General features: G+C 65.7%; 47 protein-coding genes (2 of these 47 running past the window's edge). 28 read left to right on the top strand and 19 right to left on the bottom strand.

Annotation, left to right across the window (positions count from 1 at the left end; translation table 11 throughout):
• The 3 genes in view from moaC to moaE are tightly spaced (at most 3 nt apart) and all read left to right on the top strand, a layout consistent with a single transcriptional unit that may run on beyond the window.
• On the top strand, window positions 1-269 hold the 3' portion of the coding sequence (gene moaC, locus C4K39_RS28090) for a cyclic pyranopterin monophosphate synthase MoaC (protein WP_124347999.1). 232 nt of this gene lie to the left of the window's left edge; only the last 269 of its 501 coding nucleotides appear in the window; the start codon falls outside the window, past its left edge; the stop codon is at window positions 267-269.
• Window positions 266-517, top strand: coding sequence for a MoaD/ThiS family protein (locus tag C4K39_RS28085; protein WP_022639465.1), 252 nt, complete (start codon window positions 266-268; stop codon window positions 515-517). Before moaC ends, C4K39_RS28085 begins: the two co-directional genes overlap by 4 nt.
• Before the next feature lie 3 nt (window positions 518-520).
• Window positions 521-976, top strand: coding sequence for a molybdopterin synthase catalytic subunit MoaE (gene moaE, locus C4K39_RS28080; protein ID WP_022639464.1), 456 nt, complete (start codon window positions 521-523; stop codon window positions 974-976).
• A gap of 175 nt (window positions 977-1,151) precedes the next feature.
• Here the strand turns inward: moaE and fdhD are convergent, their stop codons facing one another.
• The 3 genes from fdhD to mobA form a co-directional block, all read right to left on the bottom strand.
• Window positions 1,152-1,976 carry a formate dehydrogenase accessory sulfurtransferase FdhD gene (gene fdhD / locus C4K39_RS28075; RefSeq protein ID WP_124347998.1) on the bottom strand — a complete coding sequence of 275 codons (825 nt, stop codon included), beginning with the start codon at window positions 1,974-1,976 and terminating at the stop codon, window positions 1,152-1,154.
• 45 nt (window positions 1,977-2,021) lie between these two features.
• On the bottom strand, window positions 2,022-2,915 hold the full coding sequence (locus C4K39_RS28070; protein WP_022639462.1) for a LysR family transcriptional regulator: 894 nt from the start codon (window positions 2,913-2,915) through the stop codon (window positions 2,022-2,024).
• A gap of 96 nt (window positions 2,916-3,011) precedes the next feature.
• Complete coding sequence (mobA, locus tag C4K39_RS28065) at window positions 3,012-3,626, bottom strand: molybdenum cofactor guanylyltransferase MobA (protein ID WP_022639461.1); 615 nt, start codon at window positions 3,624-3,626, stop codon at window positions 3,012-3,014.
• A 224-nt stretch (window positions 3,627-3,850) separates the two neighbouring features.
• Here mobA and moaB point away from each other — a divergent pair, with 224 nt between their 5' ends.
• Together moaB and C4K39_RS28055 are read left to right on the top strand one after the other, a co-directional pair.
• Window positions 3,851-4,390, top strand: coding sequence for a molybdenum cofactor biosynthesis protein B (gene moaB, locus C4K39_RS28060; protein ID WP_022639460.1), 540 nt, complete (start codon window positions 3,851-3,853; stop codon window positions 4,388-4,390).
• Complete coding sequence (locus C4K39_RS28055) at window positions 4,387-5,592, top strand: molybdopterin molybdotransferase MoeA (protein WP_124347997.1); 1,206 nt, start codon at window positions 4,387-4,389, stop codon at window positions 5,590-5,592. The genes moaB and C4K39_RS28055 overlap by 4 nt, the downstream gene beginning before the upstream one ends.
• On the opposite strand, the gene C4K39_RS28050 is transcribed toward C4K39_RS28055, so the two are convergent.
• A complete protein-coding gene (locus C4K39_RS28050) occupies window positions 5,589-6,629 on the bottom strand; it encodes an FUSC family protein (RefSeq protein ID WP_124347996.1) in 1,041 nt (346 codons plus the stop codon). The genes C4K39_RS28055 and C4K39_RS28050 overlap by 4 nt on opposite strands.
• A gap of 115 nt (window positions 6,630-6,744) precedes the next feature.
• Entirely contained in the window at window positions 6,745-8,370 is a 1,626-nt protein-coding gene (locus tag C4K39_RS28045; protein ID WP_053131239.1) for an NADP-dependent glyceraldehyde-3-phosphate dehydrogenase, read from the bottom strand.
• Window positions 8,371-8,887: 517 nt separating this feature from the next.
• Here C4K39_RS28045 and C4K39_RS28040 point away from each other — a divergent pair.
• The 3 genes from C4K39_RS28040 (at window position 8,888) to C4K39_RS28030 (ending at window position 12,003) form a co-directional block, all read left to right on the top strand.
• Window positions 8,888-9,295 (top strand): c-type cytochrome, encoded by a 408-nt coding sequence (locus C4K39_RS28040; RefSeq protein ID WP_053131236.1) that lies wholly within the window; start codon window positions 8,888-8,890, stop codon window positions 9,293-9,295.
• Between the two features lie 103 nt (window positions 9,296-9,398).
• Complete coding sequence (locus tag C4K39_RS28035; RefSeq protein WP_437179393.1) at window positions 9,399-10,709, top strand: D-arabinono-1,4-lactone oxidase; 1,311 nt, start codon at window positions 9,399-9,401, stop codon at window positions 10,707-10,709.
• Window positions 10,710-10,794: 85 nt separating this feature from the next.
• Complete coding sequence (locus C4K39_RS28030) at window positions 10,795-12,003, top strand: DSD1 family PLP-dependent enzyme (RefSeq protein WP_164487370.1); 1,209 nt, start codon at window positions 10,795-10,797, stop codon at window positions 12,001-12,003.
• A gap of 161 nt (window positions 12,004-12,164) precedes the next feature.
• Here C4K39_RS28030 and C4K39_RS28025 read toward each other — a convergent pair whose 3' ends face one another.
• Entirely contained in the window at window positions 12,165-13,112 is a 948-nt protein-coding gene (locus C4K39_RS28025; RefSeq protein WP_068581153.1) for a SphA family protein, read from the bottom strand.
• A gap of 259 nt (window positions 13,113-13,371) precedes the next feature.
• On the opposite strand from C4K39_RS28025, the gene C4K39_RS28020 reads away from it, so the two are divergent.
• The gene (locus C4K39_RS28020) at window positions 13,372-14,406 is read left to right on the top strand and encodes an AraC family transcriptional regulator (protein WP_124347994.1); all 1,035 of its coding nucleotides are present in this window, start codon (window positions 13,372-13,374) and stop codon (window positions 14,404-14,406) included.
• 205 nt (window positions 14,407-14,611) lie between these two features.
• On the top strand, window positions 14,612-15,496 hold the full coding sequence (locus C4K39_RS28015) for a Dyp-type peroxidase (protein WP_124347993.1): 885 nt from the start codon (window positions 14,612-14,614) through the stop codon (window positions 15,494-15,496).
• 66 nt (window positions 15,497-15,562) lie between these two features.
• Here C4K39_RS28015 and C4K39_RS28010 read toward each other — a convergent pair whose 3' ends face one another.
• The 5 genes from C4K39_RS28010 to C4K39_RS27990 form a co-directional block, all read right to left on the bottom strand.
• Window positions 15,563-15,919, bottom strand: a complete 357-nt coding sequence (locus C4K39_RS28010) for a type II toxin-antitoxin system RelE/ParE family toxin (RefSeq protein WP_124347992.1) — start codon at window positions 15,917-15,919, stop codon at window positions 15,563-15,565.
• A gap of 1 nt (window position 15,920) precedes the next feature.
• Window positions 15,921-16,211 carry a type II toxin-antitoxin system ParD family antitoxin gene (locus C4K39_RS28005; protein WP_124347991.1) on the bottom strand — a complete coding sequence of 97 codons (291 nt, stop codon included), beginning with the start codon at window positions 16,209-16,211 and terminating at the stop codon, window positions 15,921-15,923.
• A 117-nt stretch (window positions 16,212-16,328) separates the two neighbouring features.
• Window positions 16,329-17,510, bottom strand: a complete 1,182-nt coding sequence (locus C4K39_RS28000; RefSeq protein ID WP_124347990.1) for an MFS transporter — start codon at window positions 17,508-17,510, stop codon at window positions 16,329-16,331.
• Window positions 17,507-18,631: a class II histone deacetylase gene (locus C4K39_RS27995; protein ID WP_217884153.1), complete on the bottom strand. Its 1,125-nt coding sequence runs from the start codon at window positions 18,629-18,631 to the stop codon at window positions 17,507-17,509. The genes C4K39_RS28000 and C4K39_RS27995 overlap by 4 nt, the downstream gene beginning before the upstream one ends.
• A gap of 189 nt (window positions 18,632-18,820) precedes the next feature.
• Window positions 18,821-19,621, bottom strand: coding sequence for a LuxR family transcriptional regulator (locus C4K39_RS27990; RefSeq protein ID WP_124347989.1), 801 nt, complete (start codon window positions 19,619-19,621; stop codon window positions 18,821-18,823).
• Window positions 19,622-19,814: 193 nt separating this feature from the next.
• On the opposite strand from C4K39_RS27990, the gene lexA reads away from it, so the two are divergent.
• The 7 genes from lexA to C4K39_RS27955 all read left to right on the top strand — a co-directional run bounded on the left by lexA (window position 19,815) and on the right by C4K39_RS27955 (window position 29,290).
• Complete coding sequence (gene lexA, locus C4K39_RS27985; protein WP_124347988.1) at window positions 19,815-20,432, top strand: transcriptional repressor LexA; 618 nt, start codon at window positions 19,815-19,817, stop codon at window positions 20,430-20,432.
• Window positions 20,432-21,049 (top strand): translesion DNA synthesis-associated protein ImuA, encoded by a 618-nt coding sequence (gene imuA / locus C4K39_RS27980; RefSeq protein WP_022639437.1) that lies wholly within the window; start codon window positions 20,432-20,434, stop codon window positions 21,047-21,049. Before lexA ends, imuA begins: the two co-directional genes overlap by 1 nt.
• Window positions 21,050-21,056: 7 nt before the next feature.
• Window positions 21,057-22,472 carry a Y-family DNA polymerase gene (locus tag C4K39_RS27975; RefSeq protein WP_124347987.1) on the top strand — a complete coding sequence of 472 codons (1,416 nt, stop codon included), beginning with the start codon at window positions 21,057-21,059 and terminating at the stop codon, window positions 22,470-22,472.
• Window positions 22,469-25,609 (top strand): error-prone DNA polymerase, encoded by a 3,141-nt coding sequence (locus C4K39_RS27970; RefSeq protein WP_124347986.1) that lies wholly within the window; start codon window positions 22,469-22,471, stop codon window positions 25,607-25,609. Before C4K39_RS27975 ends, C4K39_RS27970 begins: the two co-directional genes overlap by 4 nt.
• Before the next feature lie 377 nt (window positions 25,610-25,986).
• Entirely contained in the window at window positions 25,987-26,253 is a 267-nt protein-coding gene (locus tag C4K39_RS27965; RefSeq protein WP_068581125.1) for a DUF1652 domain-containing protein, read from the top strand.
• A 105-nt stretch (window positions 26,254-26,358) separates the two neighbouring features.
• A complete protein-coding gene (locus C4K39_RS27960; protein ID WP_124347985.1) occupies window positions 26,359-28,920 on the top strand; it encodes an excinuclease ABC subunit UvrA in 2,562 nt (853 codons plus the stop codon).
• Window positions 28,921-29,056: 136 nt separating this feature from the next.
• Complete coding sequence (locus C4K39_RS27955; RefSeq protein ID WP_068581180.1) at window positions 29,057-29,290, top strand: DUF465 domain-containing protein; 234 nt, start codon at window positions 29,057-29,059, stop codon at window positions 29,288-29,290.
• Between the two features lie 164 nt (window positions 29,291-29,454).
• Here the strand turns inward: C4K39_RS27955 and C4K39_RS27950 are convergent, their stop codons facing one another.
• Together C4K39_RS27950 and C4K39_RS27945 are read right to left on the bottom strand one after the other, a co-directional pair.
• A complete protein-coding gene (locus C4K39_RS27950; RefSeq protein ID WP_124347984.1) occupies window positions 29,455-30,564 on the bottom strand; it encodes an SMP-30/gluconolactonase/LRE family protein in 1,110 nt (369 codons plus the stop codon).
• A 25-nt stretch (window positions 30,565-30,589) separates the two neighbouring features.
• Complete coding sequence (locus tag C4K39_RS27945) at window positions 30,590-31,759, bottom strand: SRPBCC family protein (protein ID WP_124347983.1); 1,170 nt, start codon at window positions 31,757-31,759, stop codon at window positions 30,590-30,592.
• Between the two features lie 88 nt (window positions 31,760-31,847).
• Here C4K39_RS27945 and bsrA point away from each other — a divergent pair, with 88 nt between their 5' ends.
• Together bsrA and C4K39_RS27935 are read left to right on the top strand one after the other, a co-directional pair.
• Entirely contained in the window at window positions 31,848-32,765 is a 918-nt protein-coding gene (gene bsrA, locus C4K39_RS27940) for a LysR family transcriptional regulator BsrA (RefSeq protein ID WP_068581188.1), read from the top strand.
• A 135-nt stretch (window positions 32,766-32,900) separates the two neighbouring features.
• Window positions 32,901-34,145, top strand: a complete 1,245-nt coding sequence (locus C4K39_RS27935) for an EAL domain-containing protein (protein ID WP_225926511.1) — start codon at window positions 32,901-32,903, stop codon at window positions 34,143-34,145.
• Between the two features lie 10 nt (window positions 34,146-34,155).
• Here C4K39_RS27935 and C4K39_RS27930 read toward each other — a convergent pair whose 3' ends face one another.
• Window positions 34,156-34,629, bottom strand: coding sequence for a hypothetical protein (locus C4K39_RS27930; RefSeq protein ID WP_068581191.1), 474 nt, complete (start codon window positions 34,627-34,629; stop codon window positions 34,156-34,158).
• A gap of 164 nt (window positions 34,630-34,793) precedes the next feature.
• Here C4K39_RS27930 and C4K39_RS27925 point away from each other — a divergent pair, with 164 nt between their 5' ends.
• Window positions 34,794-35,699 carry a LysR family transcriptional regulator gene (locus tag C4K39_RS27925; protein ID WP_124347982.1) on the top strand — a complete coding sequence of 302 codons (906 nt, stop codon included), beginning with the start codon at window positions 34,794-34,796 and terminating at the stop codon, window positions 35,697-35,699.
• A 52-nt stretch (window positions 35,700-35,751) separates the two neighbouring features.
• Here C4K39_RS27925 and C4K39_RS27920 read toward each other — a convergent pair whose 3' ends face one another.
• The 4 genes from C4K39_RS27920 to C4K39_RS27905 form a co-directional block, all read right to left on the bottom strand.
• Window positions 35,752-37,098: an OprD family outer membrane porin gene (locus C4K39_RS27920; RefSeq protein WP_068581196.1), complete on the bottom strand. Its 1,347-nt coding sequence runs from the start codon at window positions 37,096-37,098 to the stop codon at window positions 35,752-35,754.
• Window positions 37,099-37,190: 92 nt separating this feature from the next.
• Window positions 37,191-38,534, bottom strand: a complete 1,344-nt coding sequence (locus C4K39_RS27915) for a citrate-proton symporter (protein WP_225926512.1) — start codon at window positions 38,532-38,534, stop codon at window positions 37,191-37,193.
• Window positions 38,535-38,627: 93 nt separating this feature from the next.
• Window positions 38,628-40,022: an amidase gene (locus tag C4K39_RS27910; protein ID WP_124347981.1), complete on the bottom strand. Its 1,395-nt coding sequence runs from the start codon at window positions 40,020-40,022 to the stop codon at window positions 38,628-38,630.
• Between the two features lie 218 nt (window positions 40,023-40,240).
• On the bottom strand, window positions 40,241-40,525 hold the full coding sequence (locus tag C4K39_RS27905) for a hypothetical protein (RefSeq protein ID WP_124347980.1): 285 nt from the start codon (window positions 40,523-40,525) through the stop codon (window positions 40,241-40,243).
• A 159-nt stretch (window positions 40,526-40,684) separates the two neighbouring features.
• On the opposite strand from C4K39_RS27905, the gene C4K39_RS27900 reads away from it, so the two are divergent.
• Window positions 40,685-43,315, top strand: a complete 2,631-nt coding sequence (locus C4K39_RS27900; protein WP_124347979.1) for an MGH1-like glycoside hydrolase domain-containing protein — start codon at window positions 40,685-40,687, stop codon at window positions 43,313-43,315.
• 49 nt (window positions 43,316-43,364) lie between these two features.
• Here C4K39_RS27900 and C4K39_RS27895 read toward each other — a convergent pair whose 3' ends face one another.
• Window positions 43,365-45,083, bottom strand: a complete 1,719-nt coding sequence (locus C4K39_RS27895) for a hydrogenase maturation protein (protein WP_124347978.1) — start codon at window positions 45,081-45,083, stop codon at window positions 43,365-43,367.
• A 301-nt stretch (window positions 45,084-45,384) separates the two neighbouring features.
• On the opposite strand from C4K39_RS27895, the gene C4K39_RS27890 reads away from it, so the two are divergent.
• The 7 genes from C4K39_RS27890 to C4K39_RS27860 all read left to right on the top strand — a co-directional run.
• On the top strand, window positions 45,385-45,897 hold the full coding sequence (locus C4K39_RS27890) for a sigma-70 family RNA polymerase sigma factor (protein ID WP_068581466.1): 513 nt from the start codon (window positions 45,385-45,387) through the stop codon (window positions 45,895-45,897).
• Window positions 45,894-46,859 (top strand): FecR domain-containing protein, encoded by a 966-nt coding sequence (locus C4K39_RS27885; protein WP_124347977.1) that lies wholly within the window; start codon window positions 45,894-45,896, stop codon window positions 46,857-46,859. Before C4K39_RS27890 ends, C4K39_RS27885 begins: the two co-directional genes overlap by 4 nt.
• Window positions 46,860-46,952: 93 nt before the next feature.
• Window positions 46,953-49,889, top strand: coding sequence for a TonB-dependent receptor (locus tag C4K39_RS27880; RefSeq protein ID WP_124347976.1), 2,937 nt, complete (start codon window positions 46,953-46,955; stop codon window positions 49,887-49,889).
• A gap of 236 nt (window positions 49,890-50,125) precedes the next feature.
• Window positions 50,126-53,026 (top strand): TonB-dependent receptor, encoded by a 2,901-nt coding sequence (locus tag C4K39_RS27875; RefSeq protein WP_124347975.1) that lies wholly within the window; start codon window positions 50,126-50,128, stop codon window positions 53,024-53,026.
• Window positions 53,027-53,222: 196 nt separating this feature from the next.
• Complete coding sequence (locus C4K39_RS27870; RefSeq protein ID WP_124347974.1) at window positions 53,223-55,076, top strand: extracellular solute-binding protein; 1,854 nt, start codon at window positions 53,223-53,225, stop codon at window positions 55,074-55,076.
• Window positions 55,063-56,127 (top strand): microcin C ABC transporter permease YejB, encoded by a 1,065-nt coding sequence (locus tag C4K39_RS27865; protein ID WP_124347973.1) that lies wholly within the window; start codon window positions 55,063-55,065, stop codon window positions 56,125-56,127. The genes C4K39_RS27870 and C4K39_RS27865 overlap by 14 nt, the downstream gene beginning before the upstream one ends.
• On the top strand, window positions 56,127-56,864 hold the 5' portion of the coding sequence (locus C4K39_RS27860) for an ABC transporter permease (RefSeq protein WP_124347972.1). The gene runs 285 nt beyond the window's last position; only the first 738 of its 1,023 coding nucleotides appear in the window; the start codon lies at window positions 56,127-56,129; its stop codon lies off the right edge, out of view. The genes C4K39_RS27865 and C4K39_RS27860 overlap by 1 nt, the downstream gene beginning before the upstream one ends.

Here is a 56,864-nt window from a genome sequence, read left to right as displayed (position 1 = left end):
TGATCCCCCTGTGCCACCCCTTGCTGCTCACCAAGGTCAGCGTCGAGCTCGCCGTTGCGCCGCCGGACCGGGTACGAATCACCACCCGTTGCCGGCTCAACGGTGCCACCGGGGTCGAGCTGGAGGCGATGACCGCCGCCAGCGTCGCCGCCCTGACCATCTACGACATGTGCAAGGCGGTGGATCGCGGCATGGTCATCGAGGGCGTGCGGCTACTGGAGAAGCACGGCGGCAAGTCCGGCTCATTCATCGCAGGAGAACAGCCATGATCCTCATCAACTACTTTGCCCGCTACCGCGAACAGCTGGGCAGCGGCGGTGAGAAGCTGGCGCTGCATGCCGAGCTGCGCACGGTTGGCGATGTGCGCCGGTTGCTCATGGCCCGGGACGAGAACTGGGCTCGGGTACTGGGGGAGAACAGCCTGATGTGCGCGCTGAACCAGGACCTGTGCAAGCTCGACGCGCCCATCGAGGACTTCGACGAGATCGCCTTCTTTCCGCAAGTGACGGGGGGCTGAGGCATGGGTATCCAGGTCCAGCAACAGGCCTTCAGCCTCGATGCCTTGAATACCGCCCTGCAGGCTGGCGATCCCGCAGTGGGGGCGGTGGTGACCTTCGTCGGCTACGTCCGCGACCTGAACCTGGGGCAGGCGGTGCAGAGCCTGTTCCTCGAGCATTACCCGGGCATGACCGAGCGCTCCTTGCGGGGCATCGTGGCACAGGCCGAGCAGCGCTGGCCGCTGCTGCGGGTCGAGCTGGTGCATCGGGTCGGGCTGCTGCGGGTTGGCGAGCCGATCGTCTTCGTCGGTGTGGCCAGCGCCCATCGCCAGGCCGCTTTCGAGGCCTGTGACTTCATCATGGATTACCTGAAGACCCGTGCGCCGTTCTGGAAGCGCGAAGTCACCGACAGCGGCGAACATTGGGTCGAAGGCCGTGCGAGCGATCAGCAGGCCGCCAGCCGCTGGCAGCAACCCTGAGCACCTGCGGTAGATCTGGAACCGACTTTGGGTGGCGGGGGCGCTCGCTGCCGCTCGGCAGCGCAGGCCGTAAACCCGAATCCTCGCTATACCTGATCGAGCGCCTGCCCAAGCGGATGACAAGGTTGCGCCTTGCAGCGCGAGCAACTTCCCGCGCCACAGAAATGCCGTGCGGTCACACCGGGCTGTAGATCCGTGGCGGGCTGCGGTGGGGGACGTGGATCAGGTTGAGGTGGTGCTTGTTGGCCCACTGCACGGTCAGGGCGGTGGGCGCCGAGAGGCTGACCAGGGTGCCCAGGCGTGCCCGCACGGCCTTGTGGATCAGCTCCAGGCTGCAGCGGCTGGTGACCACGGTAAAGCCCAGGCGCGTATCGATCCCGGCGTGGAGCAGGGCGCCGATCAGCTTGTCCAGGGCGTTATGGCGGCCGATGTCTTCCTGGCACAGGCGTACCTCTCCCTGTTCATCGAAGTACAGCGCCGCATGCAGGGCGCCACTGCTGCGGGCCATGAGCTGGGCTTGCTCGATGCGCTCGCGCAGGCCCTGCAGGTGTTCCACCGGCGGCAGTGGCGTCGGTTCCAGCCCCTGTAGCTGGGGCAGGGCCTGCTCCAGGGCCTCGACTCCACACAAGCCGCAGCCGCTGGTCCCGGCCAGTTGCCGGCGATGGTCCTTGAGGGCCCAGAAGGCCCGGCTGGAAATCTGCACGTCGGCCTGGCAGGCCTGGGGGAAATGGCTCAGGCGGATGTCGTAGATCTCGTCCAGGCCGGTGACGATATCGTTGGTGATGCTGAAGCCACGGATGAAATCCTCCAGGTTGCCCGGAGACACCATCATCACTGCCTGGCTCAGGCCGTTGTAGGTGATGGCCAGGGCGGTCTCGGCGGCCAGGGGCGCATGGGCCTCTTGCGGCGAGCCGTATTCGCGATAGGCCACGCTCTGCGGCGCCGGGGCCGGTGCGTTGGCCTCGGGCTGTTGATCCGCTTGTTCGATCCGGCAAACCATGCATCCACCTCTTGCTACTGGTGCACCCGCAGGCGCGCTAAACGGTCATTCGCCCTTGATCGCAAACAGCTTGCGAGCTTCGGCGAAACACTTCTCGGCAATCGCCGACCGTGGTTCGGTCTTGCGCATCACCATGCCCAGGGGCGCCAGCACGCTGGCGTCGGGCAGGTTGATGAAGGCCAGGTTCTCGATCGGAGAATCCAGGCCGCTGTCCAGGGGCATGATCGAGCAGCAGAAGCCTTCGTGGATGGCCTGGAACAGTTGGTAGGTCGAATCGCTTTCCAGGATCGGCTGCGGGTTGAGGCCGCGGCTGCGGAAACTCAAGTCGATGGACTTGCGATAGTGCATGCCGGTGCTGAGCATGCCCAGTGGCAGTTCGGCGGCATCTTCCCAGCTCATCTCGTTGCCTTCGAAATGAAAGTGCCGGGTGTCGTACAGCAGGCCGACCCGAGTCTCGCCGATCTCGAAGAAATCCAGGTAGTTGGGATTGACGTGGTCCAGGTAGCAGACCCCGAGGTCCAGCTGGTTGTTGCCGATCTCCTCGATGATGCGGTCGGAGCTTCCGGACGACAGGCTGAACTTGAGCTCGGGAAAGCTCGCCGACAGCTTCTGCACGTAGCCGATGGGGTTGAAGCCGCTCAGGGGCACCAGGCCCAGGCGCAGGTTACCCACCAGTTGCCCGCGGCAGGCCGCGGCTTCGGCGAACAGCCCGTCGTGGGCGGCGAGCAGGGTCTTGGCCCAGGCCAGCACCCGTTCGCCGGCCTCAGTGAAACCCTCGAAACGCTGGCCCCGGGTCACCAGGATCAGGTCCAGCTCGTCCTCCAGGTTACGCAGGCGCATGGACAAGGTCGGCTGGGTGATGTGGCAGCGCGCGGCAGCCTGGCCGAAGTGGCGGGTCTGTTCCAGCGCGATCAGAAACTTCAGTTGCTTGATGTCCACAATGGCACCTGTCGTGGGAGGGTCGTCGTCAGTATTAACGCAGAGGTCCAAGCTGTGGGAAGACCCGAAGATCGTCCCGGGCTGTTCCGCCAGCCTTCAGGCCGGGGAGCCGGGGGGTGTTTCAGACAGTAGTTCAGGGCTGTTGAAATTGCTCAGCCGGGGATCGTCGGCAGCGCAGTGCAGGGGCGTCAGGCCCTGTACGCGCAGGGCCCGCAGCAAGCTGCGCTCGCCCTGGTCCCAGGCCTGGCGCAGATCGCCCAGTAGCCGCGTCGGCAACAGGCTGAACATGGGTTGCCATTGGCCGTCCTGCTGCACCATCACCGGTTGTTCGCCCGCGCTGCGGGCTTGCCACAGGGCTTCGATCAAGGCGCCATCGATGCATGGCGCATCGCAGGCCAGCACCAGCAGCCAGGGGTGCCGGGCCTGGGCCAGGCCGGCCAGGACACCGGCCAGCGGGCCGGGAAAATCCTGCTGGGCATCGGCCACCAACTGATCGGCGTAGGGCCGATACTGCTCGGCGTTGCGGTTGCAGGAAATGATCAGGTCGTCGCTCAAGGGCCGCACCACGTCGTGCACATGGGCAATCAGCGGCCGGCCGCGCCAGGGCACCAGGCCCTTGTCCCGACCGCCCATGCGTAATCCGCGTCCGCCTGCCAGCAGCAGGATCGAGCAGGGCAGGGGAGTGGCGATGGCAGGTCGGGTCGGGGTCATTGGTCACGGGCATGTCAGGTCGATGGCGGGCACGATCTCATTGTCTGTCCGCGGCGTCCAATCGGAACATTCGAATGGCTGATCGATCTGGCTTATCAGGCCCTGGCACGGGCCTGGCGACGATAGAGCGGGTCGATAATCCGGTCAGCCAGAACGATTAGACAGCCGCGCTTTGCGGCCTTTAGCCTGGGTCATGATTTTTATCTTGGCGGTCGGAGAGTGACATGAGCGTGAAGGCGGATGCGTTGTTTGTACCTTTGAATATTGCCGTGCTGACGGTCAGCGATACCCGGGAATATGCCACCGATACCTCCGGGCAGTTGCTGGTCAGCCGCTTGCTCGAAGCCGGGCATACCCTGAGCGAGCGCAACCTGCTCAAGGACGATCTGTACAAGATCCGCGCCCAGGTCGCGACCTGGATCGCCGACGAGCGCATCCAGGTGGTGCTGATCACCGGTGGCACCGGCTTCACCGGCCGCGACAGCACCCCGGAAGCCGTGGGTTGCCTGCTGGACAAGCGCATCGATGGTTTCGGCGAGTTGTTCCGCGCGATCTCGATCCTCGATATCGGCACCTCCACGGTGCAGAGCCGGGCCCTGGCCGGGCTGTCCAACGGCACCCTGGTGTGCTGCCTGCCGGGCTCCACCGGCGCTTGCCGGACCGCCTGGGAAGGCATCCTCGCCGAGCAGCTGGATGCCCGGCACCGGCCGTGCAACTTCGTTCCGCACCTCAAGCCGGTGCAGGCCTGCGAGTCCCGCGGATGAGCCAGGGCAAGCTGATGCCGGTGGAGGAGGCGCTGGCCAGCCTGCTGGCCATGGCCGATGCCCGGCAACTGGACCAGAGCCAGGAGCTGGCCCTGGACGAGGCCCGGCAGCGGGTCCTGGCCTGCGACCTGGTGGCGACCCTGGATTTGCCGCCCTGGCCCAACAGCGCCATGGACGGCTACGCCCTGGATCTTGCCCACTGGGATGGCCAGCCACTGCTGGTGGCGCAAACGGTGTTCGCCGGCCGGCCCGGTACGCCGTTGCAGCCGGGCACCTGCGCGCGGATCTTCACCGGCGCCCCGGTGCCCGCCGGCGCCGACTGCGTCGAGATGCAGGAAAACGTCGAGCTGCTGGATGATGGCCGGGTGCGTTTCACCCAGGCGCTCAAGCCGGGGCAGAACATCCGCCCCCAGGGCCAGGAGAACCGCGCCGGCCAGGTGCTGCTCGAGGCCGGCACGCGCCTTGGGCCTTTCGAGTTGGCGGTGGCCGCCGCCCAGGGCTGTACCCGGTTGCCGGTGGTGCGCAAGCCCCGGGTGGCGCTGCTGTCCACCGGTGACGAGCTGCTGGAGCCGGGCATGGCGCTGCGCGAAGGCTGTATCTACAACAGCAACCGCACCTTGCTCCGGCATTGGCTCGATGCCCTGGGCTGCGAGGTGATCGATGCCGGGATCCTGCCGGACCAGCCGCAGCAGACCCGGCTACGGCTCGAGCAACTGCAGCATGGGGCCGACCTGATCCTCACCACGGGCGGAGTGTCCGCGGGCGATGCCGACTGCCTGGGCCAGGTGCTGCGCGACAGTGGCCGGCCGCTGTTCTGGAAGCTGGCGATCAAGCCCGGCAAACCCCTGACCGTGGGCTACTTCGGCCAGGTGCCGGTGATCGGCCTGCCGGGCAACCCGGCCTCGGCCCTGGTGACTTTCGGCCTGCTGGCCCGTGCCTACCTGCTGCGCATCCAGGGCGTGGGCGAGGTCGAGCCTTTGGGCGTCATGGTGCCGGTGGCCTTCGACTGGGCCCGGGCCGGCAGCCGTCGAGAGTACCTGCGCGCACGCCTGGAGCAGGGGCAGGCGGTGCTCTACCCGAACCAGAGCTCCGGGGTGCTGCTGGGTGCCTGCTGGGCTGATGGCCTGGTGGAAATCCCCGAAGGGCGGACCCTGCAGGCCGGGGATCTGGCGCGCTTCATTCCGTTCAGCGAGCTGTTCTAGATCTTCCAGTGCCGGGCGCTCTTGGCCAGGCGCTGGCGCATCTCGCCGAGGGTCGCCACCAACTGCCGGGTCAGCAGCCGGTAGCCATCCGGCGCCGAGTGCGCCGGTGCTTCCAGGGCATTGCCCGGGCTGGCCTCCAGGGGTTTTTCCAGGCGTTGGGTAATGCCTGACTGCAGGGCCCGGGCCATGCCCACCAGGTGCATGCGGATCTGCCGGTGCTCGGCCTTGAGGCCCAGTTGCATCTGCGCCATGGCCTGGCGGTCGCCAGCATCGGGGCGGGTATTGCCGAGGATCTCCAGGGTGCTGATGCACATCCGCAGGTTGCGCTGGATGGCGTCCAGCTCAGTCATGGAGATTCGCACTTCCTTGGACACCGAAGGCATCAGCGAGCGCAGTTGCAGCATGGCGCTGTTGACCCGCCCGAGCAGCCTCAGGTGCTCGTCGTCGGTCACCGATTGGCCCTTGATGATCCGTCCGTACAACTGCGCGCAGTCGCGCAGGGCGCTGGCCAGGTTGTAGCGCCAGGAATACACCGCGTACAGCGGGATGGCGAAGGAAAACGCCAGGGCCAGGGCGATGCCGATCAGGATATCCACCGCCCGCCACAGGCCATCGCTGACCTGGTTGTCGCCATGGCCGGCGACGATGAACACGGTGATCGCGGCCAGCAGCGCGGTGTAGCCACCCTTGCCGATGGCGTGGTAGGAGAAATAACCGCAGACCGCCGACATGCCCAGGTAAGTCAGCCAGGGCTGGCCGAAGTACGCCTGCTGCACGATCAGCAGCAGGCCGACCCCGGCGCCCACCAGGGTACCGATGGCCCGCTCGGTGGCTTTCTTGCCGATGTTGCCGTGGTGCTGCAGGCCGCCGATCACCACCAGCATGGTCACCGAGGCCCATTCGCCGTGGGGCAGGTTCAGGCCGGTGGTCAGGAGGATCGTGGCGATCAGCCCGAGGGCCACCCGCACTGCGTGGATCAGCCGCGCATGGCGGTAGCGCCGGTACGGGTCGAGCACTGGCCGCAGCAGATGGCGCAGCCAGGAGGGCAGGCGTGTGCCCCGCAGGTGTTTGAACGGGCCCAGACCGGTTTCTCCTGTGGTGGGTGAAAGGCAGCGAGTGGGGGGAGCCTGCCAGGCAGGCCCCCGGGCCTTGCTAGAAAATGTAGTCGGTGGTCAGGAAGCTGGAGTCACGGTTGCGGATGATGTCGCTGATCAGTTCCTTGTTGCGCGCCTGGAACTTGGTGGCCACCAGGGTGCGGATCGAGAAGGTGCGCAGCGCGTCATGGACCGACAGCGTGCCCTCGGCGGAGTTCTTGCGGCCGTTGAAGGGGAAGGTGTCCGGGCCGCGCTGGCATTGTGCGTTGATATTGATCCGTCCCACCTGGTTGGCGAAGGCGTCCACCAGCTTGCCGATTTGCGCCGGGTCACTGCCGAACAGGCTCAGTTGCTGGCCGAAGTCCGACTCCAGCACGTAGTCGATCACCGTCTCCAGATCGCGATAGGGCACGATGGGCACCACCGGGCCGAACTGCTCCTCGTGGTACACGCGCATCTGCGGGTTCACCGGGTACAGCACCGCCGGGTAGAAGAACGAGGCGCGGGACACGCCGCCATCGGGGTTCACCACCTGCGCGCCATGGGCCTGGGCATCGGCCACCAGGCCCTGCAGGTAGTCGACCTTGGTGTTCTCCGGCAGTGGGGTCAGGGCCACGCCGGGCTCCCAGGGCATGCCCGGCTTGAGGCTTTGCAGCTTGGCATTGAATTGCTCGATGAAGCGTTGCACCACCGCTTCGTGGACGAACAGGATCTTCAACGCGGTGCAGCGCTGGCCGTTGAACGACAAGGCACCGGTCAGGGCTTCGCTGACGGCGTTGTCCAGGTCGGCATCGGGCAGCACGATTCCCGGGTTCTTCGCGTCCAGGCCCAGGGCCGCGCGCAGGCGGTGCGGCTTGGGGTGGAGTTTCTTCAGGTCGCTGGCGGCCTTGTTGGTACCGATGAAGGCGAAGATGTCCACCTTGCCGCTGGCCATCAGGGCGCTGACGGTCTCGCGGCCGCTGCCGTAGATGACGTTGATCACCCCGGCCGGGAAGCTGTCGCGGAACGCCTCCAGCAATGGGCGGATCAGCAGCACGCCGAGCTTGGCCGGCTTGAACACCACGGTGTTGCCCATGATCAGCGCCGGGATCAGGGTGGTGAAGGTCTCGTTGAGCGGGTAGTTGTAGGGCCCCATGCACAAGGCCACGCCCAGGGGCACGCGGCGGATCTGGCCGAGGGTGTCCTGCTCCAGTTCGAAGCGGCTGGAACGCCGGTCCAGCTCCTTGAGCGCGCCGATGGTGTCGACGATGTAGTCGCAGGTGCGGTCGAACTCTTTCTCCGAGTCCTTGAGGTTCTTGCCGATCTCCCACATCAACAGCTTGACCACCGCCGTGCGCTGCTCGCGCATGCGCGCCAGGAAGGCTTCCACATGCTGGATGCGCTCGGCCACGCGCATCGTTGGCCAGGCGCCCTGGCCCCGGTCGTAGGCGCGCACGGCGGCGTCCAGGGCCTGCAGTGCGGTGTCGGCATCCAGCAACGGGGTACTGCCGAGGATCACCTGCTGGTCGCCGTCGGCGCCTGTGAGGTAGATCGGGCTGCGGACCTGGGCCAGGGGGCCGTTCCAGATACGCAGCTGGCCATCCACCAGGTAGTCGCGTTGCTCCACCGGGTCGGGCAGGCGATAGGCTTCGGGGATGTCGCTGGCGGCTGGAAACAGGTTGCTGAGGACTTTGGCTGTGGTCATGACTCTACCCCGTGTTGGAAATGGCTCTGGCGCGGATGACGGGCGATTCGTCGTTCCTGGGTTTATCAGGCCGTTGAAAAACTGCCTGCGTTGCCATCGCTGCGTTGAAAACAGGCTGGTGCGCCAGCCCGGTCAAAATGCTCATTTACCACGGGTAAACTGCGCTTTTCGCCTGTTTTCGCCTTGCGCTGGCTGCCTCGCCTAGGTTTTTCAACGGTCTGTTATACGCCTGAACGGCCGGGTTCTTCAGCAGTTTCTGCGCTCGGCCGGCAGGCGGTCATGGTTCGAGATTAAACGTTTCAGCGAATGCCCGGCAACTGTTCTCGGCGGCCTGCGCCAAGCCTTGGCCGCAGGCTGTTCGAGCACAGGCCGGGCGCTCTGGCCGGCTGTCCGGCCAAGTCCCCTTGGCTGGCCGCCAATGCCCTCAACCCGGGGACGCCGGTGCCTTAGTGTTGCCCTGTGAGGTGGGTCCCGTGGCCGGGATCGACCCTTTGCCCGGCTGCCCCGAGGACTGCCTATGCCCAGCGTCACCCTTGCGTTTTCCCCCCCGTTGCGGCGCTTGCTCGCCCCAGCCTGTCGCGGCGCCCTGGTACTGGCCCTGGGCTTGTCCCTGGGCGCTTGCGGCGATGCCGAGCCGCCGGCGCCCGGGCGCCTTGACGCGGCCCGCCAGAGCCCGGCCGACCCGGACCTGGCGCGGATCTACGACAGCAGCTGCAAGCTGTGCCATGCCAACCCGGCTTCCGGCGCGCCGCTGGCCGGCGATGCCAAGGCCTGGGCCCCGCGGCTGGCCCAGGGCGCCGATACCCTGCTGGACCACAGCATCAACGGTTACCAGGGCATGCCGCCCATGGGCCAGTGCATGCAGTGTTCCGAAGAGCAGTTCCTGGCGCTGATCAGCTTTATGTCCGGCCATTCATTCCAATAAAAATACAAGGTCACCTTCCATGGTCATGCACCTCTCTCGCCGTCGCCTGTTGCAAGGGGCCGGCGCCCTCGGCGCATTCACCGCGCTGTGCAGCAACCCGCTGATGGCCGAACTGGTCCGCGCCCCGCGGCTGATTCCCTGGCGCAACTGGTCCGGCGCGCAAAGCTGCCTGCCCGAGGCACGCCTGGCGCCCAAGGACCTGGACGAGCTGGTCCAGGTGATCCGCAAGGCCCCGGGCAAGATCCGCCCGGTGGGCTCGGGGCACTCCTTCAGCGCCCTGGTGCCCACTGACGGCACCTTGCTGTCCCTGGCCTATTTCAACGGCCTGCTGGAGCACGATCCCAAGACCCTGCAGGCGGAGTTCGCCGGCGGTACGCCGATGTCGCTCATGGGGCCGGCGCTCAAGGAGGTGGGGCAGGCCCTGTGGAACATGGCCGACATCGACTACCAGACCCTGGCCGGGGCGATTGCCACTTCGACCCATGGCACCGGGGTCGGCTTCGGTTCCTATTCGAGCCAGGTCTGCGGGTTGCAACTGGTGACCGCCGCCGGCCAGGTGCTGGACTGCGACCGCCAGCGTAACGCCGAGGTGTTCCATGCCGCGCGGGCGTCACTGGGGGCGCTGGGGGTGACGACCCGGGTGCGCTTGCAGAACCGCGAGGCCTATCGCCTGCGGGAGAAGCAGTGGATCGCCAAGACCGACGAACTGCTGGAGGACATGGACCACCTGACCCGCAGCAACCAGCACTGGGAAATGCTCGTGGTCACCCATTCCGACTACGCCCTGGCGGTGGCGCTGAACGAAACCACGGACCCGGCCACCCCGCCTCGCGATCCGGCCGAGGAGGGCGGCAACGAGTTCGTCAGCCTGATCGAGAACCTGGACAAGTACGTGAGCGATTTTCCCGACACCCGGCGCCACCTGCTCAACAGCCTGCGCTGGTTGGCGAGCTTCGACGAACGGGTGGGCGATTCCTTCCAGGTCTACGCCAACGTGCGCAGCGTGCGCTTCAACGAGATGGAGTACTCGGTGCCGGCGCACTTGGGGCCGGCCTGCCTGCGCGAGATCCTCGCACTGATCCATGACAAGGACCTGCGCACCTGGTTTCCCATCGAGTACCGCTACGTCAAGGCCGACGACATTCCCCTGAGCATGTTCGAGGGGCGCGACAGTTGCTCGATCTCGGTGCACCAGCACTACAGCATGGACCACCACAACTTCTTCGCCGCGGTGGAGCCGATCTTCTGGAAATACCAGGGGCGCCCACACTGGGGCAAGCACCACAGCCTCAACGCCCGCAACCTCCAGGCGCTGTACCCGCAATGGCAGGCTTTCGCCAAGGTACGCCAGGAGCTGGACCCACGCGGCACATTCATCAACGCCCACCTGGCCTCGGTGCTGGGGGTGGCATGAAGCGGAGATCAGAACCATGAACCGTCGTCGTTTCATGGCCGGCACCCTGGGTGCCGGCGTCTTGTTGGCGGGTGTCGGCGCCTGGCTGCGGCCGGGCGAGCGGGGCGCGCCCTACGATGCCTATTTCGCCGGGCTCAATCGCGAGCTCAAGGCCAACGGGCCGATGCAGCCGGTGATGCTGATCGACCTCGATCGCCTGGACCACAACATCGACGTGGTCATGCAATCGGTGCAGCGCGGCGGCAAGCAACTGCGCCTGGTGGAGAAATCACTGCCGTCGCCCGGGCTGCTGGCCTATATCGCCCAGCGTGCCGGGACCCGGCGCTTGATGTCGTTCCATCAGCCGTTTCTCAACCACGATGCCCAGGTCTTCGCCGACGCCGACATCCTCCTGGGCAAGCCGCTGCCGGTGCGCGCCGCCGAATTGTTCTACCAGCAGCACCAGGGCCCGTTCGATCCGGCCCGGCAACTGCAATGGCTGCTGGACACTCCCGAGCGCCTGCAGCAATACCTGGCGCTGGCCCAGGGCCTGGGCACCAGGATGCGCATCAATATCGAACTGGATGTGGGCCTGCACCGTGGCGGGGTGGCGGACAACGCGGCCCTGGGGCAGATGCTGGCGTTGATCGCCGCTCACCCGCAGCACCTGGAGTTCGCCGGGTTCATGGGGTACGACCCGTTCGTCGACATGGGCGTGCCGGGGATTCTCGGCTCGCCGGAAAGTCTGTTCGCCAAGGTCATGGCGATCTACACAGGCTTCGTCGATTTCACCCGCCAGCAGTACCCGGCGCTATGGCACGCGGGTCTGACCCTGAACACTGCCGGTAGCCCCAGCTATCGGCGGCACGAGCAGGAATCCCTGAGCACCGAGGTCTCGGTGGGCACGGCGATGCTCAAGCCCAGCCACTACGACCTGCCATCCCTGGAACAGCACCAGCCGGCGGCGTTCATCGCCACCCCGGTGCTCAAGAGCACCGGGCCGGTGCGGATCCCGGCCCTGGATGACAAGTCACGGCTGTTGTCCTGGTGGGACAGTAACCAGCGCGAGACCTTCTTCATCTACGGCGGGCACTGGCTGGCGGATTTCGAATCGCCAGCGGGGTTGCAGAGCAACGACCTGTTCGGTCGCAGCTCCAACCAGGAAATGGTCAATGGCTCAAGCTCCGTGGGCCTGGCGGTGGACGACCATATCTTCCTGCGCCCGCACCAGAGCGAAGCGGTGCTGCTGCAGTTCGGCGACCTGCTGGCCCTGCGCGGCGGGCGTATTGTCGAGCGCTGGCCGGTCTACGCCTGACCCCCATGGCGCGGCTACACAAAGCCTGTAGCCGCTGTCGAGCCACGGCGAGGTTGCGCCAAGGTCCGCAGGACCTTCAGCGATGCCAAGACCGCCTTGGCCCTGCGGGCCATGCGCAGCCTGAGGCAGCGGCTACACGAAACCTGTAGCCGCCCGCGGGTTTACAAGGCGAAAGGAATGGTCAGCTTGGCCCACAACATGTCGCCCTCGGGGCGGTTCTCCACATCGAACTCCTTGGCCCAGCGGATCTCGGCGCTGGCGTATTTGAGAAACCGCAGGTGCAGCGCCGGGCCGATGGCGAACACCTGGCCGCGCACGCCGTCGCTGACGTCCTCACCCATGAAGGTCACGGTCTTGCCGAACTGCTTGTCGTCGGTGGTCTGCTTCAGGTAGTAGCCGTTGAGCCCCAGGCTCAGGTCATCGGTCACCCGGTAGCTGGCCGAGTAGTCGAAGTGGAAGATCTGCCCGGAGCGGTAGTGAGTGGCGTGGTTCTCCTTGTTGAAGCTGTAGGTGCTCTTGAGCGACAGCTCGGTGCGCTCGGTGGGCAGCCAGGTCATGGAGAACAGCGGCTTGTAGGTGGTGAAGTTGTTGCTGGTGTTGGCCATCCGCTCCTTGTCGTATTCCCCCGTGGGCAGGGTCACCTCCACGGCGGCGGCCAGGGTCAGGTCGGGGCCCATGTCCCAGAGGATGATCGGCGCCAGGGTGGTGTCGCCCATGCTCTCGCGGCGGTCGCTCTGGCCGAACATCGCCACTTGCTGGCGCAGGTAGGGCTGGGCTGCGTAGCCCCCCAGGCGCCCGCCGAAGATGCGTATCGGGCTGAGGTAGTCCAGGCGCGGGATGATCGCGTCGGAGGTGATCTTGACCCCCGGGACCTTCCCGCCCATGGAGCTGATGTCGAGCTTCTTCGCCTGGTAGTGGTTGTAGTAGAGGTTGAAGGAGAACATGTGGTCCGGAAGCTGGTCGGACCCTAGCGGCAGGACGTAGAAACCGTCGGTGCCGGGACCTATGTTGTCGACGCCGGACTCGGTGGCCTGGGCGCTCACGCAGCAAGTAGCCAGGACCAGGGCCAGGCCTGGGCGCAGGGGGAAACTGGGACGGGTCGGGTGCATGGTTGGGCTCATTCTTATTGTTAGTAGGAGGGCTGCGGCGGGGGCACCGGCCGCCCCATAGAAATAAGCCCTGGCTGGCCCGCGGGGCAGGGTATTGGCGGCCACTCAGGGGGACTTTGTCGGACACTTTGCAATGCCTTGTTACATTCCTCCGCCAAAGCCTGTGGGAAGGGATATGCTTGGCCTGGCCGGTGCAGCCTTGGCAGCGGTGTTGTCCCGACAATAAGAACAGCCGCCCTAGCGGCCCGGAATCGCCTCCATGAACAAAGCCGTCGATCCCCATGACCAGCTGGCACTGGTGTCTCCTTTTCTGTTGCAGACCCTGGCCGATGTCGCCAACGACAAGGGCATCAGCGCCGAGCGCCTGTGCCGTGGCCTGGGCTTCACCCTGGACGACCTGCAGGACCCGACCCTGCGCATCTCCTACCGCCAGGCGGTGGCGATGATCGAACGGGCCCTGGACGCGTTGCCCCAGCAAGGGCTGGGGCTGTGGGTCGGCAGCCGCAACGTGCTGGGCACCCTGGGCCTGCTGGGCCATGCCCTGTCCCTGTGCCGGACCCTGGGCGACGCCTTCGAACTGGGCATCCGCCACCAGCACACCTCGGGCACCATCGTTAGTGCCGATATCGGGCGCCAGGGCGAGGAGTTCTTCGTCGAACTGCAATGCCGGTTGCCCTACGGCGAGGTGCAGATTTTCGCCGCCGAGGAGTTCTTCGCCAGCTTGCTGATCTATGGCCGGGCGCTGTTGAGCGCCGACTTCCAGGCGTTGCGGGTGGAGTTCATGCATGCCGCGCCGGCCTATGCCGGGCTCTACACCCAGTTGCTGGGACCGAACGTGCACTTCGGTTGCCTGCACGCGCGCATGGTGATCGAGGCCCGCTGGTTGCAGGCGCGGTTGCCCAACCACCATCCGGTGGCGCTGCGCCAGGCCCTCAAGCTACTGGAGCTGGAAAGCGCCCAGGTGCACCAGAAGATGGACCTGATCCAGGCGGTGGAGCGGGCCTTGTCCCGGGATTTGCGCTCCGGCAGCCATATCGAGCAGGTGGCGGGGGACCTGAACATGAGCGGGCGCACCCTGCGCCGGCGCCTGACCGAGCACGGCCTGACCTTCGAGACCTTGCTGGAACGGGTGCGCCAGGCGCGGACCCTGAACCTGCTGGGCAACCCCGAACTGTCCATCGAGCGCATCACCGAAGAGGTGGGCTACAGCGACGTGCGCAGCTTTCGCCGGGCCTTCAAGCGCTGGACCGGCCTGAGCCCCAGCGCCTTTCGCGACGAAGCGGCGTTGCATTGAGCGGGGCTGGCGTTTCTGCGGCCGCTGCGTGCCCGTACGCAACCTGCGGCAGCGGCTACATGAATCCGGTGTAGCCGCTGTCGAGCCATGGCGAGGCTGCGTCAAGGGCCGCAGGCCCTTCAGCAATCGTAAGATCCAGGTGATCCTGCGGGTCGCGCACGGCCTGCGGCGGCGGTAAACTCCGTGCTTTCATTCAGGAGTTCCCATGAGTTACTACCAGTCCGGCATCCTCGCTGCCCCCGTTCCGTCCCAGGCCCGCCATCTGTTTTTCGCCCTCGAGTCCATCGCGGCGTTGCCCCAGGCGCTCGACCAATTGCTGGCGCGGATCGATGGCGCCAGCGCCGTGGCCGGGTTCGGTGCCTCGCTGGTCAAGGCCCTGGGGGCTCGTGTGCAAGGACTGAAGGCCTTCCCAGGACTGACCGGGGTCGGCGTCGATAACCCTTCGACCCAGCACGCCCTGTGGGTCTGGCTGCATGGCGACGAACGTGGCGAGCTGATGCACCGCAGCAACGAACTGGAGGCCGCGCTGGCCCCGGCCTTTCGCCTGGTGCAGATGAACGAGGCCTTCCGCCACAAGACCGGCCACGACCTGACCGGCTACGAAGATGGCACCGAAAATCCCGAGGACGAAGCCGCCGTGGCCGCGGCCCTGGCCAATGGCGACGCTGGCCTGCGTGGTGGCAGTTTTGCCGCGATCCAGCAGTGGCAGCACGACTTCAAGGGCTTTGCCGCGATGCACTCCCAGGAGCGCGACCACATCATCGGGCGACGCTTGAGCGATAACGAAGAGCTGGAAGATGCGCCGGAGTCGGCCCACGTCAAGCGTACGGCCCAGGAAAGCTTCACCCCCGAAGCCTTCCTCGTACGGCGCTCGATGCCATGGATCGAAGGTGACAAGGGCGGCCTGATGTTCCTTGCCTTTGGTCACTCCTTCAGCGCCTTCGAAGCCCAGCTGCGGCGCATGAGCGGCCTGGAGGACGGCATCGTCGATGGCTTGTACCGCATGAGCCGGCCGCTCACCGGTGGCTACTACTGGTGCCCGCCATTGCTGGACGGCAAGCTCGACCTGCGCGCCCTGCAAGCGGCCTGACCGGCCGGATCATCGCCACCCGCTCGGGTGGCGATTGGGTTGCGGCGAGCCTGGCCAGTGCAAGCTTCATTCGATCGGCAGGTGCGATTGGACGTCCATGGCGTCATGCAGCAACCTGATCACCTCGATCAGGTCGTTATCGATTACCCGGTAGAACAGGATGTGGCGTGGTCGCTTGACCAGGCCTGATTGTCCCTGGCTGCGTCCTCGAGAATGGAGCAGGTGGTAGCTACGCAATCCGGGCGTCAGGTCGTTGCGTTCATGACTGCCCAAGCGCAGGGGGGCGGTGGCGAGGTCCTGTAGCGCTCCGAGGAGCAAGTCCTGGTAGCGGATCCGGGCCTGTTCGCCAAAGTGCTTCTGGGAAAACCTCAGGGCATCGACGATATCGCTTCGGGCTGTGTCGGCGATCCGATACCTGGCCACCTCAATGTTTCTCTTGTTCCGTGGCGGCGGCCTCCAGCCCCAGTTCAGCAAGGTAATGCTGCAACTGGCCTTCGTGAATTTCTGTGAATCGTCCATGTTCCAGGTCGGTCATGCCGGTCGTGGTTGCGTGCCGCAGCGCTTCGATTTTTGCCGCATCCTCGGCCAGGCGTTGTTGCAGCAGGCGTAGGCCTTCACGCAGCACCTCGCTGGCGTTCTGGTAGTGGCCGGTCTTGACCAGGTTGTTGATGAGTTGTTCCTGCTGTGCAGTAAGGACAACGTTACGAGTCGGCATGGCCTGTTCCCGCTCAGAGTGGTGATCGAAGTGATTGGCATATTATGCCAATCGACTGCCGGCTTCAGCTTCTGGAGCGTCTCGGTGACAGGCGGCCACCCTGGGTGGCGGCCAAGGCTAACGCCGATTGCCGGCCAGCGGCAGGATGGCCAGGAACGACAGTGCGCAGATCGCCATGGAGGCCAGCAGGAGCAGGCCAAAGTCCAGGGTGTCGCCCAGCAGCCAGGCGGCGAGGGACGGGCCCACGGCCAGGCCGCCACAAATGGCCAGGTTGGCCAGCACTACCAGCTTGCCGCCCTGGCGGTCGTAGTCGCTGATCGCCGAGAGCAGGAAGGGCAGGGCGAAGGTCCAGGCGAACTTGAAGGCGCAGGCCGCCAACAGGTAGCGCCAGGTGGAGATTTCGCCGAGCAGGCCGAACAAGCCTGCGGTCATGGCCAGGTAACCCAGGGCCAGCAGCCAGGCACGCCGGCCCCGGACACCGATCCAGCTGGCCATGGCCGCGCCCGCCACGCCCATCAATGAAGCGCTCGCCAGGGCGCTGGCACTGTCGCCGGTGCTGATGCCACGCAGGCGTGCCAGTTCGCCAGCGAAGGTCCAGATGCCGCTGAGGCTCAAGTAGAAAAGAAAGATCGCCAGCATGCCCAGGCAGATCTTGAGGAGCATTGCCTGGGCCTGGCGTGGCGGCAGTGGGCGGTTATCGTCGTGGCTCCCGGCGGGCAGGGAAAGCACCAGTGGCAGGATCAAGGCGGTGAACAGCGCGATCAGCAGGAAGAAGCTGGAGACGCCCCAGTGCTCGAACAGCCATGGCATGAGCTGCAGGCACAGCGCCGCCAGCACCAGCTGGCCGGTGACCCACAGGCCGAACGCGCGGGTGGCGTTGGGCAAGGTTCCGGCGGTGCCCAGGCACACCAGCACCAGCGCGGCTTCGCTGAAGGCCGTGAGAAAACGCAGGGCGGCCAGGAGACCGAAGCCGGGGCTCGGCTCGCTCATCAGCCAGGCGCTGAACAGGTTGCCCAACAGGAACAGGCTGCCGGCCAGGCCGGCGATCCAGCGCCAGTCGTAGCGACGCATCCACAGGTAGGTCGGCAGGGTGGAGATGGCCATGGCGCCCAGCTCCAGGCTGAACAGCCAGCCGACCTGGCGGTTATCCATGCCCAGTTCGACGATGTAGCGGCTGACCAGGGCCGGTGCCGTCAGCAGCACCAGTGGCCCGATGGCGGAGAACAGGATCACCGCCAGCAGGCGCAGGCGGTCGCGGCTTTGCGCCATCTCGACGGCTGGAGCGGATGGCACGCTCATGAGTAGCGCTCCGGCTGTTCCAGCAGCGGTGAATGCAGGCTGGCCTTGAGCTGGGCGATCCACTGCCGCTGGTGTTCGGCCAGCTCCTGGCCCGGCAGGGCGCGCATGGCGCTCAGGTGGGGATCGGCGATGCCGCTTTGCAGGCCGCTGAGGGTCTCGATCACCGCCAGGCCGAAGTACGGCACCGAGTTGGCCTCGTAGCCGCCTTCGTGGCACAGCACCAGGCGCCCGTCGCACAGGCGCTCGGCGGCGAGCATCAGCCGGGTGGTCAGTTTGCGGTAGGCCTCGCTGTGCAGCAGCATGCGCCCCAGCGGGTCGTGGGCCCCGGCATCGAACCCGCAGGGCACCAGGATCAGTTGCGGGCGGTGGGCGGCCAGGGCCGGCAGCACTATTTCGTCGAAGGCATGCAAGTAGGCGCCTTCCCCTGAGCCCGGGGGGAGCGGGATATTGAGATTGAAACCCAGGCCGGCGCCTGCCCCTTGTTCCTCGACCTTGCCCGAATCCTGCGGATAGTTGCCGTCCTGGTGCAGGGAGAGGGTCAGTACCCGTGGATCGTCCCAGAAAATGCTCTGGGTGCCATTGCCATGGTGCACGTCCCAATCCACCACCGCGATCCGTTCCAGGCCATGCACCGCCAGGGCTTCATGGGCGGCGAGCGCGGCATTGGCCAGCAGGCAGAAGCCGCGTCCACGGTCGGCTTCGGCATGGTGTCCAGGTGGGCGAACCAATGCGTAGGCATTGCGCACATTACCGCGCAGCACCTGCTTGACGGCGTCGATCACCCCGCCGGCGGCGAGCCTGGCGATCTCGAAGCTGCCGCTGCCGAACGGAGTATTGTCGCCGGCGTCGCCACCTTGCCGGTCGCTGAGGCCTTGCAGGTATTGCAGGTAGTCGGCGCCATGCACGCGAAGCAATTGTTCGTCGGTGGCGGGCCTGGGCTTGATCGGCAGCAGTTGCTCGGTGATGCCGCTGATATCCAGCAGGTTCTTCAGCCGTCGCTTGCTTTCCGGGTTCTCGAAGTGCAGGCCGGGCTGGATCTGCAGGCCGGGGGCGAACAGGCCGGCATGGTTGCCGGTGGAATGCCACATGTAGAGCTCGTGCCAGACAAGTGCCGTTTGCATGGAGTCATTGCCTCTCTGGCGCACGGGAGTACGCCGGTTCTCGGGATGCTGTCGGGGAGGGTGCGAGCCGAGGTTAGAAAGGCCGGGGAAATCGATAAATACACCCGTGGAGGTAGAGGCGGCAGGCGATCATTGGCCTGGCCCCAGGGCAAGTGTTTCCTTCGGAAACAGCCTTGGCCGGGGCGAGCGTCACGCCAGGGCAGGCGGGCGCGAGGCTTGCTTGAGAAACAGGTCGCATAGCTGCATCTGCGAGGACACCGCAAGGCGCGCGTAGATATTGCGCCGATGCACCTTGACCGTGCCGGGGCTGATGCCCAGGTGCCGGGCGATGAGCTTGCCGGGGTTGCCTTGCAGCATCAGGCGCACGACTTGCCGCTCCCGTGGGGTCAGCAGTTGCTCGGCAAAGGTCTCCAGAGCCTGCTCCAGGGGGCTGGTGGCGCTTGGCGCTGCGCGATGCTGGTCGCTGTAGCTGCGCAGTAGGTGCTGGAGGATCGGGTAGATGTTGTGCAGTGCTTGCAGCTCCTGGGTGCTGGCCAGGCAGCGCGAACGCCTGCCGATGGACATGACCAGGGTGGTCTGGGCATCGACGGGCACCAGAACGCCGATTTCATCGGCCAGGTCCAGCTCCTGGTAGTAATGCCGGTAGTAGTCGGTGTCGCGCAGCTGGCAGGTGCGCTGGTTGATGCGCAGGATGCCGCTGGTGCGGCCGTCGATGATGGAGCAGGACACCGGGTCCAGGCGGTAGATGTCGTCCAGGTAACGCGCGATGTAGCGTTCGTGCTGCTGGGCGGGATAGTCCTCGTAGAGGATCTGCGGACGGCAGCCAGCGCGATAGGACTTGATGACCACGTTGTCATGGGCCAGCAAGGACTGCAGGGAGTACGACAGCAAGTCCGGGAACCCCGGGTGGGCGCTGTTCTCCAGCAACCTGGCGAGCATCTGGTGCCAGTCGGCCATTTCCCACTTCGCCAGCGCCTTGGTCAGTTGCATGGGTATCCCCCGTTCGCGTGTTCTGGGTTGCTGTCGGTATTGGCAGCAAATGCAGTGCCATCTCGTGCTTGGCCAGGATTCGCGTAGTGCCCTGTTTCCCAAGGCCCGCCGCTGCTTGCCCAGCGCTCGATCGGACGAGTGGTGTTCGGATATTTCGTACGATTCTTGTCAGAAAATTCCGAGAGGAGTACAAATGTACTCCATGACGACTTTATCTCCCCGGCGCAGTGCCATCCTGACCTTTATCCGCGAACGCATCGCCGATCGCGGCCAGCCGCCGAGCCTTGCCGAGATCGCCGAGGCCTTCGGTTTCGCCTCGCGCAGCGTGGCACGCAAGCATGTACTGGCCTTGACCGAGGCCGGTTTCATCGAGGTCAACCCGCATCAGGCGCGGGGTATCCGCCTGCTCAACCAGGCACCACGCCCCGAGCTGCTGGAGATCCCGGTGCTGGGCCGGGTCGCCGCCGGTGCGCCGATCGGCGTCGATGCCGAGATCCATGGCCAGTTGCTGCTGGATCCGGGGTTGTTCTCACGCACGCCCGACTATCTGTTGCGGGTCCAGGGCGACTCGATGATCGACGACGGCATTTTCGACGGCGACCTGGTGGCGGTACGCCGCAGCGCTGAGGCGCGCAATGGCCAGACGGTGATCGCCCGGCTCGATGGCGAGGTGACCATCAAGCGCTTCGAGCGCAAGGGGCAGAGCATCCGCCTGCTGCCACGCAACCCGGCCTACCAGCCGATTGAGGTCACGGCCGATCACGAGCTGTTCATCGAAGGCGTGTTCTGTGGCCTGGTGAGGCAGGGCTGATGGGCGCTGTGGTCGCACTGGACTCGCTGTTCAATGCCGGGCGAGTCTGGAAGGGCCGCCCGGCGGCCGTGCCCGCCAGTGTGCATGCCACCGGCCACGCTGCCCTGGATGCGGTGTTGCCCAGTGGCGGCTGGCCGGAAGCGGCGCTGACGGAAATCCTCGTCGCCGCCCAGGGCCTGGGCGAGTTGCAATTGCTCTGGCCCAGCCTGGCGCGGCTGGCGGCGGCGGGGGAGCGCATCGTCCTGGTGGCGCCGCCGTTCGTGCCTTTTCCCCTGGCCTGGCAGAACGCCGGGGTGGATCTGCGCCAGTTGTCGATCATCCAGGCCGCAGAGCGCGACGCCTTGTGGGCCGCCGAACAGTGCCTGCGCTCGGGCAGTTGTGGCGCGGTGTTGTGCTGGCCGCAACAGGCCGACGACCGGGCCCTGCGGCGCTTGCAGGTGGCGGCCGAAAGCGGCCAGACCCTGGCCTTCGCCTACCGTCCCCTGGAGGCCGCGCACAATCCGTCGCCAGCGGCCCTGCGCCTGACCTTGCAGGGCCATCCTGCGCAGTTGCGGATTCTCAAGTGCCGGGGTGGCCTGGCCCATCCACAACCGATTGCCCTGCAGGCCGGGCACTGAGGTCGACATGCGCTGGGTGTGCATCCTGTTCCCGCAATTGGCGCTGGACGCGGTACTGCGCCAGCGCGCCGAGCCCCAGGCGCCGTTGGCGCTGCTCAGCGGCAGCCCGCAACGTCGAGTGATCCAGGCGGTGAACGACGCCGCCCGCGAGCTGGGGTTGCGCCCCGGGCAATCGCTGACGGCCGCCCAGGCCCTGGCCCAGGATTTCGCCTGTGCCGAGTACGATCCCCAGCAGATCGATCACTGGCAGCAGTTCCTTGCCGCCTGGGCCTATGGTTTCAGCTCCCAGGTCAGCGTGGCCTATCCGCGCACCCTGGTGCTGGAAATCGAATCGAGCCTGGGCCTGTTCGGGCCCTGGCCACAGTTGCAGGCCCGGCTGCGCCAGGAACTGCAGGCCCTGGGCTTTCGCCACCGTATCGTCGCTGCGCCTAACCCGGCGGCGGCCCGGGTCCTGGCCAACGCCTACGATGGCCTGGCGGTGGCCGACCAGCAGGCCTTGCACCAGGCCCTGGGGCCGATACCCGTCGAGCGCCTGGGACTGGCATCGGAGCAGGCCACGGCCTTGTCGCGCATGGGCGTGCGCAGCTTCGCGCAACTCTATGGCCTGCCGCGCCAGGGCCTGGCCCGGCGTTTCGATGGCGGCTTGCTCAGGCAGCTCGATACCCTGCTTGGCGAGCGTGCGCTGGGGCTGGCCTTCTACCAGCCGCCGGATCGTTTCGACCTGCGCATCGAGCTGAACTTCGATGTGCAGTCCCACCAGGCGCTGCTGTTTCCCCTACGTCGCCTGACCGCCGACCTGGCGGCCTTTCTCTGTGGTCGCGACAGCGGCGTGCAGCGCTTCGTCCTGCACCTGGAGCACGCCGAAGGCGCCGACACCCTGGTCCCGGTGGGGTTGCTGGGTGCCGAGCGCGACCCGGCGCTGCTCTTCGAGCTGGCCCGTGGACGCCTGGAGCAGATCCAGGTACCCGCGCCGGTGCGCAACCTGCGCCTGGTGGCCGAGGACCTGCCACTATTCGTGCCTCGGCATACGGAGCTGTTCGAGGAGCGGCCACAGCAGAACCTGCCCTGGGAGCAATTGCGCGAACGGCTGCGGGCACGCCTGGGAGACGATGCGGTACAGGGCCTGGGCTATCGCGCCGACCACCGCCCGGAACTCAGTTGGCTGCCCCAGGCCGACCCACGGCCGTGCCCGGCCAACCCGGGCTTGCGTCGCCCAGGCTGGTTGCTCACCGAGCCCCAGCCACTGGACGAGGGTTCGGTGCAGATCGTCATGGGCCCGGAACGCATCGAGTCCGGTTGGTGGGACGGTGCCGATGTGCGCCGTGACTATTACCGAGTCCAGACTCGCACCGGCCAGCAGGGCTGGGCTTATCGCCAGGTGGGCGAACCCGGGCCGCTGCTGCTGCAAGGCTGGTTCGCATGAGCGGCTACGCCGAGCTGCATTGCCTGTCCAATTTCAGCTTCCAGCGTGGCGCCTCCAGTGCCCGGGAGTTGTTCGAGCGCGGCCGGGCCCTGGGCTACCAGGCCCTGGCGATCACCGACGAATGCACCCTGGCCGGTATCGTGCGGGCCTGGCAGGCCGCCCGCGAAACTGGCTTGAAGCTGATCGTCGGCAGTGAAATGCAGGTCGAGGAGGGCCCGCGCCTGGTGCTGCTGGTGCAAGAGCTGGCTGGTTACCAGGCCCTGTGCCGGCTGATCACCCAGGCCCGGCGCCGGGCCGAGAAGGGGTGTTATCGCTTGTTGCGGGAGGATTTCGCCGAGCCCTTGCCCGGGTTGCTGGCGCTGTGGCTGGGCGATGAGAAGGACGACCCCGATGCGACGTCCTGGTTGCGCCAGGTGTTCCCCGAGCGGCTGTGGCTGGCGGTGGAACTGCATTGCGGCCAGGACGATGCCCGGCGGTTGCAGCAACGCTTGGCCCTGGCCCGGCAACTGCGCCTGCCAGCGGTGGCCTGTGGCGATGTGCACATGCATGTACGTGGGCGCCGGGCCCTGCAGGACACCATGACCGCGATCCGCCACCACCTGCCGGTGGCCGAGGCCGGGCAGCGCCTGTTCGCCAATGGCGAGCGCCACCTGCGGCCGCTGCCGGTGCTGCAAGGCCTGTACCCCCAGGCGCTGCTCGATGAGTCGCTGGTGATTGCCGAGCGCTGCCGCTTCGACCTAGGCCAGTTGCGCTACCAGTACCCTCGGGAGCTGGTGCCCGAGGGCCACGACGCCGGTTCCTGGCTGCGGGTCCTGGTCCGCGAGGGGATTGCCCGGCGCTGGCCCGCCGGGGCCCGGCCCGAGGTGCTGGCGCAGATCGAGAACGAGTTGCAGGTGATCGGCGAGCTGGGCTACGAGAGCTACTTCCTCACGGTGCATGACATCGTCGCGTTCGCCCGCGAGCGGCACATTCTCTGCCAGGGCCGGGGCTCGGCGGCCAACTCGGTGGTGTGTTTCGTCCTGGGCATCACCGCGATCGACCCGGATCGCTCGGTGATGCTGTTCGAGCGGTTCCTGTCCAAGGAGCGCAACGAGCCGCCGGACATCGACGTCGATTTCGAACACGAGCGCCGCGAAGAGGTGTTGCAGTACGTGTTCCGGCGCTATGGCCGGCATCGTGCGGCGTTGACGGCGGTGGTCAGTACCTATCACGGCGCCGGGGCGGTGCGCGACGTGGCCAAGGCCCTGGGCCTGCCGCCGGACCAGATCAATGCCCTGGCCGCCTGCTGTGGCCGCTGGAGCGATAGCGCGCCTGATCTCGAGCGCCTGCGCGAAGCCGGTTTCGACCCCGAGAGTCCGTTGCTGCGCCGGGTCCTGAGCCTGACCGGGCAGTTGATCGGCTTCCCCCGGCACTTGTCCCAGCACCCCGGTGGCTTCGTGATTTCCGAGCAGCCCCTGGACAGCCTGGTGCCGGTGGAGAACGCCAGCATGGCCGAGCGCACGGTGATCCAGTGGGACAAGGACGACCTGGACATGGTCGGCCTGCTCAAGGTGGACATCCTCGCGCTGGGCATGCTCAGCGCCATCCGCCGTTGTTTCGACCTGATCCATGGCTACCGTGGCCAGCGCTATACCCTCACCAGCATTCCCAGCGAAGACCCGGCGACCTACGCGATGATCGGCCGGGCCGATACCATCGGCGTGTTCCAGATCGAGTCGCGGGCGCAGATGTCGATGCTGCCCCGGCTCAAGCCGAAGAAGTTCTACGACCTGGTGATCGAGGTGGCCATCGTCCGCCCCGGGCCGATCCAGGGCGGTATGGTCCACCCTTACCTGCGCAGGCGCGATAAAAAGGAACCGGTGACCTATCCCTCGCCAGCACTGCAAGAGGTGCTGGTGCGTACCCTGGGGGTGCCGCTGTTCCAGGAGCAGGTGATGCAGATCGCGGTGGTGGCGGCCGACTACACCCCGGGCGAGGCCGACCAATTGCGTCGTTCCATGGCGGCCTGGAAGCGCCATGGCGGCCTGGAGCCCCATCGCCAGCGCTTGCTCAAGGGCATGACGGGCAAGGGCTACAGCGAGGAGTTCGCGGCGCAGATCTTCGAGCAGATCAAGGGCTTTGGCAGCTATGGTTTTCCCGAGTCCCATGCCGCCAGTTTCGCCCTGCTGACCTATGCCAGTTGCTGGCTCAAATGCCATGAGCCGGCGGCCTTCGCCTGCGCCCTGATCAACAGCTGGCCCATGGGTTTCTACAGCCCGGACCAGATCCTCCAGGACGCTCGCCGCCATGGCCTGGAAGTCCGCCCGGTGGACGTTCGAAGCAGCGACTGGGATTGCAGCCTGGAGCCGATCGCAGGCCCGTCCGGGCCCGCCCTGCAGATTGCGGGTGCAGGGCCGTCGGACGCTGTCGCTTGCGCGGCCTCCGACCAGCCGGCCCTGCGCCTGGGGTTGCGGATGATCAAGGGTTTTCGCCAGGAGGACGCCTTGCGTATCGAGCAGGCTCGGGGCCAGCGGGCCTTTGTCGACGTCGCCGACCTGGGGGAGCGGGCCCGGCTCGATCTGCGCGCCCTGGAGCTCCTGGCCGATGCCGGGGCCCTGCGAGGCCTGGCCAGGGACCGCTTCCAGGCACGCTGGGAGGTGGCGGGAGTGGAGCGGCAGCTGGGCTTGTTCGCTGACCTGCCCGCCCGAGAAGAGGCGCCGGTGAGCTTGCCCCGACCCAGCGTCGGCGAGAACCTGTATGCCGATTACCTCAGCCTGGGCACCACCCTGGGCCCGCATCCCCTGGCCTTGCTCCGGCCCCAGCTCGCGGCCCGGCGCTGTCGCAGTTCCCGCGATTTGCAGGGGCTGGAGCATGGACGCTCGGTGAGCGTGGCCGGGATGGTCACCGGGCGCCAGCGTCCGGGCACCGCCAGCGGAGTGACCTTTGTCACCCTGGAGGACGAGTTCGGCAATCTCAATGTCGTGGTCTGGCGCGATCTGGCCGAGCGCCAGCGCCGGGTCCTGGTGGGCGCGCAACTACTGCGGGTCGACGGCACCCTGGAGGTCGAGGGCGAAGTACGCCATCTGGTGGCCGGGCGCCTGAGCGACCTGACCCCGCTGCTGGCCGGGATCAAGGTGCCCAGCCGGGATTTTCACTGAACGACCAAGAGCGCCGACCTCACCGCCTGGCCAAGAACCAGGTCCCGCCGATCGCGGTTCTGTTCACTTCGGGACATACCCACGACATGGCTTCGCGCAATCACCTGCTCAGCCCGGACACGAAGCCCTATGGCCCTGGGGAACTGAGCACGGTGCTGCGTTCATTGCCGGGTTCCTGATGGCGCCAATGTGAAGCAGCGCATAAAAACGACAGGCTCCGACGACAAATGGGCTCCGGCCTTCTACTCTGTACCAAGTTGAATGAATTTGTACTGTTTTACCGATGCCCAAGGACAGGGACACCCAGTGCCTGGTCCCCATAACGATAGGTTTGTCTTGCGCGGTTTTTCCTTCGAACCCCTTTGGATTCCTTGCCTGTGATTTCCACTCTTGAACTGCGCAGAATCGTCGAGACCAGTTTCTTGCCCTTGCATTGCCAGTGCACCGTAGGCCATGACGGCGCCATGACCGTGCGTATCTGCGATCCGTCCAGTGGCCGGGTCGATCTGTTCGTGACCGGGATCGCCACCCGCGACTTGACCAGCGCTCGGGCTATCGGCGAGCTGATTGCCGAGCTGCGCTACGATCTTCGGCACACCGGCCTTACGGAGGAGCAGGGCGGTCGACGCTCGAGGGAGCGCTGAAGACTGGCCGAGGCGTTAACGGGCCTGCCCCGGGACCTGGGGATTGTGTGATGATCGGCGCTCGGCGCCCCTCACATCTTGCGGTTTCCCAGACAAGGCAGGTCCATGACGTCTACGCGTAATCTTCCCCCTGAGCCCCAGGCCAGCCAGCTGCCTGAGCACAGTTCAGGTTTTGTCCGGGTACGGGGTGCCCGCGAGCACAACTTGCGTAATGTCGACGTGGACATTCCCCGGGATGCGTTGGTGGTATTTAGCGGGGTGTCCGGTTCGGGCAAGTCATCCCTAGCGTTCTCGACCTTGTATGCCGAGGCCCAGCGCCGTTACTTCGAGTCGGTTGCGCCTTACGCCCGGCGCCTGATCGACCAGGTCGGGGTGCCGGATGTGGACCGTATCGATGGCCTGCCACCCGCGGTGGCCCTGCAACAGCAGCGCGGCAGCCCCAGCACCCGCTCCTCGGTAGGCAGCGTGACCACCCTGTCCAGCCTGGTGCGCATGTTGTACTCCCGGGCCGGCAGCTATCCGCCCGGGCAGTCGATGCTGTATGCCGAGGACTTCTCGCCCAACACTCCCCAGGGCGCCTGCCCGCAGTGCCATGGCCTGGGCCGGGTGTACGAGGTCGATGAAGCGAGCATGGTCCCCGACCCTTCGCTGACTATTCGCCAGCGCGCGGTGGCCTCCTGGCCCCTGGCCTGGCAGGGGCAGAACCTGCGGGACATCCTGGTGACCCTGGGTTATGACGTGGATATCCCCTGGCGCGAGCTGCCCAGGGAGCAGCGCGACTGGATCCTCTTCACCGAGGATACGCCCACGGTGCCGGTGTACGCCGGGTTGACTCCCGAGCAGACTCGCCAGGCCCTGGCACGCCAGCAGGAGCCCAGCTACATGGGTACGTTCAGTGGGGCCCGACGCTACGTGCTGCATACCTTCGCCCACACCCAGAGCGCGCTGATGAAAAAGCGCGTGGGGCAGTTCATGCGTGGCAGTCCATGCCCGTTGTGCGAAGGCAAGCGGCTCAAGCGCGAGGCGCTGGCGGTGACGTTCGCCGGGATGGATATCGGTGAACTGGCACGCATGCCGCTGCTGCAACTGGCCGAGGTGCTCAAGCCCGTGGCGGCTGACGCCGGGGCGCCACGGGGTGTGATGCCGTTGTCGCCGGAGAAGCGCCTGGCGGCGCAACGTATCGCCCAGGACCTGCTGGAGCGGGTCGGTTCCCTGATCGACCTGGGGCTGGGCTACCTGGCCCTGGAGCGCAGTACCCCAACCCTGTCCCCTGGCGAGTTGCAGCGCCTGCGCCTGGCGACTCAACTGGGGTCGCAACTGTTCGGTGTGATCTATGTGCTGGACGAGCCTTCGGCGGGGCTGCACCCGGCGGATGCCGAAGCCTTGTTCGAGGCCTTGCAGCGGCTCAAGGCCGCAGGCAATTCATTGTTCGTGGTGGAGCATGACCTGCAGATCATGCGCCGGGCCGACTGGCTGGTGGAGGTCGGCCCGGCCGCCGGCGAGCGTGGTGGCCAGGTCCTGTACAGCGGGCCACCGGCGGGGCTTGCGGTCATCGAGGTCTCGCAGACTCGCCGTTACCTGTTCGCCGAACAGCCTGCGCCTCGGCGTCCGGTACGCGAGCCCCAGGGCTGGCTGCGCCTGGAGGGCATCACTCGCAACAACCTGCAGGCACTGGATGTCGAGTTCCCCCTGGGGTGCTTCATCGCCGTGACCGGGATCTCCGGTTCCGGCAAGTCGAGCCTGGTGAGCCAGGCCCTGCTGGAGTTGGTGGGTGCCCACTTGGGCCGGGAGCCGGACGGCGAAGAGGCACCGGAGCTGGATTTGCAGGACGATGCACCCATCGGCAGCGCGGGGCGGATTGCCTCGGGCATGGAGCGGATCAAGCGCCTGGTGCAAGTGGACCAGAAACCCATCGGCCGCACGCCACGCTCGAACCTGGCGACCTACACCGGTTTGTTCGACCAGGTGCGCAAGCTGTTCGCAGCCACTCCTGAGGCCAGGGCCCGGGGCTATGATGCCGGCCAGTTCTCCTTCAACGTCGCCAAGGGCCGTTGCCCGGCCTGCGAGGGCGAAGGGTTCGTCAGTGTCGAATTGCTTTTCATGCCCAGTGTCTTTGCGCCGTGCCCGACCTGTCAGGGCGCGCGTTATCACCCGCAGACCCTGGAAGTGACCTGGCAGGGCCTGAACATCGCCCAGGTATTGCAACTGAACGTCGAGCAAGCCTTGCCGGTATTCGCCGAGCAACCGGGGATCCGTCGCGCTCTGCAAGTGCTGCACGACATCGGCCTGGACTACCTGCGCCTGGGGCAGCCGGCTACCGAGCTGTCCGGCGGCGAGGCGCAGCGCATCAAGCTGGCGACCGAACTGCAACGCAATGCCCGCGGTGCCACCCTCTATGTGCTGGACGAGCCCACCACCGGCTTGCACCCCCGGGATGTGGACCGCCTGCTGGAGCAACTGGACAAGCTGGTGACGGCAGGGCATAGCCTGGTGGTGGTCGAGCATGAGATGCGCGTGGTGGCCCAGGCCGACTGGGTCATCGATATCGGTCCGGGGGCGGGGGAGCAGGGAGGGCGCCTGGTGGCCAGTGGTACGCCGGAGCAGGTGGCCAGGCACCGCGGCAGCCGTACCGCGCCATTCCTGGCCGCTGCGCTGGGGCAGAATTGATCCAGGACAGCCAGTGGCGACGAACGGTTACCGCTGGTCTGATTGGCGGTCGACAGACCGAGGGAGCCAAGGCCATGCTGACAACTGGCAGGGGCGCGATGACGCCCGTGCTACCGATCAACCACGGAGGTGTTCCATGCCGGTGACCCACGACCTTTACCAGGACCTGAGCTGCAGTAAAGAAGACATTCAGCAGCGTCGGGCCCAGGACCCCCACTTGAACGCGCTGTTCGATAAATACACCAGCATCGATGACCAGGTGCTCGAGGCCGAAGCCGCCGCTGCCGCAGATGACGTAGTTAGGAAACTCAAGGAAAGACGCCTGCTGATCAAGGACGAGATCTCCGACAAACTCACCGCCCGCTCCTGACCTCCTGCCCATCGCGCCTGTGGCCCGGGCCACAGGCGCGCGTAGTTGCTTGCCTTCCACGATATGGCCGGCTGCTGCAGCCGCTGCCAAGCCTGTGCCAAGATCCACAGGCTCTCCAACGAATCCGAAAGCGTCGCCTCCCCGCGATAGCGGTTACACGAAGCTCAGCGCTCGGCCGTCAGGGCCTGTTGCAGTGGCAAACGCGCCATGTGCCGGGCGGTCAGGGAGCCCAGGTACAACGCATCGCCATATTCACGCACCGTGGTGATCGGCGAGTAGTTGCCGCTCGTGCCGTCCTGCAGGTTGGCAATGACCCGGCCCTCGGTGTCCAGGCCCACGACGAAGCCGCGCTTCTCCACCGGCTTGGGCAGCACTTGCATGGCCCGCACCAGCATCTTGCGCACATAAGGGTACGGGGCTGTGCCGTCCAGTAGCGGATTGCGCGGTGCATACAGGGCTACCCAGAAACGGTCGCGGCCATTGAAACTGAGGTTGTCCGGCAAACCCGGCAGGTTATCGATGAACAGGTCGTGCTGGCCTGCCTTGTCGCCCTTGAGCCAGTAACGGCTGATGCGATAGGCACCGGTCTCGTTGACCAGGACAAAGCTTTCCTGCGGCCCCAGGGCGATGCCGTTGGCGAATTCCAGGCCGTCCAGCAGGACCTCGGTCCGGCCGTTCTGGAAGTCGTAGCGCAGCAGGCGGCCATCGCCGCCGTGCTCGATCACCGCTTCACCGTCGCGACCGTAGCCCCAGCGACTGCTGGCATCGCTGAAATAGGCATAGCGCCCGGCGGCATCCACCGCGACATCATCGGTGAAGCCGAATTTCAGGCCATTGGCCTCGCTGCTCAGGGTCTGTAGCTGGCCCTGGTTGTCCAGGGCCAGCAGGCCCTTGATGGCGTCGGCGATGATCAGCCTGCCGTCGGGATGGCGAGCCAGGCCCAGGGGCCGACCACCGGTGTTGACCAGCACCTTGAGGCTGTTGCCGTCCAGGCTGGTCTGGACCACCCGGCCATCGTGCAGGCCGGTGATCAACTGGTCGTTTTCCAGCAGTAGCGCCTCGGGCCCGGCGATATCCCGGGCACCGACTGCCTGCACGGCCTTGAGCTTCTGGTTCTCGGCGAACGGGCCCTGGCTCAGGGAGGGGGCCGGCGCCGGATTCCAGGCCACCGGCTGGACCTTGGTCGGTGCCAGCAACAGGAAGGCCAGGATGGCGATGACCAACAGCAGGATGATCCGGGCGGGGCCGAAACGGCGAGGGGCGATCTGATTCATGCAGTGACTCCTGTCTGTGTGCGGTTCAGGACGGATGGCCTGCCGTGACGGTGGGCTCCAGGGCGATGGCTTGCTGAGCCATGTTGCACAATGCCTGCATCGAGGCGGCAGATTCCCGTTCTATCCGTCGTTTGAATAACAGCCGATTACCCAAGCGCATCAGCAGGTTGTCGAAACGGTACTCCAGGGTGCGCACGAAACGGGTCTGCTCGGCCGCCAGGGGCTGGCATTCGTAGGTGACCTGCAACCATAGACCATGATCGCCCCGGGCAGTGGCCCGCCAACGCTGTCCAGGCAGGTACTCCTCGACGCGCCAGCTCAGGTGGCCATGGCGTCCTCCGGCATGGATGTCTTCCTCGAAGCCCTGGCCGCCTGCCAAGGGGCCCTCGGCGCCCTCGACCTTGAGCGACGAGGGATGCCACTGCGGCCAGCGCCGTGGGCTGGCGGCATAGGCCAGGGTCAGGGTGCTGCTGCGGGGGATGTCGACCTGGTGCTGCATGCGCGTCATGGAGGTCGCTGCACTGGAGGAGGATTCCGGGACGTCTTGCGCTTGCCAGTACAGGGTGCCGAACAGCCAGTCCATCAGCGGCAGGACGATGTTGAAGTTGCGCTCCTGCATCAGCTCGCGACGATGATGCAGTTCGTGCAGCTGACGCATCTGGCGGATCCAGGGCAGGCGTGCCAGGGGGTGGCTGGCCGGCAGGTGCTCGCAGGCGTGGAAGACTTCGTAGGCCAGGTAGCCGATCAGCGTGCAACTGGCGAACAGCGCCGCGACATTGGCGTTCCACAGGCTCAACAGTGCCCACAGGGGTAGGGCGAACAACAGGCTGTGGAGCACGATCAGCCAGGCCGGGAACAGGATGACCCGCCAGTCCCGGAAACCTTCGTAGGCCATCAGGCCCGGTGTGAAGAAGCTGTGGTGATCGCCGGTATGCCGGGCGTAGAACATCCGGGCAAAACCCTGTTTGTGATGCCCCAGCCAACGGTGCACCACATAGATGCACAGGTTGAAGAACAGCAGCGCCAATGGCACTGCCAACCATTCCAGAGGCTGTACCCGATCCAGGGTGCTGCACAGCAGGGCGATGCACAACACGCCATAGGCCAGGACAAAGCCGCCGTGCAGCCAGGGGTTGTAGCCTGGGCTGACCGCGGCCCGGTATTGCTGGCGAAAGTGCTGGGTGGTTTCTCGCACGGCGTTGCTCCCGTTGTTGTTTTTATTGACTGCAGCCTAGCGCCGGACAAATTATCCAGCCAATGGATAGTTGGAATGAGCATTATTCATGAAGCTGAATGTGCAGCGCCTGGACCTCAACCTGCTGCGGGTATTCGATGCCCTGATGCAGGAACAGAACCTGTCCCGGGCCGCGGTGCGGCTGAACCTCAGCCAGCCGGCGGTGAGCAATGCCCTGGCGCGTTTGCGCCGGCACCTGGATGAGCCGCTGTTCATCCGCACTGCCCGGGGCATGCAGCCCACTTCCCGGGCCCAGAGCCTGCACATCGCCGTGCGCCAGGCCCTGCACCTGCTGCAACAAGGCCTGGACCCGTCCGCCGCGTTCGATCCGGCCGCGGCCGATCAACTGTTCACCCTGTCGATGAACGATTACGCCCAGGCCCGCTTGCTGCCGGCACTGTCCCAACGCTTGCAGCAAGTGGCGCCCCGCATCCGCCTGGCGGTACGCAGCGATAGTGCCGACTCGTTGGCCGCCTGGTTGAGCGCGGGCATGCTGGATCTGGCCGTGGACTACCTGTATTTCGACAATCCGGACCTGTGCTACCAACCCTTGCTGGAGGAACAACTGGTGGTGATCGGTCGCGCCGACCACCCGGCCTTTACCCCGGAGCTGGACCTGGCGGCCTACCAGGGCTGCCAGCATGTAGCGATTCCCGATCGGGGCGGGCGAGGCTCGCCCCTGGAGATCGTCCTGGGATCAGCCAGGGTCCAGCGCCAGGTGCAACTGTTCGTACCCAATTACCTGAGCATTCCGCTGATCGTGGCGCAGTCCGATCTCCTGGGGACGGTGCCGCGGCACCTGGCCGAGCACTTCGGCGCCTTGCTGCCGATCCGCATGGCCAGCCTGCCGTTGCTGGCCGCGCCGGTACAGGTCAGCCTGATCTGGCATCGCCAGCAACAACAGGCGTTGGGGTTGCAGTGGTTGCGAGGCGAGATCGGCATGCTTTGCGGTGTGACGGCGAGCTAGACCCTTGACCTTCGTACTGGTGGGAGGCGTGGCCCGGGCTGTTCAAGGGTGTAGGGACAAGGGCGAGCAAACCAAGAAATTTCTCACTTTTATTCAAGAATTGTCTTGAGTGCCCCCGGGATTGCGTTGGCTAGCATGAGTTTTTTCCTGGAGTTGCAGGTCATGTCGCTAGTGAGCGTGCTGTTGTTGTGTTCGAACGCTTTGCGGGTCCAGCGATTTTCGGGACTGTTCTCCAGCACCGGGGTTGCCCGGGTCCAGACGATCACCTGGGACAGCGACTGGAGCCGTCTCCCCCCAGCCGGACCAGCCCCGGACCTGGTGATTTGCGACTCGCTGCCCTCTGCCGTGGCCATCCCCTATCTGCGCCGGCTGTTCGAGCACTACGGCTTTTTTTCCATGATCGAGTGCGAGGCACTGGAGGCCCCGGTTCGCTGGGGGCTGGCCAATTTCCGTGGGTATTCGGGCAAGCATTACCTGGGCAGCTACAAGGACCTGGAGATCGCGCAACTCCATGAACTGCTGCGTAAGGCGGTGCTCGTCAAGCACAAGGTCGCGAGCCGCAGGCGTGACCGGGTGCCAGTGGACAAGGAGCCCTTGACGCAATCGGATGTGCTACAGGCTTTGCAGTTGCATCAGATCGTTCCCTACTTCCAACCGCAGGTGTGCCTGAAGAGCCGACGTATCACCGGGGTCGAGACCCTGGCTCGCTGGTCGCACCCCGAGCACGGTGTCCTGGGACCGAAGTCATTCCTGGCGCTGCTCGATGACCCCGAGCACCATCGCCAGCTGTTCGATTGCCTGCTGCTCCAGGGCCTGAAACTGCAACGGCAGTTGTCGACGCGGATGCCCGGCAATGACCTGGTGTTTTCCTACAACATCGAAGCCTGCCAGTTGTGCGATCCCGATTTCGCCAGGCAAGTGCTGCTGCAGGTTGGCGCGGCCGGGGTCCCTGCATGGCAGGTCGCCCTGGAGGTTACCGAGCGTGAAGCACTGGTCCTGGACCTGCCAGGCATCGAGAACATCAGCCAACTGGTGAAGGGCGGAGTACGGCTGTCCCTCGATGACTTCGGCACGGGGCATTCCTCGATCATGCGTCTTGCCCAGATCCCCTTTGCCCAGGTCAAGCTCGATGCCGGGTTCATTGGCAATGCCCTGGGAACCAAGGAAACAAGAATCATCGAAGCCGTGGTTGCGTTGGCCCGAGCCCTGGACGTAGAGCTGGTGGCCGAAGGGTTGGAGAGCGACAGGCAACTGACGCATCTGCGGCGCCTTGGGGTTGATGTCGCCCAGGGCTATCTGTTCTACAAGCCGATGGATGGCGCGACCCTGTTCCAGCTCCTGCAGGAGCAGGGGAGAGCACGGCAGGCTCCGGGAGCCTGAGCGAGGCGTCTCAAGGTGCCTTCAACATCACATAGGCTTCACCGCCACGGCGATCGTGCATGAGCAGGAAGACCTGTCCGCCGATGGTGAGCCGGGCAGGCAGGCTTTGCTCTACCGGGGTACTGGAGAACTTGCCGGCGACACCGAGAAATTGCTGGGTCAGCGAGTTGTCGTTCTGGGTCGGCGTGGTCACCGCGCATTCCTTGTTGGCTCGTACCTGGACCCCCAGCGTCTGGTCCTGGTTCATGCCCATCATGGCAAAGCCGGCATCGCTCAATCCACCGATGCCATGCTCACGGGCAGCGGTCTGGGCCCCGGCGAAGGAGGGGGCGGATTTCAGGCAGATATCGCGAAAGGCCAGGATCCCGGCGGAGGTGACCGTAGGCTCCGGATCGAGCTGGCGGGTGATGCTGCTACAAGCGCCAAGCTGTGCCAGGGCGGCGAACAGCGTGGCAAACAGGGCGGTGCGGGGCAGGGGGTTCATGGTCGGTCCTCGGGCGCGGCAGGGCTGTCTAGCAGGTTAGGCAGCGCAGGCTGGTAGATCAATGTTTGCGGCGTGACCCTCCCTGGTAATAACGCCTTGGCTACCCGCGCTGGCGCAGTATTTGCATGTTTCCCCGATCCGTTCAGCGACAGGGATCGATAGCCATGCAATTACGCGCGTTGCGTTACTTTCATGAGGTGGCCCGGTGCGCCTCCTTGCGCCAGGCGGCGGAGCGCCTGTACGTGACTCCCACGGCCGTGAGCCGGCAGATCGAACAGCTGGAACACTTCTTTGGCAGCGCCCTGATCGAGCGCGGCCCCCGGGGGATTCGCCTGACGGTGGAGGGCGAGTGCCTGGCCGAGCAAGTGGCCTCGACCTTGCGCGGCTTCGACCAGGTCCGCGATGTGATTGCCAGTCGGCAAAGCCAGGTCGCCGGTAACGTCAGTATCCATGTGTCGGAAAGTATCGTTTCCAGTGTGCTGGCTCCGGTGCTGGCGGCGTTCTATCGCAATCACCCCAAGGTGACCTTCAATATCGTGATCGCCAGTGCCGGTGCCACCCTGGATGCCCTGTGCAGTGGCGAGGCCGACCTGGGCCTGGCCTTTTACCTGCAGGAACGTGCCGAGGTGGAGGTGACCGCCCAGTGCCAGTTGTGGCACCGGGTGCTGGTCAGCGCCGAGCACCCGTTCGCCCAGCGCCCAAGCATTCGCCTGGAGGATCTTGAAGACCAGCCCCTGGCGATTCCCGGCTCGGCCTATGGCGTGCGCCAGGCACTGGAAGGGGCGGCGAAGAAGCGTGGGGTGAACATCCTGCCGGTTTTCACCACCAGCTCCCTGGAAGTGCAAAAAAGCCTGGCGCGCCAGCGTGCAGCGGTGCTGATCCTGCCCCAGGTGGACGCCGAGGCTCGCGACCTGGGGGATGGCCTGGTGGCTGTGCCGATCGACGATGAGCACCTGGAGCGCATCCGTGTCGATCTGTGCGTGTATCGCAATCGCCCGTTGTCGGTGGCCACTCTCCAGTGCCAGGCGATGCTCACCCGGGCCATGCAGCATCACGCCCTGGCCGACTGACCGGGCAACCTGCTGCCGCGCTCGGGCGCTGCCTTGCGGGGCGGTCGCGGTTCTAGAACAGGTTGAACGGAAAGTTGCCCACCAGGCGCAGCTCGTCGTAGCTGCCGTCGATCTGCCCACCGCTGGCGCGATGGTTGTAGACGATGGTTCGCAGTACCGCGTCCTTGAACCTGCCGGACTGCACCACATAGGCCAGCGTCAGGCCGTTTTCGTCATGCTGGGCGCCGTCCAGGCCACGCACGTTGTAGCCTCGGTTGCGAGCGTTGCGGTCGCCACGGTAGTGCGTGCCGTCGATGTTCCAGCCCTTGGCATGCCACAGGCTGGCGCTCAGGCCCGGTACGCCGAAGGCTGCCAGGTCCAGGTCGTAGCGCAGTTGCCAGGATTTCTCGTTGGGGCCGTTGTAGTCCGAGTACAACGAGTTGGCCATGTAGTTGCCAGTGGACTCCCACACATAGTCGAAGTACTCGTCGCCGAACACCTGCTGCCAGGCCAGGGTCAGGCCGTGGGCCTGGTGGCTGGCGGTCAGTGCGAGGCTGAAGGCGTCGTTGGCGATGTAGCCCAGGCGCTGCTGGCCCTGGTCCCGGGTGTGGTAGTAGTTGAATGCGGTCTTCAATGCCAGATGGCTCTTATCGCCAGCGCGCTGGGTCAGCCCCAGGTAGTACTGGTCCCACATATTTTCGAAGCGCGAGGCATAGAGACTGCCTTCCAGGCCCAGCCCTGGCTTGAGTGTTGCCCCCAGGTAGCTGATGCGCTCGCCACTGTAGGCTCGATTGCCGAACGTGGTGGTCAAGCGCTCGCTGCCGGTGCCGGTCCGTGGGATTGCCCGGTCGAAGCTGCCGGCTTGCAGCGCCAGCCAGCCGGTTTCATTGCTGTACAGGCCCACGCCCTGGAAACTCGAAGGCAGGGCACGGTTGTCCTTGTAGCGCAGCACCGGGTTGTCGGTCATCAGGCGTCCGGCCTTGAGTTCGGTATTGGACAGGCGCAGGCGTACATCGCCGATACCCAGGCGGCTCCAGGTCGGCAAAGCATCACCGGCACTGTCCACCAGCACCCGATCACCGCCATTGGCTACCCGGCCGTGGCCGCGTTCCAGGTTGACCGCGCTGAACAGCCCGGCGTCGACACCGAAGCCGACCAGGCCCTGGGTGTAGCCCGAGCTGTACTTGAGCATGCCGGTCTGGACCCAGGTCTGTCGGGTACGGGTGCGCTCGATACCCTCGGCTTTCTTGATCCCAAGGTAGGTATCACGCCGGGTGTGCTGGTTGGAGTAGTAGTGACGCAGGTTCAGATCCAGGTGGCTGCCCTCGAGGAATCCCGGGGCTTGGGCCTGTGGGTTGTCCTGGGCCCAGGAGGGCGCGCTGGCGAACAGGGCCAGGCTGCAGAGTGCGAAGGGTTTCATGTGGCTTCCCTGAAAACGAAGGCGATGTCGGGCCGTCCGTGACCGCCAGGGCGGCACGGTAGCGAAAAGATCGTCGAGTGCAAAGCGGTCGGTTAGCGGGCTCGTGCCAGCCCTGCTTCCGGGTTGTCGCGCCCTGGAGTTTCGGGGCGGGTTTCCTTGGCGAACCAGGCCGCGGCCAGGCAGACCAGGTTGGCCAGCAACAGGTAGCCCACGGGGGACATGGGGTTGCCGGTGGTGCCGATCAGCCAGGTGATGATGATCTGCGCCGTGCCGCCGAAAGCCGCCACGCCGAAGGCGTAGACAATGGAGAAACCCGTGGAGCGCACGGCCTTGGGGAAACTCTCCACCAAGAGCACGATCAGCGCCGCGCCACTCATGCCATGCAGGCCCGAAAGCACGGCCAGGGCGGTGAGAAAGGTGATGGGGCTGGGGTGTTCGGTCATCAGCTGCAGGGCCGGGAACAGCACCAGTAACAGCACTACCCTGGGGGCCATGAGGATGGTGCGCCGGCCGTAGCGGTCGCAGAGCATGCCACCGGCGATGGCGCACACCGCCATCGCCGCTCCGGCCACCAGGGTGGAGAGCATCGAGATGCTGGTGGGCAGCTTCAGCTCGGTGAGGGCGAAGGTGGTCATGTAGTTGATGAAGTACTGGGTGATGGTGCTCCCGGAGAGAATCAGCAAGCCCAGTACCAGTGCCCGGCGATGGGCACCGAAGACCTGGCGCACCAGGCTGCCGGTACTGGCCTGTTCGCCCTGGCCATGGAAGGTCTCCGCCAGGTTGCGTCGGATATAGATGCCGATCGGCAGCACCAGCAGGCCGAACACGAAGGGTACGCGCCAGCCCCAGCGGTTGAGGTCTTCGGCGGACAGCAGCTGGGTCAGGATATAGCCCACGGTGCCGGCGGCCATGGCGGCGACACCCTGGGCCACCACTTGCCAGCAGGCATAGGTGCCACGCTTGTGTGCCGGTGCGGCTTCGAGAATGTAGGTGGTGGCCGGGCCGGCCTCGCCACCCCAGGCCAGGCCCTGGATCAACCGAGTGAGCACCAGCAGGATCGGCGCGGCGATCCCGATACTCTCGTAGCCCGGCAGGATGGCGATGCTGCCGGTGCCTATGGCCATCATCACCAGGGTCAGCAGCATGGCGGGCTTGCGCCCGACGCGGTCGGCATAGGCACCGATCAGCACCGCCCCCAGGGGACGCACGATAAAACCGACGCCAAAGGCCGTGACCGACAGCAGCAGGCTGACGAAGGCGCTGTCGGAGGGAAAGAAGGTATGCCCGATCATCACCGCGAAGGTGGCGTAGACCCCGAAGTCGAAGAATTCCACGGCATTGCCGAGGATCACCGCGAACACGCTGCGCTTGCCTCCCGGTGCATTCGGCGCTGGCGCATCATGGGGTAGGGAATGGGTGTGGTGGTGACTGTGCATACTGGCCCCTCGAATTTTTATTCATAGGTTGCCCAGGCTCCGGGCGGCAAGGCCCGGGGCTTGGGGTGAAGGTGGCAGTTACGGCTTGGCTGGTCAGTGCGACGGCGGGCTTGGCCAACGGTGGATCGCTCCACGCCAGCTCTCGTAGGTCTTGGCCACTTGCAGCAGCCATTGGTCGGCAAAGCGCGGGGCGATCATCTGCAAGCCGATGGGCAAGCCATCGGCACTCAAGCCACAGTTGATCGACAGCGCCGGTTGTTCGCCCATGTTCCAGGGCAGGGTGAAGACGATGTGTTCGAATGGCCGTTGCGGATCGTTGCTTGGCGATGGCCAGTGGGCGGGGAAGCTGTTGACCTGGTTGGTGGGCGACAGCACCAGGTCGAACTCGCTGAATACCTGTGCTGCGCGACGGCGCATCTCGAACGTCTGGTTGAAGCCTTGTACGGCCTCGACCCCGGACAGGTCGGCTCCAGGGGCGGCCCACTCACGGATGTAGGGCAGCACCTTGGCGAACTGCTCGCTGCCCAGGGCCGAGAGTTCGGCCCACTGCCGGGCGCGCCAGAAGCGGTCCAGGCCATCCAGCAATGGCCGGTCCATGATCGGCGCCAGGGCTTGTACCCGGGCACCGTGGCTTTCGAACAGGCGTGCGGCACGTTCCACGGCCTCGCAGACAAAACCCTCGGGTTGCAGGCCGGCACCGGGTTGCAGCATCAGCCCGATCTTCAGGCCATTGACCGAGAGCGGTTGCTCGCTCCAGTCGCTGGTCAGCGGCGGCAGGCTGGTGGCATCGCGGGCATCGGGCCGTGCCAGGTGGCGCATCAGCAGGATCGTATCCTCGACGCTACGAGTCATCGGTCCGGCACAGCGCCCGGTGTAGTAAGGGTCGATGGGAATTCGCCCGAGGGTCGGCTTGAAGCCCACCAGGCCGCACCAGGCCGCTGGCAGGCGTATCGAGCCGCCGATGTCGGTGCCGATGTGCAGTGGGCCATAACCGGCCGCTGCGGCAGCGCCGGCTCCGGAACTGGAGCCACCGGTATTGCGCTCCAGGTTCCAGGGGTTGCGGGTGAGGCCGTGGAAGCTCGACAACCCTGAGGACAACATGCCGAAATCCGGCACCGTGGTCTTGGCCAGGATGATCGCCCCGGCCTCGCGCATGCGTGCCGCTGGCGGTGCATCCTGGGTTGCCGGCGTGAGGGCGGTGGCAGCGCAGCCCAGGGGAATCGGTGTGCCGCGGGTGGCGATCAGTTCCTTGATTGTCACCGGTATCCCGTCCAGCGGGCCGCAGGGGGTGCCCTTGTTCCAACGCTCGGTGGCAGCCCTGGCCTGCTGGCGCACCTGCTCCGGGTCGAAGGCGTAGAGCGCACGGATATGGGGCTCCCAGGCGTCGATATGGGCCAGCAGATGGTCGTAGTAGTCCAGGGGAGACAACGTGCGGTTGGCGAACAACGCCAGCAGTTGGGCGGCTTGGAGCTCGTGCAGATCAGTCATCGAACGCATCCTTGTGTCGGGCGTCAGGTGGGTTGCCGATGAACCGACTGTAGTCGCTCCTCCCGGCTCCAACCATCACAAAGGACGCAGCGTGGCGTTGCGTTTTTGTGTGCACTCGATGCGGGTCCGCACGCTCGGCGAGCGTTCGGGGCATGGCCTTGCGCGCCTGTACGCGCAGGCCGCCTCGCCGCGGCGCCAGGGACCGAGGTCAAGCCGCGTCAGTTGAAGCCGATCGTGGTGCTTTGGCGGGTTTCGCGATCGTGCAATTGATCGATATTGGTCTCATAGGTGCATTGCCCGCTGCACTTGTGTTCGTAGCTCACCGAGGGTTTGAACTGCAGTTGGAGCTTATGGGTATCGGGCTCGGTGGCCTGGGGCGTGGTGCTGCTGGGCGCCGCCAGTTCAGGTTCGGGGTAGCGCAGGTCGAGGCTCGCGGACTGGGCCGCAAGGGACAGGGTCGCGAGCAGCAACCCCGGGAGCATTGTTTTGCGATTGAACATCATGGGTTACGCACTGCCATACAAAAGGTTGCCGATTATAACGAACCAGCCGACGCCGATTTAACCCAAAAGATCCGCAGGCCTGCATGAAGTATTTGTCACCGGCTCGGCCTGCGCCTGCTTCTACACTGCCACTGAATCCCGTGGCCAAGGACATTGCCCATGCCGACACGATCCGCAGCGAGCATTCTCGATACCCTTGAGGGCCAGCGCCTGCGTGGGCCGGCGGCCGAGCAGTGGCGTCAGTGGGGACCGTACCTGAGTGAACGGCAATGGGGCACGGTGCGCGAGGACTACAGCGCCGATGGTGAGGCCTGGACGTACTTCCCCCACGACCAGGCCCGCAGCCGCGCCTATCGCTGGGGTGAGGATGGCCTGGCCGGGTTCTCCGACAAGGACCAGCACTGGTGCCTGGGCCTGGCGCTGTGGAACGAGCAGGACAGTATCCTCAAGGAGCGCCTGTTCGGCCTGGACAACGCCGAGGGCAATCACGGCGAGGACGTCAAGGAGCTGTATTTCTACCTCGACGGGGTGCCCAGCCATGCCTACATGCGCATGCTCTACAAGTACCCACAGCGCTCCTTTCCCTATGCCGACCTGGTGGCGGAGAACGCCCGTCGTGGCTTGGCCGACGCCGAGTACGAGATCCTCGACACCGGTGTCTTCGAAGATGATCGCTATTTCGATGTGATCGTGGAGTATGCCAAGCACACCGCCGATGACCTGTTCATGCGGGTCACGGTACACAACCGCTACCACCAGCCGGCACGTCTGCGGGTCTTGCCCCAGGTCTGGGCGCGCAACGACTGGAGCTGGGGCGCAGGGACCCAGCCCAGCTTGCGCCTTGCGGGCGAGCGGTTGCTGGCCCAGCACCCCAGGCTGGCCGAGCGCGAAGTCAGCGCCTGGGGCGCGGGGCCCTGCCAGTGGCTGTTCTGCCACAACCAGAGCAACTTCCCCCGGCTCGATGGCCTGGCCTCTCCGGGGCCGTTCAAGGACGGTATCAACGATTACCTGGTGGACGGCCAGGCCACGGCTGTGAGCTTCGACTCCGGAACCAAGGCCGCTGCTCACTTCACCCTGGAATTGGCCGGTGGCGAAACGCGCAGCCTGTACCTGCGCTTCGCCCCGGTGGACTGCGAACAGGTCAACGCTCGCAGCCTGTTCGAGCAGCGTCGACGTGAGGCCGACGAGTTCTATGGTGCCTTGCAGCAAGGCATCGCCGATCCGGATGCGCGCAACGTGCAGCGCCAGGCCCTGGCCGGGCTGTTGTGGTCCAAGCAGCTGTACTACTTCGACGTCAACCAGTGGCTCGACGGCGACCCCGGGCAGCCGGCGCCGCCGGCCCAGCGCCTGCATCTGCGCAACAGCCATTGGCGGCACCTGGCCAATGCCGACATCGTCAGCATGCCCGATACCTGGGAGTACCCCTGGTACGCCTCCTGGGACCTGGGTTTCCAGGCGGTGGCCTTCGCCCTGATCGACCCAGGCTTCGCCAAGCAGCAACTGTTGCTGCTGGTGAAGGACCGCTTCATGCACCCCAACGGCCAGTTGCCGGCCTATGAGTGGCGCTTCGACGATGCCAACCCGCCAGTGCATGCCTGGGCCTGCTGGCGGGTCTACCAGCAGGAGAAGACCCTCACCGGCGAGGGCGACATGGACTTTCTCGAACGGGTCCTGCACAAGCTGCTGCTGAACTTTTCCTGGTGGGTCAATCGCAAGGATGCCGAGGGTCGCAACCTGTTCCAGGGCGGTTTTCTCGGCCTGGACAACATCGCCTTGTTCGACCGTTCGGCGCCGCTGCCCGAGGGATTCAGCCTCGACCAGGCCGATGGCACCGCCTGGGTCGCGGCCTACGCCCTGGACCTGATGCGCATGGCCCTGGAACTGGCCCGACGCAATGCGGTGTACGTGGATATCGCGGTGAAGTTCTTCGAGCATTTCCTGTACATCGCTGGCGCCATCAACCGGGTGGACGACGGTACCGAGGGCCTGTGGGACGAGGAGGACCGGTTTTTCTACGATGTCCTGCACAGGCCCGACGGGCGCAGCGAGCCATTGCGCCTGCGTTCCATCGTCGGCCTGATGCCCTTGTTCGCGGTGCAGGTGCTGGAACAGCACGAACACGAATGCCTGCCGGGCCTGGCCCAGCGCTTGCTGGGTTTCTTGCACCACAGGCCGGACCTCGCCAGCCTGGTATCGCGCTGGTACGAGCCGGGCAAGGGCAATCGCTTGCTGCTGGCATTGCTGCGGGGCGAGCGCACCAAGGACCTGCTCAAGCGCATGCTCGACGAAGACGAGTTTCTCAGCGAGTTCGGCATCCGTTCCTTGTCCAAGGCCTTCGAGCGACCGTTCGCCATGCAGGTCGATGGCAAGCAATTGTGTGCCCGCTATGAGCCGGCCGAGTCCGGCTCGCGACTCTACGGTGGCAACTCCAACTGGCGCGGGCCGTTGTGGATGCCGATCAACTACATGCTGATCGAATCCTTGCGCGAGCTGCATCGTTACTACGACGTCAATTTCTCGGTGGAGTACCCCCGGGGTTCCGGTTACCTGGCGTCCCTGCAGGAGGTGGCCGACAGCCTGGGCCAGCGCTTGACCCGCCTGTTTCTCATGGATGAGGAGGGGCGCAGGCCGTCGATGAGCGGTTATGCGCAGTTGCAGGGCGATGCCCGGGATCGCGAGCTGGTGTTGTTCCATGAGTATTTTCATGGCGACAACGGGCGTGGGCTGGGGGCCAGCCACCAGACCGGCTGGACTGCATTGGTGGCGCTGTTGTTGCAGCCGGAGAACTGAATCCGTCGCCCGGCGAGCCGGACGACGATTCAGGAAGGGGACGGTCGGCTTAGCCTACCAGGGCGATGTCCTGGGGCTTGGCCCAATTCTCGATCAGGCGCTCAGGGGTGCAGCAGGCCTTGCGCTTGTACACGAAGTTGCGGCACTTCTGGGCGAAACCCTTGCGGTTCTGCACCATGTCCATGTGCATTTCCTCAAGCTCGGCATTGCGGCAGTGCTGCATCAGTTGTGGGTCGGCATCGAGCTTGCGTTGGCGCAGGTGCTGGTAGCGCGGGTCGCTGAGCACGCTGTTGGCCCGTTGCAGCAACCACAGGCCGAATTCATCCGGGCAGCGTGGGCCGATCTCCTGGACCATGCCCATTTGCAGGGCCTGGAGGGCGCTGATGGGCAGGCAGGCCTCGGTCAACTGGCGGGCCAGCAACTGGCCAACGGCACGGGGCAGGCTGTAGGTCCAGTATTCGGAACCGAACAGGCCCATGCTCTTGTAATGCGGGTTGTACACCGTGTCGGCCCGGGCCAGGACCACATCGGCGGCCAGGGCCATCATCAAGCCGCCGGCCCCGGCGTTGCCGGTCAGGCCACTGACCACCAACTGGCGGGCGGTCAGCAGTTCGCGACAGACATCGTCGATGGCCTGGATGTTGGCCCAGGCTTCCAGGCCCGGCTCGGGAGCCGCCTGGATCACGTTCAGGTGCACACCGTTGCAAAAGGCCCCGCGCCCGCCACGCACCAGCAGTACCTGGATGTCGCGGGCCTTGGCCCATTGCAGGGCGCTGACCAGGCGCTGGCACTGTTCGGTGCTCATGGCGCCGTTGTAGAACTCGAAGGTCAGCTCGCCGACCTTGCCGGATTCGCGATAACGGATCGGTTGGTAGGCCTCGGTGCTGAACGGGCTGCTGGCCACCGACCAGTCCAGCACCGGTACCTGGGCCAGGCGCTCGCCGAGCACATGCCGCGCCGGGCGCTTGAAGGTTTCTTCGCCGCTCTGGGGCTTGAGCCGCAGGGAGCCGATCCACAGGCTGCTGTCGCCGCAGGCTACCAGCACCGCGTCGTCGTGCACTGCGAGCAGTTCCCCCGGGGTGCCGGTGCGCGGGTCCAGGTGCGCGTCGTACACGTAGTATTGGCCGCCGGCCAGGCTGGCCAGGACTCCAGGCTGGCCATCGGCGGCATCGATGCTGCGCTTGATGAACTGGGCACAGTCATGCCAGCTGAAGGTGCGGTCCGCCTGCTTCATGTTCGGTTGCAGGCGACCGAGCACCGAGGGCTTGTCATAGTCCAGCGGCTCGGGGGTATGGCCATTGCGGAATTTCTCCACCACATCGCGGATGCAGTGGATCGCCGCATCGCTCACCGGGCCGTTGTACAGCTCGGACTTGCGCATCCCGGCTGGCAGGTTGAATTCGTGGGTGGCCCAGATCGGCCCGGCGTCCATTTCCTCCACGGCCTGCAGGGCAGTGACGCCCCAGCGCTTGAGCTCCTTGCTGATGGCCCAGTCCAGGGCGCTGGCACCCCGGTCGCCGACGATGCCCGGGTGAATGATCACCACCGGGCGCTTGGGGTTGCTCCACAGCTGCTGGGGTACCCGGTCCTTGAGGAAGGGGCAGATCACCAGGTCGGCGCCGGCTTCCTCGATCTGCCGGCAGACTTCCTCTTCGCTGGTGAACAACACCACGCTCGGGCGGTGGCCTGCCTGGCGCAGGTCGAGCCATGCACGTTGGGTCAGGCCATTGAAGGCGGTGGATAGCAGGATGATCTTCAGTGATCGCATGAGCTGGCTCTTCCGTGAGTGACAAGGTGGCGGGCGGTTCCCAATGAGCCGTCCTTGGCCGTGATGGAGGCGCAAGAGTAGGGGCGTGCGACGGGGTGGCTGCTGACCGAGATCAATCAAGCGAGAGGCAAGGAGCAGCGTCTGCTGAATGGCTTATTCCTTTTTGTTACTTTTATTTAATTTTTAATTACTTCCATAAGGATTCCGCGCTGTTGCACAGTCGCTTCCTCATTTTGTGCCGGGGCTGATCCGGCAGTGTCGTTGGCATGCGAGGCGCGAGCGCCTTTCGAGGGAGCAAGGCATGGGGGCGAATCCGAACCCGCACTACCCGCTGGTCGGGCAGATGTTCAAAAGGGACTATCAATGGCTTTGCGCTTGCGTCGCCAGGGCCCTGGGATGTCATCACAGCGCCCAGGACATCGCCTCGGAGACCTTCGTGCGCATCCTGGCGCTGCCCGACCCTACGGTCATCCGTGAGCCACGGGCGCTGCTGACCACCATCGCCCGGCGCCTGGTCTATGAGGGCTGGCGCCGCCAGGACCTGGAGCGGGCCTATCTGGAGAGCCTGGCGCTGGCGCCTGCTCCCGTGCACCCGTCGCCCGAAGAACGGGCGTTGCTGATCGAGGCGCTGTTGGCCGTGGACCAGTTGCTCAACGGTTTGTCGGCCAAGGCCAAGGCGGCGTTTCTCTATCACCAGCTGGACGGCCTGACCTATGTCGAGATCGGCGCGCTGCTGGGGGTGTCCACCAGCCGGGTGCAGCAGTACATGGCCGAGGCGTTCAAGCGCTGCTACCTGGCATTGGTGGAGGCATGAGTCGCTCGCGGATCGACCCGGCGGTGGTGGACGAGGCCGCCCAGTGGATGGCCCTGTTGCAGTCGGGCCAGATGAGCGCGGTGCAAGCCGAGGCGTTCGCCGCCTGGCGCAGCGCCGACCCTGAGCATGAGCAGGTCATCGGCCTGATGGGCGGCGGGTTCGCGGCCCTGCAGCACAATGCCCTGCGCCAACTGAGCCGCGACAGCCTGCTGCACAGCCTCAATGCCCCCTCGAGCCGGCGGCGCTTCATCGGCAGCAGCCTGGGCCTGCTGGGCGTGGCGTTGGCGGCGGGGCTACTGGGGCGCCAACTGGATGGGTGGCGGCCTGCCGGCGCGCTGTACACCGGCGTGGGCGAGCGCCGCAGCCTGAGGCTCGACGACGGCAGTGCGCTGGTGCTCGATGCCTGTACCCGGGTGGTGGCGCATTTCGACCAGGGCCAGCGCCAACTGGAGCTGTGCAGTGGTGAGTTGCAGGTGGACGTAGCCAGGGACCCGTCGCGGCCGTTCGTGGTGCAGACCGTGCATGGCCGCATGCGTGCCCTGGGCACTCGCTTCCTGGTGCGCCGCGACGAAGCCTCGACCCAATTGGTGATGCTGCATTCCCAGGTGGAGGTGCTGACGGCCAATGGCACGCGGCAGGTGGCGACGGCGGGGCAGAGCCTGCGTTTCGACGGCCAGGGCTTGTTGGCCCTGGAGGCGGCCAAGGGCTATGAAAGCGCCTGGACCCAGGGCCTGCTGGAGGCGCGCGATAGGCCGCTGGGAGAAATCGTCGAGCAGTTGCGCCGATACCGGCGCGGCATCCTGCGGGTCGATCCCGAGGTCGCCGACTTGCGCCTGAGCGGCCTCTATCCGCTGGACGAAAGCGATCGCACCCTGCAACTGCTGGAGCGCTCGCTGCCGATCCGGGTGCGTTACCACAGCCCCTACTGGGTCAGCATCGAGCCACGCCAAGGCGGGTTATAAGCTCATAGCCCCTTGGCCTAACCCGCGCCCTATAAAAAGACGCCTACCGCTGCTCATTCCCTGCAACTGCATTCAACAGGGAAGGGCTTCGGGATGTCTTCACAGAACTGTTTCAACCGTCCGTTCCGGCACCTGTGCCGATTGTCGCTGGCCGTGGCCCTGGGCATTGCCGGTTGTCCGGCGCCGCTTCTGGCCCAGGAGCCGGTGGACGGGATCTTATCCTTCGATATCGCCAAGGGGCCGCTGGACCAGGTGCTGCTGGACATCTCGCGCCAGAGCGGGGTGCCGATCTCCTTCCGCCAGGACCTGGTGCAAGGCAAGCAGGGGCCGGCTATCCATGGCGCTCTGGATGCCCGGCAGGCGCTGGAGCGGGCGTTGCAGGGCAGCGGCCTGGAAGTCGAGGCCAGCGAGCAGGGCCTGGTGCTGCGTCCGGCGGCAACCACACCCGCCCCGGTGGTGAGCCGGGCCAGTAGCTCCGCCAGTGCCAGCGAACCGAGGCTATCGAAGGTCACGGTCACCGGCTCGCGCATCGCCCGGGCGCAGACCGACGGCGCGACTCCGGTCACCGTGATCACCCAGCAGGAGATGGAGGCCCGGGGTTACCGCAATGTCTACGACGCCCTGGCGACCCAGACCCAGAACACCGGCATGACCCAGGGCGAGGACTATGGCAACACCTGGCAACCGGCGGCCAGCGCCCTCAACCTGCGTGGCCTGGGGCCCAACCATACGTTGGTGCTGATCAACGGCCGGCGAGTGGCGGACTATCCGATCGCCTATGGCGGCCAGGTCAACTTCACCAACCTGGCCAATATCCCTTCGGCGGTCATCGAACGTATCGAGATCCTCAGCAGCGGGGCTTCGGCGGTCTACGGCTCGGACGCCATCGCCGGGGTGGTCAACATCATCCTCAAGAAGAAGATCGACGGCATCGACCTCAACCTGCGCGGTGGCACCAGCGAGCGTGGTGGTGGCGACAATCAGCGCCTGCAACTGAGCGGTGGCGGCAGTTGGGGCGATTTCGACGGCTTGTTCGGCCTGGAACTGACTCGGCGCGAACCGATCTGGGCCGACGACCGCGGGTTCATGAGCAGCAGCCCAGCGGTGGACGTCGGCTACCGGCGCAATCTCGACACCGGCCGTTACCTGGGCCCCGGGTGCGGCGCCTACCAGGGCACTTTCGGTAATCACCTGAGCGGTAGTGGCGGGCGCTGCACCACTGACCAGATGTACAACGACTACTGGACCTTGCAGACCCAGAAGGAAAACTACGATGGCTACACCCGCGGCACCTGGCACTTCAGCGATAGCGGGCAGTTGTACGCCGACCTGATGTACGGCCTGGACCATATCCAGAACAACACCCGCGGCCCGACCTTTACCTCCCCGGATTTCATCAACGCCAACACCGGTAACCTGGAGCGTTGGTTCCGGCGTTTCTCCGAGGAGGAGATCGGTGGGCGTACCAGCAACAACAGCAAATGGCGCGAGACTTCCTGGACCGGCACCCTGGGCTTGTCCGACCAGCTTGGCGACAGCGGCTGGAGCTACGAGCTGGCGGCCAACCGTTCGGAGTACCGCAGCGTGCGCAGCACCCGTTATCGGCCGTTGTCGACCATCCGCGATTTCTACCTGGGCCCGCAGTTGGGTACCCAGGATGGACACCCGGTGTTCGCTCCGGACCCGGCGCGCCTGGACCGGCCCCTGACTCCCGACGAGTGGCGCCAGTTCCGTCGCAACCAGACCGAGACCAGCCGCTCGGTGTCGCAGACCTACAACGCCTCGATCAACGGCGACCTGTTCGACTTGCCCGCTGGGCCAGTGGGGTTTGCCGGGGTGCTGGAGATGGGCAAACAGCAGTACCGCACAGATCCTGATTCGGCGCTCAACGACGGAGTGTTCTATGGCGCTGCGCCGGCCCAGAGTTCCGGTGGTTCGCGCAAGCGCTACGCCCTGGGCGGCGAGTTCAGCGTGCCGGTCACCGATAGCGTGCTGGCGTCCCTGGCCGGACGCTGGGACCAGTACAAGTTCGCCGATCGCAGCGAACAGCAGAAGACCTATAACCTGGGCCTGGAGTGGCGTCCGCTGACCAGCCTGCTGGTACGCGGCAGCTATGGCACCAGCTTTCGTGCGCCGGACCTGAACTACATCTACCAGGCCGACAGCAACGGCTACTACCCGGACCAGATCGACTACTACGGCTGCAGCAAGGGTGTGGAGGGCGCCTGTGATCGCGGGCGGGTGGACTATGTACAGAGTGGTACCAGCGACCTGAAGTCCGAGCGCGGCAAATCCTGGACCTATGGCCTGGTGTGGTCGCCGTCGCGCAACTTCGATGTTTCCGCCGACTACTGGCGCGTACAGATCGACGACTTGCTGACGAGCGTGGATCAGAACCGCCTGTTGCAGGAAGAGAACGCCTGCCGCAGCGGCGCCCAGGACATCAACTCGGCCAGTTGCCAGGCAGTGCTGGCACGGGTCCAGCGCAACCCCGGCAATGCCGCGGTGGACCCCAACAAGCTGCAGCAGGTGCGGGTCAATGCCATCAACGCTGCCAGCGAGCGGGTCAGCGGCCTGGATCTCAAGAGCAACATTCGCTGGGGCGCTGGCGACTACGGGGCGTTCAGTTCGACCCTGGGCTACACCCTGGTGCTTTCGCATTACTACAAGGAGTCCGACCAGGCCACGACCCTGGATTTGCGCTCCGACCGCAGCAACCATGACTGGCGCAGCAAGGCCAACGCCAGCCTGACCTGGGACTATGAGCACTACAGCACGACCCTGATGGGCATTCGCTACGGCAGCGTCACCAATGGCAACGGCGATGGCCGGCTGTCGCCCTGGACGGTGTTCAACGCCAGCGCCCGCTACAAGATCAACGACCGCGCCAGCCTCGGCCTGACCGTCAACAACCTGCTCAACCAGTACAAGCACGACGATTCCGGCGGTTGGCCCTATTACCCTACGGGCAACTACGACGCCTACGGGCGCCAATGGTGGCTGGACCTGAGCTACCACTTCGGCAGTTGAACCCCCGTGGCCCTGCGGGCCATGCGCAGCCTGCGGCAGCGGCTACACCAGCGGCGGTTCTTGTAGCCGCTGCCGAGCTGGCGAGGCTGCGCCAAGATCCGCAGGACCTTCAGCGTTGGGGCGAGCGGTGCATCCCGGCGGGTATAAGGTCAGCTCCCAACGGTCTAAACCGGGCCTATAAAAAAACTCTGGCCATTGCACATCCCTGCATAAACCTAACGCAGGGATGGTTATCCATGAGTCTGTCTGTACCCCGTAAATCCCCCTTGAGCCTGGCCTTGCTGCTGTCTCTGCAGGTTGTTCCAGCTTGGGCCGCCAGCGAGTCGTTCGACCTGCCCGCCGGTCCGCTGGACCAGACGCTGCTGGGTATCTCGCGCCAGAGCGGCTTGCCGATCTCTTTTTCCCAGGCGCTGGTGGCCGGGCATTCCGCCCCGGCGATCAAGGGCCAGCTAAGCCATAGCCAGGCCCTGGCCCTGGCGTTGCAAGGCACTGGCCTGAAGGACGAGGAGGGCACCCAGGGCGTGGTGATCAGCGCCGCAGCGACCCCGGCTGCCAGCGTGGCCCCGGCGACCTTCGCCGAGCCCACCACCCAGTTGCAGCGGGTCGAAGTCACCGGCTCGGCGATCCGCCGGGTCGATGCCGAGACCGCGGTGCCGGTCACCGTGCTGCGGGTCGAGAAGCTGCGCGAGCAGGGCGTGACCAGCACCGAGGAACTGATCAACCGTATTTCCGCCAACCAGTCCTCGGTGGGCTCCGGGCGTTCGGTGGGCTCCAGCAGCGGCGGCGCGGCCTTCGCCGACCTGCGCGGCATCGGTCCGAACAAGACCCTGGTGCTGCTCAATGGCCGGCGCCTGAGCAACAACGCCACCAGCTCCAGCAACGGTTCCGGGGTGGACCTGAACACCATTCCCTTTGCCGCCATCGACCGGGTCGAGGTCCTGCGTGACGGTGCCTCGGCGCTGTACGGCACCGATGCCATCGGCGGGGTGATCAACTTCATCACCAAGACCAGCCTCACCACCGGCCAGGTCAGCACCAGCTACGACACCCCGACCCATTCAGGCGGTGGCCAGAGCAAGAACTTCAGCGGCAGCTGGGGTTTCGGCGACCTGGAGGAAGATCGCTTCAATGTCTTTGGCGTGGTCAGCCACGACAAGCAGGAGCGCCTGGCGGCCAAGGACCGTGGCTACACCTACAACTACCAGCCCGGTCGCGGCCTGGACTACACCTCCGGCACGGCCTACCCGGCGAACTGGACCCAGGGCGGCAACGCCACCAATCCCCTGGCCGGTTCCGGCTGCAACGCCCCGGGGCTGCTGTCGCGCAATGGCATCTGCCGGCAGAGCCTGTGGAGCTACCTGGACCTGGTGCCGGAAACCGAGAAGACCTCGGCCTTCGCCAAGGCCACCGGCAAACTGGGCGATGAACATAACGTCAGCCTGGAATACTTCTGGGCACGCAACCAGAACCGCACCCAGATCGGCCCCGGCACCTTGATGGGCAACCAGATCAACCCGGGTACCGCGTTCTATCCGGGCAATGGCATCACCCCCGGCCCCAGCGATTTTGTCCTCGACCCCTCGCAACCGGTCTCGGTGAACTGGCGTGAAGCCCCGGTCGGCGCTCGTCGGCATGAAGACGACAACAGCAACCAACGCTTGCTGCTGAGCTTCGACGGCAACGTGGCCGGCTGGGACTACAACCTGGGCGCGGCCTACAACCAGAACAAGGTGACCAACACCATCCGCAGCGGTTATGTGAGCGACCTGGCGGTGCGCCAGGGGATCGCCAACGGGGTGATCAACCCCTTTGGGCCGCAGACCAGCGCAGGCCAAGCCTTGCTGGCGGCCAATACGGTGAGCGGCGACTACGGCACCGCTGTGGGCCGGGTCAAGTCCATCGACGGACGTGCCAGCCGCGAGATCGGCGACTGGTTCGGTGCGGGGCCGGCCGGCCTGGCCCTGGGTGGCGAGTACCGCAAGGAGGATTTCCATCAGGATTTCGCGGCCTTTGCCGGCGACTTGCAGAACCTGGGGGTCGATCCCAATGGCGCCGTGACGGGCGATCGCAGCGTGCAGGCCCAGTACGCCGAGCTCAGCGTACCGGTGCTCGACAGCCTGGAGCTGTCGGCCGCGGTGCGCCATGACAAGTACAGCGACTTTGGCAGCACCACCAACCCCAAGTATTCGTTCCGCTTCCAGCCGTTTCGCGAGTTGGTGGTTCGCGGTGCCTATAGCGAAGGTTTCCGCGCACCTTCGTTGTACGAGTTGTACAACCCGAGCTATACCACCTTCACCAACGCCAACTACAACGATCCGGTGCTGTGCGCCGGTGGCAATCCGAGCAATGGCGGGATCGCCAACCGCGACTGCGCCCAGCAGTTCAACCGCAGCTCTGGTGGCAACCGCAACCTCAAGCCCGAGACCGCGCGCAACGTGACCCTGGGTTTCGTCTACCAGCCCTTCGAGCGCCTGACCACCGGGCTGGACTTCTGGTGGATCGACATCGCCAACCAGATCGCCGAGTTCCCCGAGTCCTCGCCGTTCGAGAATCCCGGCTTGTATCCCGATCGCCTGGTACGCAAGGCCGATGGCTCCATCGACCATGTGGTCACCGGCCTGTCCAACCTGGGCAAGCTCAAGACCGAAGGGGTGGACGTCAACTTCGACTATCGCCTGCCGGCCCTGGCCTGGGGCCAGTTCGGCGTGGCGCTGCAAGGTACCTACGTCAACCGCTACGAGTACCAGCAAGAGCTCAAGGGCGCCTTCATCGACAAGCTGGGGGATTTTCGCGGCGGTGATTTTTCCTCCGCCGGTGCAGTGGCACGCTGGCGCCACAGCCTGACCGCGACCTGGAACCAGGGGCCGCTGGGCGCCAGCCTGACCAACCGCTACACCAGCGGCTATCACGATTCGGACCCCAGCACCCATCACAGCGTCGGCGCCTACAGCGTCTGGGACCTGGCAGGCACCTACACCTGGCGCAAATCCCTGGCCGTCACCCTGGGGGTGAAGAACCTGCTGGATCGCGAGCCGCCATTCAGCAACCAGACCTACACCTTCCAGAGCGGCTACGACCCGCGCTACTCGGACCCCTTCGGGCGGACCTTGTATACCCGGCTCAGCTACAGCTTCTGAACCGAGCGGAAACAGCAGTCCGAAGGTTTTTTAGTAACCAATGGATCTAGACCCCGCTCTATAAAAAGGCCGGCCTGATTGCACAAGGCAGGCAGGAGCGGGGCGTTGCGATCATCGAGAATCGCGTCCGGGTACCTGGCGCACGGGCCCTCTTGGCTCGCGCGCTCCCGGTCGCTGTCTAGAGGGGCTTGTTGCAATGCCGTTGCGAACCATCTTCTTGCTCTGGCTGTGGGTGCTGCTGAGCCCGGCGGTGTCGGCTGCCGTGCAACCGTCGTTGACGGTGTACGGCGAGGCACCGAAGTATCCGGCAGGCTTCAGTCACTTCGACTATGTCAATCCGTACGCGCCCAAGGGCGGCAGCCTGCGCCGTTCTGCCCTGGAGAGCGGACCGTTCGATCACCTGGTGCCCTACATCGACAAGGGCACTGGGGTGGCCGAGGTCGATGGCTGGGTCTACGCGCCCCTGGCCTACCGCTCCCAGGACGAGCCCTACACGGTGTATGGCCTGGTGGCCCAGGGCCTGGAGCTGGCCCCGGACCGGCGCTGGCTGCGGTTGTACCTGAACCCGGCAGCGCGCTTCGCCGATGGCCGGCCGATCAGCGCCAGCGATGTGCGCTTCACCTTCGAGCTGTTGATGACCCAGGGCAGCCTCAAGTACCGCCAGCAGTTCGCCGATGTGGCCGAGGTCCTGGTGGAGTCGCCCAGCCAAGTGCGCTTTGTGTTCAAGAATGCCGAGAGCCGCACCTTGCCCCTGGACCTGGCGTCGCTGCCGGTACTGCCCGAGCATTGGTGGCGGGGGCGCAATTTTGCCGATGGCGGGGGCTTCGAGCCACCCCTGGGCAGTGGCCCGTACCGGGTGGCCAAGGTGGATGCCGGGCGCAGCGTGACCTTCGAGCGGGTCAAGGACTGGTGGGGCGAGTGCCTGCCGGTGGCGCGCGGGCGCTACAACTTCGATCGCCTGCGCCTGGAGTTCTTTGCCGATACCGATGTGGCGCGGCAGATCCTCAAGTCCGGTGGCTACGACTACAACCGCGAGTTCTCCGCCACTGCCTACACCATCGGTTATGCCGGTGCCGCCCTGGACGATGGCCGCCTGCAGCGCGAGCACCTGGCCCCTGGCGCGGCCCAGGGCACCCAGGGCTTCGTCTTCAATTTGCAGCGACCGCTGTTCCAGGACCGCCGGGTCCGCCAGGCCATCGCCTTGCTGTGGGATTTCGAATGGAGCAACCGGCAGATGATGCGCGGCATGTACCTGCGCCAGCGTAGCTTCTTCTCCCACAGTGAACTGGCGGCGGTGGGCCTGCCGTCGGCCGAGGAGCTCAAGATTCTCGAACCCTGGCGCGCTCAGGTCCCGGATGAGGTCTTCACCCAGGTGTTCGAGGCGCCCAGGACCGATGGCAGCGGGATCGTCCGTGGCCAGCAGTTGCAGGCGCTGCGACTGCTGCGCGAAGCCGGCTGGGTGCCCAGCGGCGATCGCCTGGTGAATGCCGCCGGCGAGCCGCTGCAGTTCACTTTCCTCAACGGCCAGAAGGGCTTCGAACGCCTGTTGCTGCCGTTCAAGCGCAACCTGGCGCAGATCGGTATCGGCTTCGACATTCGCCAGGTGGACAACGCGCAATACACCAACCGGGTGCGCAGTCGCGACTACGACATGATCGTCGTCGGCTACCCGGTGTCCCAGGCTCCGGGACGCGAGTTGTTCAACTACTACGGCGCCGAGGGGGCCGACGACCCCGGCTCGAACAACTACATGGTGCTGAGGAATCCGGTGGTGGATGCCCTGCTCGAGGGCCTGGTCCGGGCCGACAACCGCAGCAGCATGCTGGCCCATGCCCGGGCCCTGGACCGGGTGTTGCAGTGGGGCTACTACTGGATTCCCAACTATTACCCGCCGGGCATTTCCACGGTGTGGTGGAACCGCTTCGGCCGCCCGGCGATCGCCCCGTTGTATGACGCCGGGCTGGACAGCTGGTGGGAAATCAGCCCGACGGCGTTGACCCAGGGCCAGATGCGCAAGCGCAGCGCGGAGGTGGTCCATGCTGGGCTATAGCCTGCGGCGCCTGCTGCTGATCGTGCCGACCTTGTTGTGCATCCTGTTGGTCAATTTCGTCATCGTCCAGGCCGCTCCCGGAGGACCGGTGGAGCAGGCCATCGCCCGTTTGCAGGGTATCGGCGCCAATGCCGCGGTGGGCGGCGGGCATGTGGAGAGCGTGGCCGGCGAGTCCCGGGCCAGCCGGGGCCTGGACCCCAAGCTGCTGGCGGACATCGAGCGCCAGTACGGTTTCGACAAGCCTGCCAGCGAACGCTTGTGGCTGATGCTCGGGCAGTACGCCCGGCTGGACTTCGGCAAGAGCTTTTTTCGCGGCGCCACGGTCACCGAGCTGATCCTGGACAAGTTGCCGGTGACTTTGTCCCTGGGCCTGTGGGCGACCCTGATCACCTACCTGGTGTCGATTCCCTTAGGGATTCGCAAGGCGGTGCACAACGGCTCGGGGTTCGATGTCTGGAGCAGCGCGGCGATCATCGTCGGCTACGCCATGCCGGGGTTCCTGTTCGCCCTGTTGCTGATCGTGGTGTTCGCCGGCGGCACCCTGCTGGACTGGTTCCCGGCCCGCGGCCTGGTCTCGGACGACTTCGACCAGCTCTCGGCCTGGGGCAAGGTGGCGGACTACTTCTGGCACCTGGTGCTGCCGGTCAGCGCGCTGGTAGTCGGTGGCTTCGCCACCCTGACCCTGCTGACCAAGAACAGCTTCCTCAACGAGATCTCGCGCCTGTACGTGGTCACCGCGCGGGCCAAGGGCCTGAGCGAGCGCCAGGTGTTGTATGGCCACGTGTTTCGCAACGCCATGCTGCTGGTGGTGGCGGGGCTGCCCCAGGCGTTGGTCACGGTGTTCTTCGGCGGTTCGCTGCTGATCGAGGTGATCTTTTCCCTCGATGGCCTGGGGCGCATGAGCTACGAGGCGGCGGTGGCCCGGGATTACCCGGTGGTGTTTGGCTCGCTGTTCATCTTCACCCTGTTCGGGCTCTTGATAAAACTGCTGGGCGACCTGGCCTATACCCTGGTCGATCCGCGCATCGACTTCGCCGCGAGGAACCTTTGATGCCTGTCCTGTCTCCCTTGGGCCGGCGTCGCTGGCAACGTTTCAAAGCGCACCGGCGTGGCTGGTGGTCGTTGTGGCTGTTCCTCGGCTTGTTCACCCTGAGCCTGGGCGGCGAGCTGATCGCCAATGACAAGCCGTTACTGGTGTCATGCCAGGGGCAGTGGTATTTCCCGGCCTTGCAGCGCTATACCGAGCAGGAGTTCGGTGGCCAGCTGCCGTTCCAGCCGGATTACCGCAGCGCCGCGGTTCGCCAGTTGATCGAAGGGCAGGGCGGTTGGTTGTTGTTCGCGCCGATTCCCTTCGGCTACGACACCATCAACTATGACCTGACACAACCGGCCCCCAGCCCACCCAGTGGCGATAACTGGCTGGGCACCGACGACCAGGCCCGGGACGTGCTGGCCCGGGTGATCTTCGGGGTGCGGGTGTCGCTGCTGTTCGCCTTGTCGCTGACGGCCATCAGTGCGCTGGTCGGCATCGTTGCCGGCGCCCTGCAGGGCTACTACGGCGGCTGGGTCGATCTCTGGGGACAGCGCTTGCTGGAGGTCTGGTCGGGGCTGCCGGTGCTGTACCTGCTGATCATCCTGTCCGGCTTCGTCGAGCCGAACTTCTGGTGGCTGCTGGGGGTCATGGCGCTGTTCTCCTGGCTGGCCCTGGTGGACGTGGTGCGCACCGAGTTCCTGCGCAGCCGCAGCCTGGAGTACGTCAAGGCGGCCCGGGCGCTGGGGGTGAACGAT

It is taken from the genome of Pseudomonas sessilinigenes, from assembly GCF_003850565.1.
Taxonomy (GTDB): Bacteria; Pseudomonadota; Gammaproteobacteria; order Pseudomonadales; family Pseudomonadaceae; genus Aquipseudomonas; species Aquipseudomonas sessilinigenes.
This window is presented reverse-complemented; position numbering and strand designations above follow the sequence as displayed.

Excerpts from the sequence above, each read along its gene's own strand:
- C4K39_RS27920 (WP_068581196.1), bottom strand. The coding sequence starts at position 37,098 with ATGAAACCCTTCGCACTCTGCAGCCTGGCCCTGTTCGCCAGCGCGCCC.
- mobA (WP_022639461.1), bottom strand. The coding sequence starts at position 3,626 with ATGACCCCGACCCGACCTGCCATCGCCACTCCCCTGCCCTGCTCGATC.
- C4K39_RS27875 (WP_124347975.1), top strand. The coding sequence starts at position 50,126 with ATGAGTCTGTCTGTACCCCGTAAATCCCCCTTGAGCCTGGCCTTGCTG.
- C4K39_RS28085 (WP_022639465.1), top strand. The coding sequence starts at position 266 with ATGATCCTCATCAACTACTTTGCCCGCTACCGCGAACAGCTGGGCAGC.
- moaB (WP_022639460.1), top strand. The coding sequence starts at position 3,851 with ATGAGCGTGAAGGCGGATGCGTTGTTTGTACCTTTGAATATTGCCGTG.
- C4K39_RS27995 (WP_217884153.1), bottom strand. The coding sequence starts at position 18,631 with ATGCAAACGGCACTTGTCTGGCACGAGCTCTACATGTGGCATTCCACC.
- bsrA (WP_068581188.1), top strand. The coding sequence starts at position 31,848 with ATGAAGCTGAATGTGCAGCGCCTGGACCTCAACCTGCTGCGGGTATTC.
- lexA (WP_124347988.1), top strand. The coding sequence starts at position 19,815 with ATGTACTCCATGACGACTTTATCTCCCCGGCGCAGTGCCATCCTGACC.
- C4K39_RS27895 (WP_124347978.1), bottom strand. The coding sequence starts at position 45,083 with ATGCGATCACTGAAGATCATCCTGCTATCCACCGCCTTCAATGGCCTG.
- C4K39_RS27915 (WP_225926512.1), bottom strand. The coding sequence starts at position 38,534 with ATGCACAGTCACCACCACACCCATTCCCTACCCCATGATGCGCCAGCG.
- C4K39_RS27910 (WP_124347981.1), bottom strand. The coding sequence starts at position 40,022 with ATGACTGATCTGCACGAGCTCCAAGCCGCCCAACTGCTGGCGTTGTTC.
- C4K39_RS27885 (WP_124347977.1), top strand. The coding sequence starts at position 45,894 with ATGAGTCGCTCGCGGATCGACCCGGCGGTGGTGGACGAGGCCGCCCAG.
- C4K39_RS27990 (WP_124347989.1), bottom strand. The coding sequence starts at position 19,621 with ATGCAACTGACCAAGGCGCTGGCGAAGTGGGAAATGGCCGACTGGCAC.
- C4K39_RS28020 (WP_124347994.1), top strand. The coding sequence starts at position 13,372 with ATGAACAAAGCCGTCGATCCCCATGACCAGCTGGCACTGGTGTCTCCT.
- C4K39_RS28000 (WP_124347990.1), bottom strand. The coding sequence starts at position 17,510 with ATGAGCGTGCCATCCGCTCCAGCCGTCGAGATGGCGCAAAGCCGCGAC.
- C4K39_RS27970 (WP_124347986.1), top strand. The coding sequence starts at position 22,469 with ATGAGCGGCTACGCCGAGCTGCATTGCCTGTCCAATTTCAGCTTCCAG.
- imuA (WP_022639437.1), top strand. The coding sequence starts at position 20,432 with ATGGGCGCTGTGGTCGCACTGGACTCGCTGTTCAATGCCGGGCGAGTC.
- C4K39_RS27950 (WP_124347984.1), bottom strand. The coding sequence starts at position 30,564 with ATGAATCAGATCGCCCCTCGCCGTTTCGGCCCCGCCCGGATCATCCTG.
- C4K39_RS27935 (WP_225926511.1), top strand. The coding sequence starts at position 32,901 with ATGAGTTTTTTCCTGGAGTTGCAGGTCATGTCGCTAGTGAGCGTGCTG.
- C4K39_RS27905 (WP_124347980.1), bottom strand. The coding sequence starts at position 40,525 with ATGATGTTCAATCGCAAAACAATGCTCCCGGGGTTGCTGCTCGCGACC.
- C4K39_RS27880 (WP_124347976.1), top strand. The coding sequence starts at position 46,953 with ATGTCTTCACAGAACTGTTTCAACCGTCCGTTCCGGCACCTGTGCCGA.
- fdhD (WP_124347998.1), bottom strand. The coding sequence starts at position 1,976 with ATGGTTTGCCGGATCGAACAAGCGGATCAACAGCCCGAGGCCAACGCA.
- C4K39_RS27870 (WP_124347974.1), top strand. The coding sequence starts at position 53,223 with ATGCCGTTGCGAACCATCTTCTTGCTCTGGCTGTGGGTGCTGCTGAGC.
- C4K39_RS27960 (WP_124347985.1), top strand. The coding sequence starts at position 26,359 with ATGACGTCTACGCGTAATCTTCCCCCTGAGCCCCAGGCCAGCCAGCTG.
- C4K39_RS27900 (WP_124347979.1), top strand. The coding sequence starts at position 40,685 with ATGCCGACACGATCCGCAGCGAGCATTCTCGATACCCTTGAGGGCCAG.
- C4K39_RS27975 (WP_124347987.1), top strand. The coding sequence starts at position 21,057 with ATGCGCTGGGTGTGCATCCTGTTCCCGCAATTGGCGCTGGACGCGGTA.
- moaE (WP_022639464.1), top strand. The coding sequence starts at position 521 with ATGGGTATCCAGGTCCAGCAACAGGCCTTCAGCCTCGATGCCTTGAAT.
- C4K39_RS28035 (WP_437179393.1), top strand. The coding sequence starts at position 9,399 with ATGGCCGAACTGGTCCGCGCCCCGCGGCTGATTCCCTGGCGCAACTGG.
- C4K39_RS28015 (WP_124347993.1), top strand. The coding sequence starts at position 14,612 with ATGAGTTACTACCAGTCCGGCATCCTCGCTGCCCCCGTTCCGTCCCAG.
- C4K39_RS28025 (WP_068581153.1), bottom strand. The coding sequence starts at position 13,112 with ATGCACCCGACCCGTCCCAGTTTCCCCCTGCGCCCAGGCCTGGCCCTG.
- C4K39_RS27865 (WP_124347973.1), top strand. The coding sequence starts at position 55,063 with ATGCTGGGCTATAGCCTGCGGCGCCTGCTGCTGATCGTGCCGACCTTG.
- C4K39_RS27930 (WP_068581191.1), bottom strand. The coding sequence starts at position 34,629 with ATGAACCCCCTGCCCCGCACCGCCCTGTTTGCCACGCTGTTCGCCGCC.
- C4K39_RS28045 (WP_053131239.1), bottom strand. The coding sequence starts at position 8,370 with ATGACCACAGCCAAAGTCCTCAGCAACCTGTTTCCAGCCGCCAGCGAC.
- C4K39_RS28040 (WP_053131236.1), top strand. The coding sequence starts at position 8,888 with ATGCCCAGCGTCACCCTTGCGTTTTCCCCCCCGTTGCGGCGCTTGCTC.
- C4K39_RS28055 (WP_124347997.1), top strand. The coding sequence starts at position 4,387 with ATGAGCCAGGGCAAGCTGATGCCGGTGGAGGAGGCGCTGGCCAGCCTG.
- C4K39_RS27925 (WP_124347982.1), top strand. The coding sequence starts at position 34,794 with ATGCAATTACGCGCGTTGCGTTACTTTCATGAGGTGGCCCGGTGCGCC.
- C4K39_RS27955 (WP_068581180.1), top strand. The coding sequence starts at position 29,057 with ATGCCGGTGACCCACGACCTTTACCAGGACCTGAGCTGCAGTAAAGAA.
- C4K39_RS28005 (WP_124347991.1), bottom strand. The coding sequence starts at position 16,211 with ATGCCGACTCGTAACGTTGTCCTTACTGCACAGCAGGAACAACTCATC.
- C4K39_RS27890 (WP_068581466.1), top strand. The coding sequence starts at position 45,385 with ATGGGGGCGAATCCGAACCCGCACTACCCGCTGGTCGGGCAGATGTTC.